Here is a 56,994-nt window from a genome sequence, read left to right as displayed (position 1 = left end):
ACGCGGTCGCGAAGGGTGGCATCAGGGGCCCGATGCTGACGCCGTTCCAGTACTCAGAAGACAACCACAGCGGCGCGTCCGGCACGCAGGTCTACGTGGCTCGAGCCGGGGTGCTGGAGCCCGCCTCGCCGATCTACACCACCGACGACGGTGACGGCGACGTCGTCGAGTCGACCACGCCACCGGCTGAGGCACCGCAAGACGGTCTGCCGCAGTAGTCGCGAACGAAGCGCCCGGATCCCGTGCTGGGATCCGGGCGCTTCTCGTTACCTGCCGGTCAGCTCAAGCGCGCGACGGCGTTCCTGGCTGCCTCGGCCGCCGCGGCGGCAACTCGCTCGACCCGCTCGGGCGGGAGCGGGGCGACGAGCGACTTCGCGACGATCACCGGCAGGTCACTCTGGGCGATCGTGCGGTGGTGCGAGAACGTGTCGAATCCGGCCTTGCCGTGGTAGGCGCCCGATCCGCTCATGCCGACGCCACCGAAGGGCGCTGCGTGGTTGAGGTAGGCAAGGGCGGTGTCGTTGCGCGACACCCCGCCCGACGTCGTCCGGACGAGGAATCGCTCGAACTCTGCCGTCTCACCGCCGTACCAGTACGACGAGAGCGGGTGCTCGCCCGCTGCCACGTAGTCGATCGCCTCGTCGACGTCGGCGTAGGTGTGCACGACCAGGACTGGGCCGAAGATCTCCTCGGCGTTGATCTCTGCGTGCGGCGAGGTGTCGAGGAGCAGCGTCGGCGGGATCCGGCGCATGGTGCTGTCCAGCACCCGGTCCCGCTCCTCCTCGGGAAGGATCACGACCTCGGTCGCCCCCTTGGCCTTCGCGTCTTGGATCAGTCCGGTGACGCGGGCGTAGTTCGCCTCGTTCACGATGGACACCACGTCCGGGTTCTCCTCGAACGTGGGGAAGTGCGAGAGCACCGCGGCCCGGTACGCCTCTATGAACTGCTCCTTCGCGGACTCGGGTACGAAGGCGTAGTCGGGGCAGAGGCAGACCTGCCCGTTGTTGATCAGCCGGCCCGCAGCGATGCGTGTGGCTGCGTCCGCGATATCGGCGTCGGGGGCCACGATCGCCGGGTTCTTGCCACCCAGCTCGAGGGTCACCGGCACGAGGTTCCGGCCAGCCGCGGCGCCGACGAGCCTGCCCACCTTGGGCGACCCGGTGAAGAAAAGGTGGTCGAACCGCAGGTCGGAGAAGGCAGTTGCCGTCTGGACGCCGCCGTTGACGACCACGACCTCGTCGGGCCCCATGCGCGAGGCGACCGCGCGGGCGAACACCTCGCCGGTGCCCGGAGCCATGTCGGAGAACTTGATCATCACCCGGTTGCCGGCGGCGAGCGCCTCGGCGGCAGGCACGAAGACGAGGAGCACCGGGAAGTTCCAGGGGCCGATGATCCCTACGACTCCCTTCGGGCGGTGCTGGATGACCGCGGGAACACCGCCCCGTAGCGCGGCCGGCAGCTCCGTCGGCGCCAGCCATTCCTCGAGGTGCTCACGGGTGGCTTCGATGCTCGTCAGTCCGGACAGGATGTCCAGCTCAAGCGAGGTGGTCGGCGGACGGCTGCCGAAGTCGGCCTCGAGGGCGTCGGTGAGCTCGGTAGCGTGCTCGAGAACTGCGGCGACGAACCTGTCCAGCCGGTTCCGGCGCGTGGCCGCGTCGGGGATCGGGTCGGCGGCGTGGGCCGCGCGCTGTTGCTCCAGGAGCCTCGTCAGCTCTTCGCGGGTGACCTCTGTGGTCGCTGCAGCCGTGGTCATTGCCGTGATCTCCTTTGCCGGTTCTGAGAGTGACGCGCCGTCAGGCTGTCGGGCGTTGTGAGCGCCCGGGTCCAGCCGGGGCACAGTTCCGCGCGGCTCTGGACGGATCATCGCGGGGCCATTCGGAGTGCGCCGTCCATGCGGATCGTCTCGCCGTTGAGGTAGTCGTGGTCGATGATCATCGTGACGAGTCGAGCGAACTCCTCCGGCCGGCAGAGCCGCTGCGGAAAGGGCACCCCGGCTGCGAGGCCGACGCGATACTCCTCGCTGACCGTGGCGAGCATGGGGGTCTCGACGATGCCCGGTGCGATCGTGCACACGCGAATGCCGTGCTGCGCGAGATCGCGGGCTGCAGGCAGGGTGAGGCCGACCACGCCCGCCTTGGACGAGGCATAGGCAGCCTGGCCGATCTGGCCGTCGAAGGCGGCGATCGACGCCGTGTTGACCACGACACCGCGCTGCCCGTGCTCATCCGCCTCCGAGGCTGCGATGGCCTCCGCGGCCGTCGCCATGACCGTGAACGTGCCGACGAGGTTCACCTCGAGCACCTTCGCGAAGAGGGCGATGTCGTGCACACCCTTGCGGCCGAGGATCCGTGTGGAAGGGCCGATGCCGGCGCAGTTGACGACCGTCCGCAGGGGCCCGCCACCACGGACCGCGTGATCGACGGCAGATCGCACTTGGTCGGCGTTGGTGACGTCTGTCCCGACGTACTCCACGCCGCTGACCTCAGGAGCGCTGTCGAGCGCCTTGGGCAGGTCCAGTCCCAGGACGCGTGCGCCCCTGGCGGCCAGGGCCGCCGCCGTGGCGGCGCCCAGCCCAGAGGCGCTTCCGGTCACGAGGGCGGTGGTGTTGTCGAGCTCCATGGGTCTCCTCAGGTGTAGATCGGCACTTCGGCCGCAAGCGGTGTGCTCGGTCAGCGTTGGGAGGCAGCACCCAGGCCGCGGGCATCGAGCCAGGCCGTCACCGCCGGCAAGGTCTGCTTGCGGGCCGAGCTGCCCACGAGCAGCCCGACGTGGCCCGCCTTGAGGGATTGCGTCTCCGCGTCGTCGGACCCGACCAGGTCGGCCAGCGGCGTCACGGAGGCTGGCGGAGTGACGTGGTCGTAGGTGCCGTAGATGTTGAGGAACGGCACCTTGATGGCGGAGAGGTTGCGCGCGCGATCTCCCAGCACGACGGAGCCGGTTGCCAGGCCGTTCCCCCGGCTGATCCGACGAACCATGTCCACAAACGCAGCCCCGGGGAAGGGCACGTGGTCCCGGGCCCAGTTGCTGAGTGCCCAGATCGCCTGTGCGGCCCTTCTGTCGTGCAGGCGTGTCCACAGGATCACGTAGCCGCCGAGGTCGCCCAGGGGGCGCAGCATCTGGAACGACCGCAGCAGCGTGGTCGGCGGGACGTTCCCGGTTCGGTCGAGGATGTCCTCGGGATCGATCCGCCCCTGCCGGGTCATCTGGGCGAGCGGACCCATCTCGAGCCAGTTCGTCGGCACACCCAGACAGATGAGGGCGGCCGGCGGTGCGTCGGTCGAGGCGGTCCACAACGCAGCGATGACGCCGCCGAAACAGTGGCCGATGACCACCGGGTTCTGCCCGGTCGCTTCGCGGGCAGCAGTCATCGCGGCGGGCAGGTACTGGTCCACGTAGGTGCTCATGGAGTTTCCGACATCGCGTTCGTCCGGCACTCCCCAATCAACGAGGAAGACGTCATGACCGGCCGCCTGCAGGCCCTCCACGAAGCTGTCCCCCGGGCGGAGGTCCCAGATGTGGCTGCGGTTGATAAGACTGGGGACGAGCAGCACCGGGCGTCCGCCGGTCACGTCGGTGTAGTGCCTCAGGGATGCCTTGCCCTGCCGCCAGGCGATGGTGTGCTGGGAGTGACCGGTCTGGGGCCGGTCGAGTCCCCCGGCGAGGCGCAGCGCATTGACGGTGCGCTGGGCGTTTCGGGCTGCGCGGGCGCGCGCCCCACGAACCGGCGCGGTGATCCCTGCCAGTAGGGCGGTCACCGGTTTGCTCTGTCGAGCGCGTCCAGTGACGCCTGCAGCTGCCGCAGCTGGCGGCTGGAGGGGAGCCCCGCGATCTCGACGGCCCGGTTGGCGACGCCGTCCGCCGCGCGGCCGAGGAGGCGACGAAGGGCGAACGCGACAGCGAGCGTGTCCAGGGCGGCGTCGGTGCCTAGCGCCGCCTCCAGTCGTGGCGAGAGCCTTCGCTCGGCGGCGAAGAAGGCCTTTGCCGGGTCGAGGCTGACCCACGTTGGAAGTTTCATCGGCGACTCCCTTCCATCCTCATCCGGTGGCCCACACGTCGACGAGCCACCGCCGGTCCTCGGTCAGCTGCTGCAGCCATGCCTCGGCGTCCTCCGCCTTCTCCCCGCACAGCTCGGAGCGCAGGTCGAGGAGCGTCGAGCGGACGCCGTCGGCCATCGCGGCGGCGCCGCAGACATAGAGCGCTCCGCCTCGTTCGAGCAGGTCCATGACGTGCGCGCCCATGGCCTGCAAGCGGTCCTGGACGTAGACACGGGGCAGGTCAGGCACCCGCGAGTAGGCGCAGGCGAGCTGTACGCCGGCTGCCTCGGCGAGCTGTTCGAGCTCGCCCCGGTAGAGCTCGTCCGACTGCGGGTGGCGGCAGCCGAAGAGCAGGAGGGACGGAGCGAAGTCGGTGCCTGCTCGCCTGGCCGCGGCGCGATCCTGCAGGAAGCCGCGGAACGGTGCCAGTCCGGTGCCCGCGGCGACCATGACCACGGGGACGCTCGGGTCACTAGGTAGCCGGAAGGAGCTGGCCGTGTCCCGGACGAACGCGTGCACCACCCGGCCGACCTCCTGGGCGAACAGGTAGCTTGAGCAGGTGCCGTGGAAGGTGCCGTTCCCCGACCGGGCTTCGCCGACCAGGGCGCCCACGGTGATCGAGCACCTGTCCGGCTGTACGCGCGGCGACGAGGAGATCGAGTAGTAGCGCGGCGACAGGGGGCTCAACAGCTCGAGGAAGACCTCGAACGGCAGTCGACACGTCGGATGCATCTCGAGGAGGTCAAGGACCGAAATGCGTCGGGCCAGGACCTCGGCGCGGTAGGTGTCTCCGTCCAGGAGCCGCTCGAGGCGGGCTCGGGTCCAGGGGTACTCGGTGTGCTCCAGGAGTCGCTCGATGTCGCGACGTCCGGCCACCCCCTGCAGCTCGACGTAGTCGCTGATCAGGTGCCGCACGGTCACCCGCTCCCCCACGGGGAGGAACGAGCTGACACCGTGGTCCGCCACTAGCCGCACCCATGCGTCCGGCTCGAGGTCGAACCGCTGTGTTACGCGGGCGACCAGGGCGTCACTGTTGTGCGGGATGACGCCGAGGTGGTCACCCGCCTGATAGGTGACGCCCTTCGGCAGCTGGAGCTCGACGTGACGTACGGGTCGCACCGCCACTGGACCGTCGGGCGTCGTCAGCTCCCGGGTCTCGATGATCCGCATGGGCCGGGCGTCGAGCGACTCGACGAAGGGGCTGGGCCGGTCGCTCGGCAGGAACTCGATGCGCAGGCGGGGCTCGTAGGATCCCGCAACGGCTCCCAGGTCGATGCCCAAAGCCTCGGCGAGGCTGGGCCACAGGGCCGTTTCCCAGGTTTGGAGGTCTCCGTCGAAGTCCGCGGCGACGTCGCCCTCGCCGCGGGAGTGCAGGCGGGTGGCACCCAGCTCCTCGAGCCGGCTGTCGACGAGCCGCGGGAAGTCCTGGAACGTCGGGGCCCACTCGTGGTTACCGCACCCGAAGACGCCGAACTTCACGCCGCTGAGGTCAGGCGCCTGGGCAGTGATCCACTCCGCGAACCTCACGGCGTTGTCAGGTGGAGTGCCGTTGTAGGTGGCGGTGGCGATGAGCACGACGCCCTGGGTCGGCAGGTCGTCCACCGCCTCGTCGAGGGTGGAGACGCGTACGTCGAAGCCGCGAGCGCGGCCGGCGTTCGCGAGGTCGTCGGCCACCTCCTCCGCGGTCCCGAAGTTGGAGCCGAAAAGGACCAGCATCGGTGTCGCGTGTCCCGGTGCAGCGGGCTGTTCAGCGGCGACGTCGTCCTCGGCAGGTCCGTCTTCCAGGTCGACGCCCGCGACGACCAGCGGCCCTCGTCTCTCCGCTGGGGTGAAGCGGACCGGCAGGTGCTTGATGCCGTTCATGAAGCTGGACTGCATGTGGCTGGCCTCGCCGCTCACTTCGATGTCGGGCAACCGGGTGAATAGCTCGGTGAGCAGGGTCTGAACCTGCAGACGTGCGAGGTTGGCCCCGAGGCAGTAGTGCGTGCCGTCCCCGAAGGAGATGTGCGGGTTCGTATCGCGGGTGATGTCGAACCGATCCGGGTCCGCGAAGACGCTCTCGTCGCGGTTCGCCGATGCATAGTTGATGATCACGCGGTCGTCCTCGGCGATCGACTGTCCGGCGAGTTCGAGGTCCCGCGTGGCGGTGCGCCGGAACTGGATCACCGAAGGACTGAAGCGCAGGACCTCTTCGACGGCGCCCGGGAGGAGCGAGAGATCCTCGCGCAGCCTGGCGAGCTGGTTCGGATGCTCCGACAGGGTGAGCATCGTGTTCGCCAGCAGGTTGCGCGTGGTGTCGTTGCCGGCGATGACCAGCAGCTGGAAGAACCGGTCGAGGTCGTCGTCGGAAAGGAACTCACCGTCCACCTCGGCGTTGACGACCGTGCTCCAGAGGTCCTCGGTCGGCCTCGTGCGCCGTTCTTTGGTGGCGGCCCGGCAGTAGGCGAACATCTCCGTGAACGCGGAGAGGAATCCCTGGGGGTCACCGCCGTACTCGGGGTCGTCGATGCCGACGAGGCGGTTCGTCCAGCTGTACAGGAGCTTCCGGTCCTCGGGCGGCACGCCCAGCACGTCGGCGAGCACGAGCAGCGGCATCTCGGCAGCGACGTTGGCGAGGAAGTCGGTCTCGCCGGTCTCGCAGACGGCATCGACGACCTCGCAAGCGTGCCGCTTGATGGCCTCGAAGAGCTGCTGCCGGATCACCTTCGGCGTGAACGCCCGGTTCACGATCTTGCGCAACGAGCTGTGCTCGGGCGGATCCATGTTTAGCATCATCCTGCGCAGGACGGCGACATCGGTCGGCCGCTGGTCGCGCAGGAAGCTCGTGCCTCGCCACGACGAGAAGTCCTCGGGATGACGGGACACGTGACTCACCTCGGCGTGCCGGAGCACCAGCCAGTAGCCCCGGCCGCCGGCAAACGTCTCCGTGGCGGGCTCGTCGACCCAGACGACGGCATGCTCGCGTCGCAGGTCGCGCAGGACCTCGTGCGGGATGCCGTCGGCGTACATCGACGGCGTCAGGATGTCGCTCAGTGCAGTGGTCATGGCCCTGCCCCTCCGCAGGTGCCTGTCGACGGGTGCAGCCGGAAGGCTGCCGTGGTCAGCCGGGCGGCGAGCAGGCTGCGCAGCGCGTCGGGTCCGTTGACCAGCGGGAGCCTCTGGGCGTCCTCCCACAGTCGCCGCAGCAGCCCTCCGTCTGGTCGGCTCCATGGGATGCGCTCGTCGGAGACGAGGGCGACGGGCATCTCTGCCGCGGTGGCTCGACGAACGGCCGTGGCGATCCGCTGGAGGCTGTCGCGGGCGGCCGGGAAGACCAGGTCCATGTCGGTGAACCCGTGCAGCTGGCCGGGGAAGTCGTGCCACTCGACGGCGACACCGGCGGACTCCAGCGCCCGCACGTAGTGCTTGGCGTCCTGGCGGAACGGGTCGACGCCGGCCGTGATCACGACGGCCGGCGGGAGGCCGGTCAGGTCGGGGGCCCGCGAGGGAGAGATCACCGGGTCGGTGCGATCGACCGCTGGCGGAACCGCGTGTGCGGCGAACCAGTCGATCGTGTCCCAGTCCAGCAACCTGGCGAGTGCCGGGTCCCGGTCGGTGTGCTCGAGGCTGAAGTCCAGACCGGGATTCACCAGCACCTGCAGCGCCGCCGGTGCGCGGCCGTCGTCGCGAAGGCGCTGCGCGACGTGGGCGGCGAGTCCCCCACCGGCCGAGTCACCAGCCACGACCAGGCGGCCAGGATCTGCGCCCAGCTGGCGTGCGTGCTGCTGGACCCAGCGAGCGGCGGCGTAGGCGTCCTCCTGGGCCGCAGGCAGCGGGTGCTCGGGAGCACGCCGGTAGTGCACCGAGACGACCGTCGCCCCGGCGGCGTTCGCCAGCCGGCGACACGCGCCGTCGGCCGTGAACAAGTCACCGATGACGAAGCCACCACCGTGGAAGTAAACGATCAGGGGCCGATCCGTGTCCCCACGGCGCCCGGGGCGGTAGACCCGGACCGGGATCGTGCCGTCGGGTCCGGGGATCCTCGCGTCGCGGACGTCGCGAACGGGGCGCCAGCTGCCGGTCGCTGCATGCAGGATCCGGAGGTCATGACGTGCCTGCCGGGGCGTCCGCGTCCACGTCGGCGGCCAGCCCCAGATCTCCAGCATCCGCAGGAATGCTCGCGCCCTCGGGTCCAGCCCGACGTCGCGATCGCACGTCTCGCCGCTGCTGCTGGAGGGGGTGACCATGCGAAACAGGCTAGTGACCGTACGCACGGTCAGTCAACTCTTGTGCCCTCGCTCACATTGCGCCTATGCTCGGATCCCATCGTCGTATTGACCGCACGTACAGTCAGGAGCAGGAACCATGGGCGTTACCCCGAACGGCATCTTCGAGATCATCGAACGCCAGGCCAGCCAACACCCCGATGCCGTCGCACTGCTCTTCGGCAGCCGGGCCTGGACCTGGACCGAGCTCCGTGCCCGCATCCTGCGACTGGCGGGCGCCCTCCGCGCCGAGGGCGTCACCGAGGGCGACCGGATAGCCTTCCTGGACAAGAACCATCCCGCTTGCCTCGAGACGACCTTCGCGGCCTCCCTGCTGGGCGCAGCCCACGCGGTCGTCAACTTCCGCCTGTCGCCCGAGGAGCTCGCCTACGTCATCGACGACACCACGGCCGAGATCCTCATCGTCGGCGAGGAGTTCGCCAGCTCCGTGGAGGCGATCCGGTCCGAGCTGCCCAAGCTGCGGCGGATCGTCGTCCTCGGCGGAGACCAGGACGAGTACGAGGCGCTCGTCGCGGCCGGCACGCCCCTCTCCGAGCGCCACCACGCTTCCGCCGACGACTGCTTCCTGCAGCTCTACACGTCAGGCACGACGGGCTGGCCGAAGGGCGCCATGCTCTCGCAGGCCGGCCTTGCTGCCCACAGCGAGGCACTGCTGCCGGCGTACAAGATGGACGAGTCGACGGTGAACCTGGTGGCGATGCCGCTCTTCCACGTGGGAGGCACCAGCTGGGCCATCGGTGGGATGTACGCCGGCGGGCGGACCATCATCGCCCGCGACGCCGTCCCCGCGGACCTCTTGAAGCTGATCAAGGACGAGCAGGTGACCCACGCCTTCTTCGTGCCCGCGCTCATCCAGATGCTGCTCGCCCAGCCCGACCTTGTCGAGGCCACGAAGAGTCTCCACGTGATCGGGTACGGCGGCTCCCCCATGCCCGCCCCGCTCATGGAGAAGACCCTGGCGACGCTGGACACCCCGCTGTACTCGGTCTACGGCATGACCGAGATGTCCGGGGTCTTCTGCGTCCTCGGACCCGACGACCACCGGGACCCCGAGCGTGCCCACCTGCGTGCCTCGGCGGGACGCCCGCTGCCCGGAAGCGACGTCCGCGTCGTCGACCCCAGCAGCGGCAAGGACGCCGCACTCGGCGAGGTCGGCGAGTTCTGGGTGAAGTCGCCCCAGGTGATGCTGGGCTACTGGAACAAGCCCGATGCGTCAGCCGAATCGATCGTCGGCGGGTGGCTCCGGACCGGGGACGCTGGCCGGATGGACGAGGACGGATACCTCTACATCGAGGACCGGGTCAAGGACATGGTCATCACCGGCGGAGAGAACGTCTACCCCGCCGAGGTGGAACGCGTCCTGATCCAGCACCCTGCGGTCGCTGAAGTCGCCGTCATCGGGTTGCCCGACCGGAAGTGGGGCGAGACCGTCCACGCCATCGTCACCCCCGAGAGCGGCTCGGAGCCCGAGGCATCCGAGCTGATCGCGTACGCGCGTCAGCGACTCGCCCACTACAAGTGCCCGACGGGCATCACCTTCGTCGACGCCCTTCCCAGGAACCCCACGGGGAAGATCCTCAAGCGCGACCTCAAAGCCAAGTTCGGATGACCGCCTGTGCGGTCAGGCTCCTCTAGAGTGGGCTTGACAAGCGACTCGCAACTCCGCGGACAGAAGGAGCCCTGATGGCGACCGGTGCTGGACGGTACAACGAAATCCTCGACACGTTCACCCGACACATCGCCGAGATCGGCTACGACGGCGTCAACTTCGGTCTGGTCGCGAAGGAGCTCGGCGTGTCCAAGGGCACGATCGTGCACCACTTCGGCACCAAGGACAGGATCCTCGCAGCGCTGCATGAGTCCTACATGACGCGCCGGCTGGCCGAGCTCGACCACATGCTCGAGAAGCTGAAAGACCCGGCCGAGCAGCTCGCGGCCGCGCTCCACGCCTTCATGCTGTACCACGTGGAGGATCGCGCGGCGACGGTCGCGTTCCAGCGCGAGGTCGTCAGGCTGGCTGACGAGGAGTCGATGGCCAAGGGAGCAGAGCTGCGGCAGCAGTACTTCACCCGCGTTCGGGACGTCATCCAGGCCGGAGTCGACGCTGGGGTCTTCCGCCAGGTGGACCCCACCGTCGACGCGCTGCTGATGTTCGGTTCGGCGCAGTGGGCGTGGACCTGGTTCCACCCGGACGGCGATCGCCCCATCGATGCCATCGGAAGCGCTCTGGTGGACCTCGTCCTGGGCAGCCTGCTGGTCGACCGCGACCGCGTGACAGAGCTCAGCGACCCGGCGGGGCGGGCCGCGAAGGCCGTCCGGGACGCGATGCAGGTCGTTGCGGAGACCGAGGGCAAAGCCGCTTCCTGAAGCGAGGGCAGATCCGCTCTGGCGTAGGTCGGCATGCCGCGCTAGAGTTGACCGTACGCACGGTCAACGAGGAGCTTTCATGTATATCCAGGCGGCAGTACTGCGCGAGCGCGGTGGCGCCTTCAAGATCGAGGACGTAGAGCTCGCCGAGCCCGGACGAGGCGAGGTGCTCATCGAGATCGCCGGTACGGGGTTCTGCCACACCGACCTGCTCCCGCGCATCGACGGGTTCATGGCGCAGCCACCGCTGATCCTGGGCCACGAGGGCGCCGGGGTGGTGACCGCGACCGGGACGGACGTCACCGATGTCGCCGTCGGCAGCCACGTCGTGCTGTCCTTCGACCACTGCGGCACCTGTCGGGCCTGCACGGACGGGCATCCCGCCTACTGCCGTTCCTTCTGGGGGCGGAACATGGTTGGCCGCTCCAGCGCCGACGAGGCCCGAGCGCACGACATCGCAGGCACCCCGATCGGTGCCCGATGGTTCGGACAGTCCTCGTTCGCGAGCCACGCCGTGGTCGAGGCGCGCAACGTCGTCCCGGTGCCCGACGACGTCCCGCTGGAGCTCCTCGGTCCCCTGGCGTGTGGAGTGCTCACGGGCGCAGGCTCGGTGTTCCGGGTCCTCCGGGTCGCGGAAGGCGAAAGCACGGCCATCTACGGCGCAGGGACGGTCGGGCTCTCGGCCGTGATGGCGGCCGCAGCAGCGGACGCCGAGCACGTCATCGCGGTCGACCGGCACCACTCTCGGCTGGAGCTCGCGCTGGAGCTCGGCGCGACGCACGTCGTCGATTCAGCCGGCCTCTCTGCGGGGGAGATCGCCCGTCAGGTCAAGGAGATCGCCAAGGGGGGCACCGATACCGCCTTGGACACCACTGGAGCGCCCATGGTCGTCGCGGCAGCGGTCGCCGCGCTGCGCGCCCAGGGCACCCTCGGCCTCGTCTCCGCCGTGGCAGGGCCCTTCGATCTGCCGGGTGATGCCCTCGCGACCGGCAAGACCATCACCGGCATCCTCGAGGGTGACGCGGTCCCACGTGCACTCATTCCCGAGCTCATCGACCTGTGGCGACAGGGCCGGCTGCCTTTCGACCGCCTCATCCGGACCTACCCGATGACTGACATCAACCAGGCCGAGGCCGACATGGCCAGCGGCCACACCATCAAGGCCGTCCTCATCCCGGGAGCAGCGACATGAGCACGCTGACCTACGCGCGCACGGACCTCTTCATCGGAGGCGCGTGGCATCCGTCGAGCGGCCGCGAGGTCACCCAGATCATGTGCCCGGCCACCGAGGCGCCGTTCGGCGAGGCGCCCAGGGGCACCTTCACCGACGCCGACCGCGCGATCGACGCTCGGTGCGTCGGGCCCGCAGGTCGTCGAGGGCTGGTACTGCGCGCCGTATCCGAGACCACTCGAGCGAACCCGGGAATACGTGGAGATCATGCGCCGAGTCTGGGCGCGAAACGCGCCGGTGGAGTCTTCCGGGCGGCACTACCAGCTGCCGTATGGAGGCGCCGACGGCACCGGGCTCGGGAAGGCGCTGCGATCCACCGTGCACCCGGTTCGTACGGACATCCCTGTGTACCTCGGCGCAGAAGGTCCGAAGAACGTCGCACTCGCCGCAGAGATAGCCGACGGCTGGCTGCCCCTCTGGTTCTCCCCCAAGTCCGACGCCTTCTATCGATCGGCGCTGGCCGAGGGCTTCGACGTACCGGGTGCCCGGCACACCGCCGAGACCTTCGAGGTTGCAGGCGTGGTGTTCATGGCGGAGGACGAGGATGTCGAGCTCGCGGCCTCACGCATCAAGCCCATCATCGGTCTCTATGCGGGGGCATGGGCGCCAAGAGCGCGAACTTCCACAACGACCTGTTCGTGCGGATGGGCTGAGGTCTGCCAGGAGCTGCAGGAGCGCTACCTCGCCTGGCGCAAGCAGGAGGCGATCGACGCCATCCCGCTTGAGATGGTGGAGGACGTCGCCCTCGTCGGACCGGCGGACAAGGTGGTCGACGACTTCAAGAACCGATGGGCCCCCACCTGCCTCACGACCCTCATCGTGAGCGGGAGCCAGAAGCAGACAACCCTCGCCAGGCTGGTCGAGGAAGCGTCCCGCTGCTGAGACCGCCACAGTCGAAACAAGGGCGCTGGCCTGTCCATGGACGGGCCAGCGCCCTTGTTCGGCGATCAGGTCGTTGACGTCAGACGCCCACTCCCAGCTGCGCGAGGAACCCAGCCTGGTCGTAGATCACCTTGTACTCGGCGACGCGGTCCCCTTCGAAGCGCCAGAACTCAGCGAGCTCGACGTCCATGGAGGCACCGGTGGGCGGCAGGAAGGCGCCGTCCGGAAAGCCGAGATCCTCGGTGTGCGTGCCGGTCACCTGTACGAGTGCAGCGACCTCGTCCGTACCACTGATCACGCGGTAGGGGCGGTGACGCAGATCGGGGAACGCCGCAAAGAACCCGGCCATCCACAACACCACGACCTCGGCGCCCGTCTCCTTGAAGCCTGAGGCATCGATGACGCAGTCCGGCGTCAAGGCGGCCTCCACCCATTCGAAGTCATGCGCATCCACGTGCCGAAAGAACTCTTCGACCCAAGCGGCGCTCGTCAGAGCTGGTGCAGTCGTGTTCATCGTTTCGTTTGCCTTTCGAGTTGTCAGTACGACGAGCTGGCAGGAATGAGCACAGGCTTGATCACCTTGCCGGCGTGGAAGTCCTCGAGTGCGGTGGCCAGCTCCTCGAGTGGGTACTCGGTGATCAGCCGGTCGAACGGGAACTGCCCGTCCTGCCACATCCGGATCAGCCCGGGGATCAGCTGGTGCGGGTCGGCGTCGCCCTCGATGACACCGGTCAGCGTGCGACCGATGAGGAGGTGGCCCTGGTCGATGGTGATGTCGTTCTCGAGGGTTTGCAGGCCCACCGTGGCGCATACCCCGGGCGAGCGCAGCGAGCCGAGGGCCTCCCGGACGACGCTGCCGAGGCCGACAGCCTCCATCGAGGAGTCGAGTCCCCCGGTGGCTTCGAGGATCTCCCACACGACGTCCTTGGTGGAGGACGGGTTGAAGGTGTGGGTCGCGCCGAGCTCCCGCGCGAGGGCCAGCCTGTCGTCGTTGAGGTCGACCGCAACGATGTTCTCGCAGTCGAGCGCCTTCGCGGCCATCAGGCCGGCGAGGCCGACGGTGCCCATCCCCCAGAACCCGATGCTCTGCCCCGGCTGCGGACGGAGCACGTTGAGGACGGTGCCTGCTCCGGTCAGGAGGCCGCACCCGAGTGGTCCGAGCAGATGGAGCGGTGCATCCCTGTCCACCTGGACGGCGTTGCGTGCGCTCGCGACGGCGTGGGTGCCCCATGAGGATTGCCCGAACCAGCTGCCGTGAACCTCCCGGTCGCCCTGGACCATGGTCGTGGTGCCGTCCAGCCGGGTGCCGAAGTAGTTCAGGGGTGCGAAGAGCTCGCAGTACGCCGGGTGGCCGGCACCGCACGCTCGGCAGTCCCCGCACGTGTCGAAGGTCAGCACGACGTGGTCGCCGGCCTCCAGGCCCTCGACGTCGGCGCCGATCGCCTCGACGACCCCTGCGCCCTCGTGACCCAGCACCGCCGGTGTCGGCAGCGGCACGTTCCCGTTCAGGCCTGTGAGGTCGGTGTGGCAGATGCCCACCCCGGCGATCCGGACGAGCACCTCGTTGTCCTGTAATGGAGTGTGCTCGACCTCCTGCAGGGCTGGAGCAGCGCCGGCTTCCTCGAAGATCGCTACCCGCATGGCTCAGCCCTCCTTGGCCGGTACGACGAGGTCGTAGACCCTGCGCTCCAGTGAACGGGAGAGGTCGACGTGCACGAACTTCTCCTCGGTGTACTCGTCCAGCGCGTGGGGGCCGAGCTCCCGGCCCACACCGCTCTGCTTGAAACCGCCGAAGGGGTAGAGGGCGTTCACCATGTGCCAGTCGTTGATCCACACCGTCCCGGAGTCGATCTGTCTGGCCACCTCCATGGCGGCGTCGATGTCCTCGCTCCACACTCCCGCGGAGAGCCCGTACTCGGAGTCGTTGGCGATGTCGATCGCCTCCTGGACGTCGGAGTAACGCAGCACGCACAGGACCGGTCCGAAGATCTCCTCCTGGGCGATGCGCATGTCGTTCGTGACGTCGGTCAGGATCGTGACGGGAACCCAGTGGCCGGGGCCTTCGGGCACCTCACCCTGGAAGGCGATGGTGGCGCCCTCCTTGGGGGCGAGCTCGAGGTAGGACTCGATGCGGGCCTTCTGCTCGGCCGAGATGATCGGCCCCATGTCGGTGTCGAAGTCCGCCGGATCGCCGACCTTGATGGCCTTTGCCCGCTCGATCATGCGCCCGACGAAATCGTCGTGGAGCGAGTCTGGCAGGAGCAACCGGGTGCCCGACTCGCAGGCCTGCCCCTGGTACAGGCAGAACGCGAACAGCGCACCGTCGACCGCCGTGTCCAGGTCGGCATCGGGGAGGATGATGTTGGGCCCCTTGCCACCGAGCTCCAGCGTGACCTTCTTGATGTTCCCGGCCGCCTGCTGGGCGATGAGCCGACCTACCGCGGTCGACCCGGTGAACGCGACCTTGCGGACGTCGGGGTGGGCGGACAGCCGCTTGCCGACCTCCTCGCCCTCTCCGGTGACGATGTTCAGGACCCCCGGGGGCAGCCCCGCGTCATGTGCGGCGCGGGCGAGCTCGAGCAGCGTCGCGGGCGTCTTCTCGTCCGGCTTGATGACGACGCAGTTTCCGGCGGCGAGCGCAGGGCCGAGCTTCCAGACAGCCAGCAGGAGGGGAAAGTTCCACGGCACGATGCCGGCCACGACTCCGATCGGCTCGCGCCGGGTGATGCCGGCAGCCATCGTCGGGTAGCCCAGCATCGGCCCCGAGGACTCGAACGCGTAGGTGCGCGCCAGGTCGGCGAAGTACTGAAGGTGCGAGATCGAGTAACCGACGTGGAACGCCATCGCCTGCCGGATGGTGACGCCGTTCTCGGCGACGTGCAGCTCGACGAGCTCATCCATGCGCTCGTTGAGGATCTCGACGATCCGGGTCATCGTCGCCGCGCGCTCTTCGGGGTTGGCGTTGCGCCACTCCCCTCGGCGGTGCGCGGCGAGGGCGGCGGCGACTGCCTGGTCGGTGTGCTCGACGGTTCCCTTCGCCGCGGTGGCGACGAGCTCCTCGTTGGCCGGGTTTGTCAGCTCGTAGCGATCTTCCGTGTCGACCCACTGCCCGTCGATGTACATCCGGAAGTGCGGGACCCCGATCATCAGACCGCGGCCTTCTCCGCCACCAGATCCCGGTAGATCGGGAAGACGGGCTTCGCGGCGGGGATCAGCTTGAGAATCTTGGTCACCGGACCCTTGGCCTTGACCTGCCCCTTGGCGAGGCCCACGGCGACGTTGTACTCGCCGCGCCAAAACTGGTTGCCGTGGTCGGCCGACATCGACATCCGCACGTCCGGCTCGAGGTCGGAGTCGCCCTCGATGACCTCGATGGCGGGCTCCTTCAGCACCACGGTGATGCTCGACGTGGGGTTGCTGTAGTCGAGCCGCAGCACGATGTCCGCCGCGCGGAGGTTCGACCCGACACCCTCCACGTCGTTGGCGACCCGGAACACCCCTCCGAGGTACTTGTAGACCTCCGCGTCGTCCTTGAAGTAGCTCATCTGATCCTCCTGCTGTCCGGGGTGGACCCGGTCGGGTCCTGCGATGCCCACGTCAGATTGACACAGACCGTACGTGCGGTCAATCATGTGGCAGACCAAGCCACCGCTTGGCGGACCAAGCGAGGAGACGCCGATGACGGGACAGGATCGCCAGGCGCTCGGCCGGTACCTGCGCGCACAGCGCGAGCTGGCCCAGCTTTCCTTGCGAACCCTGGCAAGCGCCACGAACGTCTCCGACTCGTACCTGAGCCAGGTCGAGCGAGGACTCTTCCAGCCGTCCCCGGCCGTGCTCAGGGCGATCGCGGACGGGCTGGGCATCGCCCCCACGACGCTCTTCCGCCGCATGGGCTGGATGCCGCCGGAGACTGCGGAGCCCAGTCTGGGCGTGCTCGACGCGATCGAGTCGGACGAGCAGCTGAACCGGGCGCAGAAGGCCGCCCTCATCTCCACCTACAAGGCGATGGTCGACGGACCGTGAGTCGGAAAGCTCCGACCGCCGTCGTCCCTCAGGAAGGAACAACATGCCCAGCTACCAGGACGTCACCAGGGAGATTGGCGACCAGTGGGTCGCGGCACTCAAGCGGACCGAGGACGCACTCGCCTCGGTCGCACAGGGCGTGCGCGACAGGGTCGACCTCCCGCAGATCCCGGTGCCGGACCGGCTCAGCAGGCTCAACGACGCCCTGAGCGACCGGGTGCCGCTGCCGAGCGAACTGGTGAAGGCGAACTTCGAGCTCACCGAGCGCCTGCTGGCTGCCCAGCGCGACCTGACGCTGCGACTGCTGGGCGCGAGCGAGGAAGCGGCCGAGACTCCGGCACCCAAGCCGGCCGCGAAGAAGGCTGCGTCCGCCAAGTAGCAGCCGAACACCAAGGAGCCGCTCACCCCTGCGACTGGGGTGGGCGGCTCTTACGTCTCAGTCGCCGTCTGCGGGCCGTGCAGTCACCACCGGATAGGCCTCGCCCTCGCCGTCCTGGACGTAGCGCACGACGACGTCCTCGCCCCGCGCGACCTGCTCACCCTCGAGCCGGGTGATCAGCCACGGCCCCTCGTCCAGCGCGACGACCACCAGGTGCGTCGCGGGCTGCGTCGAGCGGTCGACGGCGAGCGCCACGGTCGAGCCCCACCCACTTGCCTCGGCCCAGCCGAGCTCGAGGCTGCCGCACACGTCGCAGGCCAGTACGTCGGGCCGACTGCGATGCCCCTCGGGACAGGCGCGCAGGAGCAGCCGGCCGGCGCGCAGGCCGTCGAACCATGCCGCGGTCATGTCATCGCGTCGCGCGGGCGCCCGGGTCACGGAGCTCATGCTGCGGTCTCCGAGGTCAGGACGAGGGTGGAGTGGTGCTCGAGGATGCCGCCGTTGCCGCTCACCATCGCCGTGTCGTGGGCGCCCACCTGCCGCTCGCCGGCCTGGCCGCGCACCTGGACGACCGCCTCGTGGAGCGGTGTCATGCCCCAGAGGTAGAAGGACGAGAGCTGGCCTCCCCCCGTGTTCGTCGGGAGTGCCCCTCCCGGACCGAGGGCTCCAGACGCCGCCAGGGCTCCGGCCTCACCCGGGCCGCAGAACCCGTAGTCCTCGAGGGTCACCAGGACCGTGTAGGTGTAGCAGTCGTAGATCTCGCGCAGCTGCACGTCGTCCAGGCCGAGGCCGGCCATCGCCAAGGCTGCCCTCCCCGATGCCTTGGCCCCGGTCGTCAGCCCGAAGGAGCCACCAGCACGCAACGGTGGCGCTGGATGTGCCTGGCCCCATCCACGGACGTGCACCGGGGGCTGGCGCAGGTCCCGCGCCCGTTCCGCGCTGGTCACGATCACTGCCGCTCCCCCGTTCGACACCAGGCAGCAGTCGAGCAGGTGCAACGGCTCCACAACCCAGCGCGAGGCGTGGTACTCCTCGAGGCTCAACGGCGTGCGCATCGCGGCGACCGGGTTCATCTCGGCCCACCGGCGCTGGCTCACGGCGACCGCCCCCAGCTCGTCGTGCGTCACGCCGTACGTCGACATGTAGCGGTCCGCCGCCAGCGCGTACCGATGCGTGGTGCTGGTGAGGCCGGCCGCAGTCTCGGCGCTGCGCACTCCCCTCGCCTGCAGGGAGAACGCCTGGTATGCCTCCGCCCCCGAGCTCGTCCCCGAGCGAGGGGTGTCCGCGAAGACACAGGCGACCACGTCAGCCGCGCCAGCGTCGACGGCCTGGGCCGCCTGGGCCACCATCACGCCCGCCGATGCGCCGTACGCAGTCAGCGAGGACAGCACACGCAGGTCGCGAAGCCCGAGACGCCGGGCGAGGGTGAGGTCGAGGGCCGGCTGGCTGAACGCCGGGTTGATCAGCAACCCGTCGACGTCGGCGAGCGTGAGCCCCGCGTCGCCGGCCGCCAGCGCGACCGCCTCGGCAGCGAGCTCGAAGGACGTCCTGCCGTAGACCTTGCCCACCTCGGTCAGTCCCAGACCCGCAATCGCCGCCATCTTCACTCCTTGACCGTACGTACGGTTCACAGGTTACCCTAGGGCAGCGCCGGACGCCATCCGCGAGCGGCGTCCCGCACCACGAAGGGAGATTGACCGTGCAGGCAACGATGCAGCGACACGAACTCCGGATCGCCGACCTGTTCGAGCATGGCGAGCACGTCCATGCCACGGCGACGATCATCGACTACGTAGACGGAGTGCTGGTCGACCGCACGTTCGCCGAGGTGGCGGACGAGAGCCGGCGGCTCGCCAGCGCGCTCGCCGGGCTCGGAGTCGGCCGCGGTGACGTCGTCGGGACGCTGTGCTGGAACACCTCCCACCACGTGGCGGCGTACTTCGCCGTGCCGGGCATGGGGGCGGTGCTGCACACGCTGAACCTGCGCCTGCACGCCTCGCAGCTGTCCTACATCGCCCGGCATGCCGAGGACCGGCTGATTATCGTCGACGCCGACCTGCTCCCCCTGCTCCTGGAGTTCCTCGGCGACGTGCCCAGCGTGCGCGACGTCGTCTGCATCGGGGAGGCCGACCTCGCGGCGCTGGCGGTCGAAGGCGTCTCGTTCCACAGCTTCGCCGACCTGGTCGCGACAGCAGAGCCGATGACCGAGCTCGCCGACGTCCAGGAGGACGAGGCGGCGGTGCTCTGTTACACGACGGGCACGACCGGGGACCCGAAGGGCGTGGCGTACAGCCACCGCTCGACGTACCTGCACACGCTGATGATTTCGACGGGCAGCGCCTACGGGTTCACCGACGGCGACACCGCACTGCCGGTCGTGCCCATGTTCCACGCCAACGCGTGGGGCTGGATTCACGCCGCCTGGATCGCCGGGGCCCGGCTGGTGATGAGCGGACGGTTCCTGCAGGCCCCGCACCTCGCGACCATGATCGAGCAGACGCAGCCGACCATGCTGGCCGCCGTACCCACGATCTGGAGCCAGCTGGGTGAGTACGCCGCCGAGCACGAGGTCCACCTGACCGGTCTTCGCGTCGCAGTATCCGGCGGCTCGCCGCTCTCGCCGGCGCTCGCCCGGCAGGTCCTCGAGCGGAACGGCCTTCAGCTCACCCAGGGGTGGGGCATGACCGAGACTTCCCCGCTGCTGACCTTCTCCCGCCCCCCGGCGGGTACGACGCAGGGCGAGGCCATCTCCTGGACCACGAGGACCGGTCGGCTCATGCCGGGCGTCCGCGCGCGGATCGTCGACGAGCACGGCGTCATCCAGCCGCGGGACGGAGAAGCGCAAGGCGAGGTCGAGGTGGCCGGCAACACGATCACCGGCGCCTACATCGGCGATTCGGACGCCACCAAGTTCCGCGACGGCTGGCTGCGCACGGGCGACCTCGGCGTGATCCATCCCGGGGGCTGGGTCCAGCTCAAGGACCGGCTCAAGGACGGCATCAAGAGCGGCGGCGAGTGGATCTCCAGCGTGGAGCTGGAGAACGCGATCGCCGAGCATCCCGGCGTCGCGGAGGTCGCCGTGATCGGCGTCCCGGATCCGAAGTGGGAGGAGCGGCCGCACGCCTTCATCGTGCCGGTGGCGGGGGTCGAGCTCAGCGAGGGCGAGCTAGCGAGCTTCCTCAGTAGTCGGGTCGCCAAGTGGTGGATCCCGGATCGCTGGAGCTTCACTGCCTCGATTCCCCGTACGAGTGTGGGGAAGCTCGACAAGAGCAGCCTCCGGCACGTAACGCACTCCAACGCGTAGAAGGGGGCCACCGATGCCACGCTTGGCTTCCCGCGGGGTTGTCCGCGCCGATCTCGTCGTTCGAGAACCAGACGATCCGGCAGGTGATGCACCTGCGACACGGTGGCGATGCGATCCGCGTCGAGCGCACCGTCGATTCCTTCGACGACGTGGCCATCAGCATGTTCACGCCCGAGGCGACCGGGCCGGCCACCGTGCACGCCAACGCGAACCAGTCGTTCTTCGTCGCGGGAGGTGACCGCGCCCGCGATGCATCCGCCACGGGGTTCGTCCGACACGGCCTCACCGAGCCGCACCTCGCTTCCTTCACCACGGCCTGGTACTACGTGAGGAGCTTCCAGGTCGAGTCCCCGGGCGCACGAACCGTCGTGGCGTTCGGTGACTCCATCACGGACGGGTTCTTCTCGACGGGCGACACGAACAGCGCTACCCGGATCTCCTCGCTCGACGCATGCAGGCGGATCCACGCACCTCGCATCCTTCGCTGGTCGCGCGGCATCGCGGGTCAGCCGAGGTGAGACAAGCCGTCCGCCAGCAGCTCCGGAACCGCGGCGGCAGCGCCACGTGCTTCTCGGCCAGCGTCCGCCCCGACCGACGCCCGATACGCGATGCCCTCGGCGATGACCGCGAGCTTCAGGTGGGCCAGGCCGAGGTAGAACGCCCAGTCGCCCAGGTCGCGGCCCGAGCGGCGGGCGTAGGCGTCGGCCAAAGACTCGGGGGCCGGGAGGCGTGGACTGGCCCAGGCCGCCGGGATGCCGAGGACCGCGTCGAGTGCCGGGTGCCGGTAGGTGCACATGAGCGCGACGTCCGTGCAGGGGTCTCCGAGGGTGGAGAGCTCCCAGTCGAGAACGGCCACGACCTGGGCCGGGTCGTCCGCGGCGAGCATGACGTTGTCGATGCGGTAGTCGCCGTGCACGATCGAGGTCGCCGCGCTCGTGGGCACCCGGTCCGCCAGCCGGATGTGGAGTCGTTCGAGGTCGGCGAGCTCCCGGGTGTGGACCTGCTCCCACTGCCGGCGCCAGAGTGCTACCTGCCGCTCGAGGTAGCCCTGTGCTCGCCCGAAGCCGGAGAGTCCGACCTTTTGCGGGTCGACCTCGTGCAGCGTGGCGAGCACGTCGACCAGTGCCGCACAGGTGGCGATGAGCTCGTGGTCGGTCAGGTCGGTGAGATCGCTGCGCTGCCTGACCACTCGACCGTCGATCCATCCCGTGACCGTGAAGGGCGCCCCGAGAACCGACTCGTCCTCGCAGAGCGAGACCAGCGGCGGGACCGGCACGGCAGTGTCGGCGAGCCCCGCGGTCACTCGCGCTTCGCGCACCATGTCGTGGGCCGAGGCGGTCCGCCCGGCCTGCGGCGGGCGGCGCAACACCCACCGGCTCTGCCCATCGCTCAGTTGGTAGGTCAGGTTCGAACGACCGCCGGCGATCAGCTCCGACCGCAGCGGGCCCGCGAGGTCCAGGCCAACCGCCTCGAGGTGCTCGGCGACGGCCTGGGTGTCGAGACACGTCACGCCCGTCACCCCTGCACGCGCCGTCGAGCCGCGGAGGCGGCACGCTTCGCGATCGCGAACCGGTGGACCTCGGAGGGGCCGTCGTAGACGCGGAACGGGCGGACCTCGCGAGCGATGCGGGCGATCGGCAGGTCCGCCGAGGTGCCCATCCCACCGCACAGCTGCAGGGATCGGTCCACCACGCGACCGATCGCCTCCGCGCCGAAAGTCTTGGCGATGGACGTCTCCTGCGCGGCCGGAGATCCCGAGTCGAGAGCGGTACAGGCCACGTCGAGCAGGGCGCGCGTGGCGGCGAGGTCGATCTCGTTCTCGGCGATCAGGTGCTGGGCCAGTCCCTGGTCGGTGAGCCGCGCACCCATCGACCGGCGCTCCAGCGCGTAGTCCAGGGCAGTCTCGTGCGCACGGACCGCAGCCCCGAGCCACCTCATCACGTGCGTCATCCGGGCCGGGCCCAGCCGCACCTGGACGTACCGGAAGCCCTCGTCGACCTCACCTAGCACAGCGTTCGCGGTGACTTCGAGGCCGTCGAAGCTCACCTCGCAGTGGCCGCCCACCATCGACCGGTCCATCGTCGGCACGTGCCGGCCGACACGAAGACCAGGGCTCGAGGCCGGCGCGAGGAACATCGTGCCTCCGCCGCGCTCGCCCGGCTCCCCCGAGGTGCGGGCCATGATGATGAAGAAGTCCGCGCCGTCCGCGCCGGTGATGAAGACCTTCTGACCCTCGATCCGCCAGCCGCCGGGCGTGCGAACGGCGATCGTCCGCAGGGCCGACGGGTCGGAGCCGGCCCCCGGGGCGGGCTCAGTCATCGCGAAGGCCGACCGCGCCTCGGCGCGCACCAGCGGCGCCAGGAAGCGCTCGCGCTGCTCCGGAGTCGCGATGCGGTCGAGCAGGTGCATGTTGCCCTCGTCCGGGGCTGCTGCATTGATTGCCATCGCGCCGAACAGCGCATACCCCGCCTCCTCGAACACCCTGGCTCGCTCGCGCATCGAGAGCCCGTGGCCGCCGTATTCCACCGGGCCATGGGGAGCCAGGAGTCCGAGCTCGAGCGCGCGAGCCTGCAGTTGCCGGCGTAGCACGTCGCCGCCGGCAGCGGTGATGTCGCCGTCGTGGCGGTCCTCGACGGGCACCACCTCCTCGCGAACGAACGCACGCGTGCGCGCCACCAGGTCGTCCACTTCGGCGCTGCGCTGCGGCGCTGCGCTGGTGGTGCCAGTCGTCATCGATGCCTCCATGTGGTGGGTTTGTCTTGTCGCCCTTAGTGGCCGGACATACCGCCGTCGACGGCCAGGGTGCTGCCGGTGACGTAGCCCGACGCCGGACTGGCGAGGAAGAGCATCGCCGCGGTGATCTCCGCGGGATCCCCCATCCTGTTCAGGGGGCTGCGCGCGCCGATGAAGAAGTCGAGCATCTCGCCGGGCACGTCCTCGGTCATCTCGGTCTGGACGTAGCCCGGCGCGAGCGCGTTGACCCGGATGCCCTTGCGCCCGGCCCATTGGGCGGAGAGGTCCCGCGTGAGCCCGATCAGGCCTGCCTTGCTGGCCGCATAGGCGGCCTGCGGCGCGGGTGGGGCAATGAAGGCCAGCGTGCTGGCGACGTTGACGATGCTGGATCCAGGGTTCATCTCGCGTGCACACGACTGCGCCATCCAGTAGGCGCCCATCAGGTTCACGTCGAGGACGCGGCGGAAGTCATCCGGGCGCTCGTGCAGAGCCGGCACGGCGGTGCCAAGACCGGCGTTGTTGACCAGCACGTCGATGCGCCCGAAGTGCGCCATGGCGCGGCTGGCCACGTCCCCGCACTGCTCCGGGTCAGCGACATCGGCAGGGACCACGAGAGCGCAGCGGCCAGTCGCCTCGACGGCGGCAGCCGTGGTCGCGAGCCGGTCGGCGCGTCGCGCCGCCAGGACGACGTCGGCACCCGCTTCGGCAACTGCCACCGCGAAGTCCGCACCCAGGCCGGACCCGGCTCCGGTGACGATGACCACGCGTCCGTCGAGGCGATAGAGGTCCAGGACGCCCATCACGCACCCACCCACTCGGGCATCCGCTTCTGCGCGAAGGCGCTGGCACCTTCACGTGCGTCCTGGCTGGCACGGACGGCGGCGAACTCGGCCTCGTTCATCTCCCACATGGCCGGCTCCCAGGAGGATCCGGTGGCGCTGCGCATCATCATCCGTTTGCTGGCCCGGACCGCGAGCGGGGCGTTGGCGGCGATCGTGTCGGCCAGGGCGAGAGCGGTGTGGAGCACGTTCTCGGGCGGCACGACACGGTTGACCAGCCCCCACCGCAGGGCCGCCTCGGCGTCCACCGGCTCCCCGGTGAAGACGGCCTCGGCCGCGATCTTCGCCGGGATCTGGCGGTGCAGTCGCAGCACACCGCCTGCTGCGGCGACCAGTCCTCGCTTGACCTCGGGAAGTCCGAGCCGGGCCTCGTTGCTCATCACCACGAGGTCACAGGCCAGGAGGATCTCCGTCCCGCCGCCGAGCGCGAAGCCGTTGACTGCGGCGATGACCGGCTTGTCCACGAAGTGGCGCACGAACCCGGCGAAGCCGCGCTCCAGGTGGTCGGTGTCGTGGACCGTCCGGCCCGCCGCCAGCTCCTTGAGATCCGCTCCGGCGCAGAAGGCAGCACCGGCCCCCGTCAGCACCGCAACGCGGAGACCGGGGTCGGTGGCGATTTCGGCCACAGCTGCACCGAGGGCGCGCGACAGGCGGGCATCGACGGCGTTCATCGCTGCCGGCCGGTTCAGGGTGATGAGGGCCACGGCCCCGCGCCGCTCCAGGAGCACGGGCTCGCTCGACGCCTCGGCGGGGGCTGGCGACGGTTCGGTCATGGGCTCGTCTCCGATCACTGCTCTTGTCAGATCGAGCCCTCACGCTACTATTGACCGTACGCACGGTCAACGAAGGGTCCCTTATGCGAGACGCAGTCATCGTCGAGGCAGTTCGCACTCCCATCGGGAAGCGCAATGGCACACTCGCCGACGTACACCCGGCCGACCTGTCGGCCCACGTCCTCAACCAGCTGGCGGAGCGATCCGGCGTGGACCCCGCGGTCGTCGAGGACGTGCTGTGGGGATGCGTGAGCCAGATCGGCGAGCAGACCTACGACATCGCCCGCACCGCCGTCCTCACCGCCGGCTGGCCAGAGTCCGTCACAGGGGTGACCATCGATCGCCAATGCGGCTCCTCACAGCAGGCGGTGCACTTCGCCGCGGCCGGCCTGATCGCCGGCCACTACGACGTCGCCGTCGCCGGAGGCGTGGAATCCATGTCCCGGGTGCCGATGGGGTCCTCCACCGCCGACCAGCAGCCCTACCCGCCGTCCTTCCAGGCCCGGTACGGCGCGCCGAACCAGGGCATCGGCGCCGAGATGATCGCCGAGAAGTGCGGCCTCTCGCGCGACCAGGTCAACGAGTTCGCGCTCGGTTCGCACGCGAAGGCCGCCGCTGCGCAGGACGGCGGTCTGTTCGACGGCGAGCTCGTGCCCGTCGCGGTCGGCGAGTACAACGCGACCCGGGACGAAGGTGTCCGCCGGGGCAGCACCCTCGAGTCGCTGAACTCCCTCAAGACGCCGTTCAAGGACGACGGACTCATCAGCGCCGGCAACGCCAGCCAGATCTCCGACGGTGCCGCCGCGCTGCTGATGACGACCACCGTGAAGGCGAAGGAGCTCGGCCTCCGATCGATCGCGCGGGTGCACACGGTCGCCCTGGCCGGCGCGGATCCCGTCATGATGCTGACCGCTCCCATCCCTGCGACCGACAAGGCACTGCGCCGCGCGGGTCTTCGCATCGACGACATCGGCGCCTTCGAGGTCAACGAGGCGTTCGCGCCCGTGCCGCTGGCCTGGCTCGCGGAGACCGGAGCCGACGAGCGACGACTCAACCCGCTCGGCGGAGCGATCGCGCTGGGGCACCCGCTCGGCGCCAGCGGCGCCCGCCTCATGACCACGCTCATCCACCACATGCGCAACAACGGGATCCGGTACGGGCTCCAGACGATGTGCGAGGCCGGCGGGCAGGCGAACGCCACGATCATCGAACTGGTGGCGTGAGCGCGATGACGAGAGACCTGGCCGGTGCCACCCTGGTCATGTCCGGCGGAAGCCGGGGCATCGGGCTGGCCACCGCGCTGGCCTTCGCCCGCCGCGGCGGCAACGTCGCCCTGCTGGCCAAGACCGACGAACCACACCCCGCCCTGCCGGGCACCATCCACACGGCCGTTGAGGCCATCCACGACGCCGGTGGCCGTGCCGTCGGCGTGCTGGGTGACGTCCGCTCAGAGGAGGACGTGGCCAGGCTCGTGAGGATCGCGGTGGCGGCGTTCGGCAGGATCGACGTGGTCGTCAACAACGCCAGCGCCATCCACACCGGCGGCACCCTGTCCACGACCGCGAAGAAGTTCGCCCTCATGCACGAGGTGAACATCCGCGGGACCTGGCTGCTCACGACCCAGGCACTGCCGCACCTGCTCGAGTCCCGGGGCTCGGTCATGACACTGTCCCCACCTCTGAACCTCTCGCGCCGGTGGCTGGGTGCGCACCCGGCGTACACCACATCGAAGTACGGCATGACCCTGCTGACCCTGGGCTGGGGTGCCGAGTTCGCCGCCGACGGGATCTCGGCCTTCTGCCTGTGGCCGGAGACCCTCATTGACACGGCCGCCGTACGCAACGTCGTCGGAGGTGCCGAGGGCGCCCGCTCACCGGAGATCATGGCCGACGCTGCCATGGCGCTGCTCGAGCAGCCGAACGAGCAGACCAACGGGCACACCTTCATGGACGTGGACGTCCTGCGTGCCAGGGGTGTCAGCGACTTCAGTGGCTACGGCGGGGAGTCCCCGACGCGGGACATCTTCGTCGACTGAGCCGAGGAGATCCCCGTGCATTCGATTCGACGAAGCCTTCTCGCCCTTGCCACATCCGCCGTCACCGCCCTGGTGGTCACGATGGCGCCGTTGCCGGTATCGGCGACATCCCTCGTCCCACCGCTCCCCCAGCCGGGGCTCCCGGGCCTGTCACTGGCCGACAGCAACTTCTACGTGCCACCCTCGCCGCTGCCGAGCGGCCAGCCGGGCGACCTGGTCAAGACCAAGCCAATCACGTCGTCGCTCTATCCCGAGGCTCGTGCGACCCGGATCATGTACCTCTCTCGTTCGGCGCGCGGACAGGCCGTGGCTGTCACCGGTGTACTGCTCACGCCGCTCACCCAGGAGCCTAACGGGGACCACCCGCTCGTCGTCCACACCCCAGGGACGCGCGGACTCGGTGATCACTGCGCCCCCTCCCGGCAGACGGACCTGGCCACCCTCAACGTGCGGAGCGCGGACTACTCGACCCTGGACCACCACCGGTTCCTGCTCCACGGAGTGTCCGTCGTGATCACTGACTACCTCGGTCAAGGCACCCCCGGGGTTCCGGAGTACCTGGTCGGGTCGTCCGAAGGCCGCAACGCACTGGATGCCCTGCGCGCAGCCCAGCAGGTGGAGAATGCCGGCCTGTCCCGACAGTCACCCGTAGGCATCAGCGGCTACTCGCAAGGCGGCCAGGCCGCGGCGTGGGCGGCCGAGCTCCAGCCCACGTACGCGCCCGAGCTCGACCTGCGTGGAGTGCTGGCCGGAGGCGTACCCACAGACATGTGGACCGAGGTCAACCACCTCAGCGGTAACCCCGTTGGCGCCGGATTCGCGATCGCAACGCTCGTCGGGCTCGACACCGCCTACCCGGAGCTGGCCCTGGCATCCAGGCTGACCGAGGAGGGACGGGCGGCGGTCGACCGGGTCAAGCAGTCGTGCTACCTCGAGGACGCCGCGGCCTTCGGCACGATGTCCATCAGCGACGTCACCCAGCCCGACGTATTGACCGATCCCGCCTGGCAGCGCGCCTACGACCGGTCCCTCCTGGGCACACGCAAGCCCGGCGCCGCCGCGTACGTCTACCACGGCACCAGCGACACGATCGTTCCGTTCAGCCAGGGCCAGCAGCTCTACGCCAGCTGGTGTGCCCGGGGCGCCGACGTCACGTTCGAGAGGATCGTGGGCCTCGAGCATGTGGCCGGAGCTGCCCTGACCTCCCCGGCTGGGATCGCGTGGCTCATCGGACGACTTCGAGGGAGGGCCGACGACGCCGGCTGTCGGGTGACGTCCACGCCCTGAGAGCGCGCCGACTGAAAGGGTATCTCCTGCACCGTGGCGTACAGGGTCAGGGGTTGCCCAGCGGTCGCGGTCACGGGCTCTGCTCGTGACTGGCCATGGTGCGCACCAGGTCGACGTCGCGCCGGAAGGCGGTCGGCAGGCCGGCGCTTTCCTGAGGGTCCGCCTCGTAGCCGACCAGGCCAGCCTCCACCAGGTCGGCCGCGGTCCTTGCAGTGCTGAAACATGCAGCGTCACTTGGTCATTGACCCAATCATTTGCCTCAAGACGCCCTGAATCGCGGTCCACCCACGCCTAAAGGCGTCCGAGTTCGTCCGCCGCAGACCACGCTCGTTTATGTCCTCTCGAAGCCCCGAACGGCCCGAACGGCCCGATCCTGCTGCCAACTGCTACCAAACACCCGTCGAGAACGCCAGAGGCGGCCTCCGGATCTCTCCGGAAACCGCCTCTGACCTGGTGTTTCTCTTGGTAGCGGGGGCAGGATTTGAACCTGCGACCTCTGGGTTATGAGTGGTTCGCGCTGGCGCACCGCCGGCCTGGTCGCCCGGTTCGATGGTGACGGTCCGGCTGCCCACAGGTGAAGTGTGGCTCTGACCTGCACCGTTGCGTTCCCGGCGCATTCAGGTGCGTCCCGCGACATCTCGCTGTTTCTTCACAACTGCGCAATATCTCGCCCGAATCTAGCCAGCGGTCTTCACTTCAGGACTCCCAGAGCGCCATGAGCCGAGTGAACGCATGCTCGTAGAAGCCTGGCCGGTGACCGGGCAAGAACTTACCGTGCCGGAGAGCGGCGCTCGACCGCCGCGAAGCCGCGCAAGCGGGGCGTCACGGCTTGGAGCGTTCCCGGATCCACACTGCGACCTGGGTGCGTGAGGTGAATCCGAGCTTGACGAGGATGTTCTCGACGTGGGTCTCGACTGTGCGTCTGGAGATCACGAGCTTGCTGGCGATGTCCTGGTTGGTGAGCCCGGTTGCGAGGAGCTCGGCGATCTGGTGCTCGCGCTTCGTGAGTCCAATGGGCCCGGTGCGGGGCTCGGGATCAGCAATCGAACCAGTCGCTGGCTTCTCCTCGAGTGCGTAGGCGATCGCGGAAGCCAAGTCTATCGCGGTTCCTTCGGCGTACGACGCGGTGAAGGGCTCCGACCCCATGGCTTCCCGGGCGCTCTTCTCACTGTCCTGACGCAGCGGGAACAGGCCAGGGATTGCTTCCAGCGAGGTCGCGATCATGGTCCAAAGGGTGTCGGCTGCCCCGAGCAACCTGGCAGCCCTGCGTGGATCCTCCCGCGTGTGCATCCAGGCGAGCGCTTCGAGGCAGAGCGCGACGCCCAGACGGTCGTCCATGCGCCGCTTCAGTTCGAGGCTCTGCTTCTCCAACGCGACCGCCCGGGTGAGGTCGCCGTCATCGGCCCAGACCACCAGGCCGAGGTGCCACAGCGAATACGACCGGTACCAGGACTCCTCGGCCGGTTCGCAGATATTGAGGCAGGCATGGTGAGAAGCCGCTGCGCGCTGGAGGTCGCCAGCAAAACCGTAGGTCATGCCGAGCACCCCGTGGGTCTGGGCGATGTCGCGCAGGTTCCCGCCCGACTGGAGGCCGTCCAGGGCACGTTTGAAGCTTTCCGCTGACCCTTCGAAGTCGCCCATAAACATCTAGTGGTAGCCCGTAGCCTGGTCGACCAAGGCGACGGCCGGTGCCCCGATCTCGTCGGCAAGCCGGCGGGCTTCGGCTAGAAGGAGCCCGGCGGCCTGCCGGTCGCCTTGCAGCACAGCCAGCCAACACGCTGCCCGCAGACCCCGAAATCGGCTGAGGTCGTGTTCGGGCACCAGAAGCAACAGCCGGTGCAGCCACCCCCTGATTTCGTTCAACGCAAAGTACGCCGGCGCGTTTTCCCGAAGCCGCGACGCGAGCTCCAACCCGGCCGCTGCCTCACCGGGTTCGGTGCAGCAGAACTCCAAGGCGAGCCGGAGGTTGGCCTCCTCGCGCCGCACCCGCCGCATCCAGTCGACCTGCCGCGAGCTCATCCAGTCCGCATCGACGCGGGCCAAGAGGTCGGCGTAGAAGTCCCGGTGCGTGCGGCGGGCGCTCTTCAGCGAGCCGGCCAGCTCCAGGCGCTCCAGGCCGAACTGCCGGAGCACCTCGTGCATCCTGTATCGGGAACGATCCTCGCGCCGCTCGATGGTGAGGATCGACTTGTCGACGAGGGACTGCACGAGACGGGCAACCGAGTCCCTGGTGGCGGAGGGATCGGCGTCAGCCGCGACATGCTGAATGGCGTCGATCTCGGCCCCGCCGGCGAATACGGACAGCCGCTCCCACAAATCGCGCTCCGCAGCCGAGCACAGGGTGCTGCTCCACTCGATGCATGCAGCCATCGTCCGGTGCCGCTCCGGTGCGCTCCTGCTGCCCATGTCGAGCAGCAGCCAGTGGCCGCGAAGCCGGTCGAGCAGCTCGGACGGCGACATTGCGCGCAACCTCACCGCGGCAAGTTCCAACGCCTACGGGATGCCCTCGAGGTGCTCGCAGATACCGATCACGGCCGCCCGGTTCTGCTCCTCCACACTGAAACCCGGAACCACCCGGCTGGCTCGTTCGACGAACAGCTGGACCGCCTCGTAGTCCTGGAGTGCGCCATGATCTGCTGCGGGATCCGGCACCGACAATGGAGCGACAGGCCGGATTGCCTCTCCGCCGATTCGCAGGGCTTCCCTGCTCGTGGCCAGGATGCGCAGTCGGGGGCATGTTCGCAGGAGGGTGTCGGCCAGGACCGCGCAGTCCTCGATCAGGTGCTCGCAGTTGTCCAGCACCAGCAACAGCTCGAGCCGCCTCAACTGCTCGGCGAGCCGGATCACTCCGAACTGACCGGACCGGTCGTGGATGCCCAGAACTGCTGCCGTGGCGTCGGCGATCAGCCTCGGATCCGACAACTCTCCAAGCGGCACGAACCAAACGCCATCCCGCACAAACCGCTGCAACTCGGAGGCCACCTGCAGCGCCAGCCGCGTCTTCCCCACACCGCCCAGCCCAGTGAGTGTGACGAGCCGTGACTCCGACAGCAGACGCCGCACCTCGGCGCGATCATGCCGCCGGCCGACAAACGCAGTCAGTTCTGCCGGCAGACTCGAGGAAGCGTCGCGCGCCATGGCCGGTCGGCCCATGTCCATCAGGATAGGTCCGAAGTGAGCCGGAAGTGGAGCCGGCACGCATGCTACGAAGTTTCGTAGCGGGACAGGCCCCAACGCACCCCTGACCTGCGGTTTCGTGGTTGTCGACGGTTGCCGAGGAGGTGATCCGGGGTGCATGGCGGGATGAAGGTCTACCGCGGCGCAGCAGCCGCCGCTCGGCACTATGTCGAGGCCGACCGCTCGCGTGCAGACGACTACTACCTCACCGACGGCACGGGCATCGCCATGCGCATGGTCGGCACCTCGGACGGGGTCAGTCCTCGAACGGACATGAGCGGCGAGACGTACGAACGCTGGGTCGCCGGCTACGACGTCGAGACCGGCACCGCGAAGAGGCGACTGCGGACGGACGAAAAGGGTGTGCGGTTCGTCGAGGTCACCGTCAACGGCCCGAAGACTGGTCGCTCGCCTCGGCGCTGCATCCCGAGGCACTGGCCGAGGCGGCAATGGAGGCATTGCTCTCGCCGCACCGAGAGGAGCCGACCATCACCGATCTGCTCCCTCAACCCAAGCGAGCGCGCCGGCCCGCGTGAGGATGCAGCGCACAGATCGAAGCACCCTGGCAACGCCGCGCCACGTCAACGGCGAAGACTCGGGACGCTGAGTTCGACGGTGTCGCGGTACACACGCGCGGCCAGGTCATCGATCGGAGAGACAACAGTGGTCCCGATCTTGATGCCCTGTGCTCTGGCCCGTTTCTTGAAGCTCACACCGAGCTGGATCCATTGATCGTGCTCGTCTGGAGAGAGAACAGATGAAGTCACCACTACAAGGCGAAAGAACTTTGGCGCGAGGTCGTCACCTCGAATGTCGAGGCGCACCTCCTCAACCTTCGACCACCAGCCTGTGCCCTTCTTCGCCGACGCCTTGATGGCCGCCTCGATATCGGGCTGAACGACGTCCAGGAAGAAGTCGTGCAGGGCTGGCCGACCCGCACGGTGCGCGAGGTGGGCACCGAACTCCACCGCCTGCTCTGGTGTTGCGAAACCCCTGACGGGCGTTGCGCCCAATAGAACGGCCTTGCTCACCGGAAAGCTCACCCGCAGGTCTGCCGCCCACTTCGACCGGAGCTTCTTCCCCGTCAGTCCGTACCGATCTACGATCTGTCCAGCAACGAGCTCGTTCCACTGATCTCTGGTGGCGTCGGCAACTTGCACGACTGGGCTGACCTGAACAAAAGGGGCTCGCTCCCCCGGACCCTTGGCGCAGACGTCACAGGTCTGGCTGGTGATGATTCCGTACTTAGGGAGCGGGCTGGGCCAGGGCACCAGACCCCCGTCTTGCGCCGGCTGACCGGTCACGGGATCCGGCGAGGTCGCGGTTGTTGACCAGATCAGTGGAGGACACGGCAGGAGGTCGCCTTGGCGCCAATCATCGAGCGCTGCGACCTGCTCGGGCGTCCATGGCGGGACGAAGTCGCTCAGCAGGGCAAGATCGGGGCGAGAGCTCATCAAGGGACCTACTCGAAGAATCCCGCAGCCGTCTTCTGCCTGCCCTTACGTCTGGACTCGTTGGTGAGCTCGCCGCGCATCGCAGCATCCTTCAGCGCTTCCTGGACGAGCTTGCGGTGCTGGCCGGATGTCAGCAAGGCGCGCCTGTCGACACCACCCTCCTTGAACCAGGACGCGGGACCGTTCTCGAACATGTCGCTGAGCGCTCGAACACTGTTGAGCAGGGCCCATAGCTGACCTTGGGTCTCAAGGCGTGGGCGACGACCGTTCTTCCAGTTGTGCCAATTCCGGCGCTTGATCTTCGCAGCCTGGATGATGTCTCCGTCGGGGACGTCGAGCTGCTGAGCCAACCACTCGACGACCTCAACGACGTCGCTTGCGCGGGTAGGCACTGCCACGTCGGCCTGGGCACCCGATAGGTCATCGGCCGCTTCGGGCTGGCCGGCGACCCACGCGCCTGCGTCGGTCTGCAAGAGTTCGCCGCTCGTCGATGCAAGCCACCGCAGCACCTGGAGCTGTGGACGGAGGTCCGCTGCACTACCGCTGACAAACACGCGAATGTGCTGATCGATGGATCTGTTCATAGCGCGACGAAGAACCACCGCTCCGGGGAGGGTTTCGGAGAGGCAAAGCGACGGTTCACTCTCCAATGCAAAGTGAGCAAGGACGTCACGCAGCGCCGGATTGGTGACTGTGCCAAGTTCGAGGTAAGTCGGATCCTCCGGAACGGCGGGCACGTCCCAAGGCAGCGGCTCCGTGACGTCGCCCGCCGTTGGAGCTCCTGAAGCGGCGAGAACCTTGGCAGTCATCGTTCATCCCCCTCTGCCGAACCGAATGCGATGCCGAGTCGCTCAAGGAACTCGGGAGTGAGCGTTTCACGGAACACTGTTGCCGCCGTGTGATTGAGGCGGGTTAGCAGTTCCAGCGCACTGGACGCGGCGAACGGCTCGGTGCTGGCATCAAACACGTCCAGATCCACCAGATAGCTGAACCTGTTGCGCGCTGCGGCGTCCCGGAACGGCCCGTGGCGCAACACCGTGCTCGTGGAGTCCGCGTTTCGCAGATGAAGCTGCTGGTGGGCCTGTTCGACACGTTCGGCCCACAGCCCTGCGACGACTGGCCCGAGCAGCCAGTCCTGAACACGTCCTTGCCACGCTCGCGGAGCAAGTGCCGCCTCATCGACCAGGCGGTTCACGTACCGCAACCCGGCGCGCGTACGTAGCTGCGCGTGCGCGTTCTCATCGAGCCAGGTCAATGCAGCCTCGAGAACGGGCTTCAAGGTATCACTGAAATGGGTGTAGGAGCTGCTCTGAACTAGCAACAGGTCAGGCAGCCAGGTGACCTGCATCTGTGCTGCCTCGTCATTGAATACCCAGCCCTGTACCGACGTACCCTGCACAGCTTGGCCGCCAGTCGGAGACATCGAGACGGCGACCTCCTGGCGGGCCGCGGGGTTCATGACCTTGAAGGCCAGCCCAGTACTACGAAGTGCATCGCGTAGCGAGAGAGCGACCTCTTCCGCCGCTGCGCCTACGGCGCTTGTCAGGCGGATCTCAGCAGCCGCGACCTCAATGGTGGGGCGCGCGAGGATAAAGCGTTCGCCAGTGGCGATCGCGCTAGTGGTCACAGGCAAACCCCCTTTCGAGTTGCATACTACTTACATACACCTCGGCTCCGACAGTACCTCGCGACCTCCCCTCGCGAGGTCCAACTGGCTAGGCGAGGACTCCAAGCTCGTCGCGACACAGCGAAGCATCACCATCCGTGTCATGTGTACACATGACACACGCTGACCTTGGAGAGGGCGCTGGCCCTCCGGCACGCAATCGAAGTCAGGGACTCCGCAGACGCGCCGCTCTCGCCGCCACCGAGGACGAAGAGACCACGGACGTCCTCGCTGGCTATATCTCCGAGAGGGGAAGGGTCCTCGCATGGCAGACCGCAACCGGCGCTCGCGTGCTGTACGAAGGAGCGATCTCCGTTGGCGATGACTTCGAGTGGGTCCCACAGGATCGCCTCGGATCTACCTCTTCGAAACCGACGAGTCGTCGGAAGTCACAGCGGACACCCGCCGACTGTTCTTGTCTCAGAGCCTGAGCAATGGGGGCGCTCGTACTGTAGCCGGCTGGCGCGACCGAGTCGTCGCCCTCATTCCAGAAGAAGTTGGCGCCAAGGAATCGAAGATCATCCGCACCTTGCCGGGCGGCGCGATCGACGCCACACACACTTACAATGTGCTGGACGCGTACTCGAAGTACTCGGAATGGGTTCATGAACTGGCGGCTGAGTTCGGCGGCACGGACGAGAAGCTTGTCGCCGGGATCGAGACGCCAGAGATCGCGCCATTCCCCGCCATTGCCGCCCACATCGCTCAGGCTTGGCTCCTGCGCGAGGCTGCGGACGCCGAACTGCAGCAAGCCCGCCACTCACTTAAGTTCGGGCTGGCTGCGTTCTCGCGGCTGGGCAACCTGCCGGATGCCGACCCAGGCGCATCGGTTGCCGAGCTGGCGCGCTCCCTGCATACGGATCGTCCGAATCTCGCGCGCGCCATCAAGGCGGCCGAAGGCGATCGCAGCATCAGAGGAGCGATGGCAGGTATCGACCGATTTGGCGCACTGATGCGGCTCAACGGACCGCACGGCTTCGCGGCGCGGTAACCGACACGCGGCAGCGCAAGCTGGCGGGTTCGACTAGCCGCCGAGTGATACAAGAGAGTGATACACGAGGCCGCGGAGTCGGCGTCCAACGACGGGACAACGTGAAGCAGCGCGAGCCGCCGTACCCGCCCTGACCTGTGGTTTTCGTCTAGATCCGCTGACAGCCGTCGATCGGTCGACCTCGTGGCACCAGTGGCAGGCGGCGTCCCGACGCTGAGCAGGATCGGCACGTTGCGGCGACGCGCCTCCGCGAACGCCTCCGGGCCCCACTCCCACCAGTCGACGGGGTTCTGAGCATGCTGAAGCAAGTACGGGCTCGTCGCAGACGCCAGGCGATTCGGCATGCTCCCCACGCTAGCCCGTGCCCGTCGAAGGGCCGGACGGATCCGTGCAGCACCCGAACCGCGGGGCGACAGCGCAGTACGTCGCCCTACGCCGAACCAACAGCCTTCCGATGCCGGCGCAGCGACGTCAGGCGAGGCCGAGCTCGGCGGCCGACATCTCCCGCATCTCGACCTTGCGGATCTTTCCGGTGACGGTCATCGGGAACTCGTCGACAACCATCACGTAGCGCGGGATCTTGTAGTGCGCGAGCTTGCCGGTGGCGAATGCACGGACACCCTCTGCGTCCAGCGGCTCCGCATCTGCCTTCATCTTGATCCAGGCGCAGAGCTCCTCGCCGTACTTCTCGTCCGGGACCCCGACCACCTGCACGTCCTCGATGTCGGGATGGGCGTACAGGAATTCCTCGATCTCGCGCGGGTAGACGTTCTCCCCGCCGCGGATCACCATGTCCTTGATCCGGCCGACGATCGTGAGGTAGCCGTCCTCGCGCATCTCGGCCAGGTCACCGGTGTGCATCCAGCCCTCGTCGTCGATCGCTTCGCGGGTCTTCTCCGACTCGTTCCAGTAGCCGAGCATGACGGAGTAGCCGCGGGTGCAGAGCTCCCCGATCTCGCCGCGCTCCACCGTCTGGCCCGTCAGTGAGTCGACCACCTTGATCTCGACGTGCGGGTGCACCCTCCCGATGGTGGTGGTACGCCGGTCGAGGTCGTCGTCAGCGCGGGTCTGGGTGGAGACGGGCGAGGTCTCGGTCATGCCGTAACAGATCGCCACCTCCTCCATATGCATCTCCTCGATGCACCGCTTCATCACCTCCACCGGGCACAGCGACCCGGCCATGATCCCGGTGCGCAGGTTGGAGAGGTCGTGGTCCGCGAAGCTCGGGTGGTTCTGCATGGCGATGAACATGGTCGGGACGCCATACACGCCGGTGCAGCGCTCCTCGGCGATCGTGCGCAGCGTGATCTCCGGGTCGAATCCCGGCGCCGGGATCACCATGGTGGCGCCGTGGGTGGTGCACCCGAGGTTGCCCATCACCATGCCGAAGCAGTGGTAGAAGGGCACCGGGATGCAGAGCCGGTCCTGCTCGGTGAAGTTGATCAGCTCGGTGGTGATGAACCCGTTGTTCAGGATGTTCCGGTGGCTCAGGGTCGCGCCCTTGGGGAAGCCGGTCGTCCCGGAGGTGTACTGGATGTTGACCGGATCCGACGGCTCGAGGGTGGACATCCGCTCGGCAACGGCGTCGTCGGGCAGCGGCTCACCCTCGGCCACCAGCGCGTCCCAGTCGTCGGTGTCGAGGTACGCGACGCGCTCGAGCGTCGGACACTGGTCGCGTGTCTCCTCGACCATGCTGCGGTACTCGCTGGTCTTGAAGCTGGTCGCCGCGATCAGCAGGCTCAGCCCGCTCTGGTTGACCGCGTAGCTGAACTCGTGGGTGCGGTAGGCCGGGTTGACGTTGACCAGGATCGCCCCGACCTTCGCGGTGGCGTACTGGGTCAGCGTCCACTCCGCGCAGTTCGGCGCCCAGATGCCGACCCGGTCGCCCTTGGCGACCCCGGCCGCGATCAGGCCCCGGGCCAGCCGGTTCACGTCGGCGTCGAGCTCCGCCCACGTCCACCGCCGGCCGCTGGCGATCTCGACGAGCGCCTCCCGGGTCGGATGCGCGGCCACGGTTCGTTCGAAGTTCGCCCCGATCGTCTCCTCCAGCAATGCCGGACTGGTCTCTCCGTTGGCGTAGGACTCCATGGTTCCTCCTCGAGCTGTCGGCTTCACACTCCGCGAACGGCGGTGTCGGCCCGGCCCAGTGGTGCCGTCGTCCCGCGGACGACCAGTTCGGGCTTGAACAGTTGCGTCGTCACCGGCTTCGCCGGGTCGTCGATCCGCTCGATCAGCATGTCCACGGCTGCCGCTCCGACCTCCGGTGGCTGGTTGACCGTGGTCAGGTTGACGTAGGCGAACCCGCTGAGCGGAGTGTTGTCGAACCCGACCACCGAGACGTCGTCGGGGACCGCCAGTCCGTGGCTCCGCGCGACGGCGAGCACCCCAATGGCGGCGAGGTCGTTCGACGCGAAGATCGCCGTGGGGGGGTTCGCTCCCCCGAGCAGCTGCTCGGCCGCCACCACACCCCCAGGTTCGGTGTTGTCACCGCGGGCGATCCGGATGTGCTGGGCGAGACCGTTCTTGCGCATCGTGTGCTCATAGCTGCGGCGGCGGATGCGGGCGCCCGGGCCTGGCCCGCCGTCGACATGTGCGATGTCGCGGTGGCCGAGGTCGATCAGATGCTGGACGGCCAGGTTTGCTCCGACCCGGTCGTCGATCGAGACGACGTCGGCGCCCATCACCCTGCGACCGGCGACCACCACGGGCACCTGCTCGGACAGCTCCGCGACTTCCTGCGACGACAAGTTCGTCCCGAGCAGGATGATGCCGTCGACCCGGTGGCCGAGCAGGTGCCCGACCCCCTCACGCTCGAACTCCGGGCCGACGGTGTTCACCGAGAGCAGCAGGCCGTAGCCGGCGGACTCAGCTTGGGTCTCGGTCGTCTTCAGCACCCGGGTGTAGACCGGGTTCATGGGCTCGTTCAGCGCCAGGCCCAGGATCATCGCTCGTCGACTTGCAAGTTGCGCGGCATGCGTGTTGCGGCGATAGCCGAGCTCCTCAGCCGCGCGCAGCACCGCTTCGCGCTTCTCCGGCGAGACGCGTGGAGAGTTCCTCATCACCAGACTGACCAAGGGGCGTGAGACACCAGCCCGCACTGCCACGTCCTCCTGGGTAACCGACATGGCGTCCTCCGTTTCTGCACTCGTCAGCTGGCACAGCACGCACTGGGATGGTAGCGCGCTCTAACAGTTCTGTTGAGAGCGACACAGCACCCCTGGACGGACGGTTCACGCCGGGCCAAAAGTGACCGTTGACACATCGAGAGTAGCGCGCTCTAATGGGACGGACGTTAGCGCGCGCTAACACGGTCGTCGATACCGGCACCGGTCGAACATGGAGGCAGACATGGACGGGAACAACGGACTCGGGCGACAGGCCGGCATGGACCGGCGCTCACTTCTCCGGGCAGGGGCTGGGTTGCTCGGGGGGCTGACCGTGGTCAGCCTGAGCAGCGCGTGCTCGTCCGGCGTGAATACGGGTGGCGACAGCGCATCGGGCGTGGGTTCGCCGACGAAGACGCGACCCACCGACAAGTTCGTCCGCTCCGACGAGGCCGGGGAGAAGTCGCCGCTGGGGTTCCAGCTCGGCCTGTGCATGGTCCAGGTCGAGGGCGCCATCAAGCAGTTCGCCGATGCCGCCCAGACCGCCGCCAGGCCCCTGGACCTGGAAACCTTCGTCTCGGTCAACGTGTCCAACAGCGCGAAGGCCGTCTCCCAGATGAACTCCTTCCTGCAGCGCCAGGTCGGCGCGCTGTTCGTCCAGGACCTGAACCCCGCGGCGCAGGTCCCGGTGCTCAAGAACGCGATCAACCAGGGCATCGGCACCTTCGCGTTCAACATGCCCTCGCACCTGCAGATGACGGCCAGTCAATACGAGATCGGCAAGCAGCAGGCCGAGGGCGTGCTCGACTACATCGCGAAGAACCTCAACAACGAGGCCAAGCTCGTGCACTTCAACTTCGACTACAACGAGGCTGTGGCGCCCCGTGACAAGGGCTGGCGCGAGGTGATGGCGAACAAGCCTCCCGGCGTGGAGATCGTCGCGGACATCCCCGGCAACCCTGAGACCCAGGAGCAGGGAAACACTGCGATGGCCTCCATCCTGCAGAAGGACCCCGACGTCAACGTCGTCGACGGCGGCGACACCCTGGTCCTCGGCGCTCTCTCCGCCCTGCGCGCCGCCGGGCGCGGCTCGGACCCCGACCTGGCGCTGTTCGGCGTGAACGGCGACCCCCAGGCCGTGGAAGAGGTCAAGTCCGGCGGCCCCTACAAGGCCACCTACGCCTTCAACTTCGCGATCCTCGGCACGCTCCTCGCCGACATGTCCGACCGGTGGATGAACGGACTGAACATCCCGCAGCTTGCGGTCGTCCCCGCGGTCCCGATCGACAGCCCGAAAGCCATCGACGAGTACAACAGGTCGATCGCCGACCCCGCCTCGGTCTACGAGACCGCGGAGGGCACGTACTTCAACCTGTACGGAAGCACCTCGTACGAGACTCGGGGAACGTACTTCGACGGGAAGGTGACCTGACGGTGTCCACAGTCCACCATGCCGAGCGCAGGACCCGGCTCGGCCGCGTTTCCCGGCGCGACCGGGCGACCGCGCATCCGGGTGGGGGCTCCACCAGATGGGGACTGGCGATCCTCATCGTGATGGTCAGCGTCTACGTGCAGACCGAAGCGTCGAACTTCCTCACCGAGGCCAACCTGCAGACCATCATTCTCAACGTCTCCAGCCTGCTGATCGCCGCTGCGGCCATGATGCGGCTGGTCGTGGCCGGCAACGTCGACCTGTCGATCGGTGGGCAGCTGAGCCTCCTCAGCGTCCTGAGCGCCCTGGTCGCCCGCGACACCGGGTCGGCAGTCCTCGCCCTCGCGGTGGCACTGGGCGTCGGTGCGGTCGTGGGGCTGGTCAACGGCGTGGCCGTTCGCCTGCTCAGCATCTCGCCGCTGATCGTCACGCTGGGCCTGTCGTTCGTGTACTTCGGCCTGGCCTACGCCTTCTCCGACTCCTCAGCCGTGTTCGGCCTGCCGACCACGTTTCTGGAGTTGGGTCTGAGCAGGTTCGCTGGCATCCCCACGCCCGTGGTCATCGCACTCATCTACTTCGCGGTGTGCGCCTTCCTGCTGACCAGGACCACCGGGGGCGTTCGCCGCTTCGCCATCGGCGGCAACGCCTCAGCCGCCCGCAGCGAGGGCATCAATGTTGATCGTGCAATGCTCTCGGATTTCGTGTTCATGGGCTTCACCATGGGCATCGTGGCGGTCTTGACGACTGCCCGGATCCAGAGCGGCAGCGCCGACATCGGCGTCAACTTCGAGCTCGAGACACTCACCGCGGTCATCGTCGGCGGCGTCGCGTTCAACGGCGGCGCCGGCCGTCCTCTGGGCGTGTTCCTCGGTGTGCTCCTGCTCGGCACCATCGACGCCGCCATGGTGTTCCTCGGCTTCGCGGACTACTACCAGCAGATCGCCAAGGGCGGCATCCTGCTCCTGGCACTCGCCGCCGACCAGTACGCCCGACACCGCGCACGGATGAGGACCTCCGCCGCAACGGCCGACCAAGGCGGGAAGGCGAAGACCCATGCCGCACGGCTCGGTGAAATGCAGCTCGATACCCCCAGCCGGGGAACACTCGCGGCGAGGGTCGACGGCATCTCGAAGAACTACGGGGCCGTCCAGGCGCTGCGCGACATCAGCTTCGACGTCCGGTACGGCGAGGTCACCTGCCTGCTCGGCGACAACGGCGCCGGCAAGAGCACGCTGATCAAGATCCTCGCCGGCACCCTGCCCCCCACCACCGGTGACATCCTGATCAACCAGAGCGAAGAGGTGGACCTGCAGAAGACCGACAACCCGCGGGAAGCCGGCCTCGAGACCGTGTGGCAGGACCTGGCCGTGTGCCCGAACCTGGGAGCCGCCTACAACCTGGCGCTCGGCAACGAACCGTCACGCATCCGCGTCGGCCCGATCCGGGTCTTCGACCGCAAGGCCGCCGAAGAGGCCGCCCTGAAGCGGCTCGCGTCGATCGGCGTGAATTTGTCCGACATGTTCCGGCCGCTCTCTGACCTCTCCGGCGGTCAGCGCCAGTCGGTGTCCATCAGCCGCGTGGTGTCCGAGGACGTCAAGATCGTCCTTCTGGACGAGCCGACCGCGGCCCTGGGCGTGCACCAGACCCGCAACGTGGTTGCTCTGATCAAGGAGCTCGCGGAGTCAGGTGCGGCAGTGATCCTGGTCAGCCACGACATCGACATCGTCCAGGAGGTCGCCGACCACTACGTGATCCTGAACCGGGGTGCGCTCGTGGCGGATGCGCGGGCCAAGGACATGACGCCGCAGAAGCTCGTCCACCTGATGGCCGGTCTGGTCGACACCGAACAGCCCGAGAAGCCGACTCAGCTGGCCACCTCCTGACGACTCATGCCCAGGCCTGGCCCGCCCCGAACCTGAAGCGAGACCCGACTGTGCCGCACGTACAGACACCCAGCCTCCGGCTCTACTACGAGCTCGAAGGCGACCCGGCAGCACCTCCGCTGGTCCTCATCGCCGGCCAGGGCGCCCAGTTGACGTCCTGGCACCCGGAACTCAGGCACCTGCTCATCGAGCAGGGCTTCCAGTTGATCCTCTTCGACAACCGGGACGTCGGGCTGTCCACCAAGTGGCAGTCCGGAAGTCACTACGAGATCTCGGACATGGCGAACGACGTCGCCGAACTCCTGGACGCTCTCGAGATCGACGCAGCCCACGTCGTGGGCCAGTCGATGGGGGGCATGGTCGCCCAGCAGTTGACCATCGACCACCCGATGCGCGTACTCAGCCTGTGCTCGATCTACTCCGCGCCCAGCATCGAGCACCTCGGCGACGATCCCGAGGTGTGGGCCATCCGGGAGCAGGAGCCCGCGACCGAGCGGGAGAGCGCGATCGCGCAGTACATCGAGCGCGAGAGCCTCTGCGGTCTCGCCGAATACACCCCGGAGTGGATCCGCGCCCACGCAGAGGCCACCTACGACCGGTGCTATTGCCCGGAGGGGGCCGACCGACAGATGGCGGCAGTCCGTAGCTCCCCGGACCGGACACTTGGACTGCGACAGGTGAACGTGCCCACCGCCGTACTCCACGGACTCGCCGACCGCCTCATCGACACCAGCGGCGGGTACGCCACCGCCCTTGCCGTACCGGGCGCCGAGCTCCATACCTACGCCGACATGGGCCATCAACTGGTCCCGTCGCTGTTCGGGGACTACGTGCGAGTCATCACCCGCAACATCAGCCGCGCGCAGGAACGCGTCCACACGCATGCCTAGCTGGCGAACCAACCAACACCTGGGCTCCGCCTTGAGAACCCCAGGTGCATCTCCCTCCCGTGAGTCCGGGAGGAACGTCATGTCGCGTCCCGACCAAGGGGGCAGCCCCTGCGTCACGCGCGTGGCGCGCCAAGGCGGTGACCTCGCGCTGGCCGCCCGTCGACCACGGCGAACACCAGCAGGCTTACTTCATCTTCCCCATTGCGAACTAGCCCTAGGTCTGGACATGACAGAACACCGCTACCGGCCACCATTGCGCGTCGGTGTCATCGGCGCCGGAGCCATGGGCTCAGTTCACGTGCGCACCCTGACGAGCAGCGTGCCCGCTGCCCGAGTAACCCACGTATTCGACGTCGACGGCGCCCGAGCGGCTGCCGTGGCAGGGCCGCATGACGCTTGGGCATCGCCATCCACCCAGGAGCTGATCTCAGCGAGCGATGTCGACGCCGTTGTCATCGCCTCGCCGGACTCAACGCATGCCGAACTGGTCCGCGCATGTGTCGAGGTCGAGAAGCCCGTTCTGTGTGAGAAGCCGCTGGCCGTCACCCCCGAGGAGGCACTGTCCCTCGTCGAGGCCGAGGTCGCCCTCGGTCGCAGGCTCATCCAGGTCGGGTTCATGCGACGGTTCGACCCTGGCTTTCTGGAACTGCGCCGGGTTATCGAGCTCGGCGAGCTTGGCGATGTTCGGCTCCTGCATGCGGTTCATCGCAACGCATCGTCCTCCACCAGCATCGACGACGCCGGCTTGATCACTGGCTCCATGATCCACGAGCTGGACACCATCGCGTGGCTTCTTGACGACCAGGTCGAGAGCATTCGCGTCGAGTCACCGATCATGGAGGGCTTCCGCGATCCTCAGATGGCCACCGTATGGACGCGTGGGGGGGTCATGGCGACCGTCGAGGTCTTCGTGAACGCGGCCTATGGATACGACGTCCGCTGCGAGGTCGTAGGAACGAACGGGAGCTCCTGTCTGCAGCCGCAGGCGGCGGTCAGCACCCGCACCACCGGCCGACTCGAGAGCCCAATCCACAGTGACTTCGTCGCCTACTTCCAAGACGCGTACCGCGCCGAGCTGGCCGCGTGGGTCCACGCTGCCGCGGCTGGACGAGTTGAGGGTCCCAGCGCCTGGGACGGCTACGTGACAAGCGTCGCAGCTCACGCGGGCGTCAAGTCCCTGTCGACAGGTGCCAGGGAACCAGTGCGACCCGGTGCGGCACCTGACCTGTATCAGCACGTCGACCACGCGGACGCCACTCAGGATCCGCTCAAGCCCGCCGGCGCCCTCGGGCCAGGCAAGGGAACGGAGTTTCGATGAGACAGTTTGGAACCGACGAGCTCATCGAGGTCCTCGCGGTGGTGATCCCTCAGTCTGGCGCGAAGAAGCTGACCGAACTGGCCCGTGACAGCGGCCGAGCTGATACCGGCTGTCGACGCCTCCACACCTCTGGGAATGACTTCGGACACGCCGGAGCCGGTACGTGGCGGCGGAGGCGGCCTTCGCCCGCGGGCCCGGCTCAATCCGAAGAAGCCACACCCTCCAAAGGTGGTATCTGCCTGCGAACTACCGGGACTACCGGTCCTGGCCACGAAACCGAGCGAGGAGCAGGGCAATGAGGCTACGCAGAGTTCGCGGGATGGTGACCGCGTTTGGCGCGGTCATCGTCATGGTCACCTCGTCCGCTGGTGTCGCCGCTGTCGCGGGCGCGCGGTCGGACGCTGCAGTGAGGGTGGAGGTCCTGTCCAACCGGGCCGATCTGGTCTCCGGAGGGGACGCCCTCGTCGAAGTGGTGCTGCCGACCAAGACCGATCCGGCCAAGGTGCGCGTCGACCTTGACGGCCGTGACGTCACATCGGCGTTCGGGGTCCGCTCAGGCGGCCGGTTCCTCGGCGTGGTGGAGGGGCTGCGCGACGGAGGCAACACGCTGACCGCGCGCGCGCCCGGCGGCGGGGCACGGATCGTGATCACCAACCGTCCGGCGGGCGGCCCGGTGTTCGCGGGACCGCAGGTGCAACCGTGGAACTGTGACACCGAGACCTACGGGCTCCAGCCCTCGGCGGATGCGCAATGCACCACGCCCGCGAAGTTCGAGCTGTTCTACAAGTCCTCGGTGTCTGGCCAGTTCTCGGCGTACGACCCGGCCAACCCGCCGCCGGACATGTCGTACACCACCACTGATCAGGGCCAGCGGGTCCCCTACGTGGTTCGCCGTGAGCGCGGGGTGATGGATCGGGGCATCTACGACATCGCTGTCCTGTACGACCCGTCACGCCCGTGGCAACCCTGGGCCCCGCAGCGGGGGTTCAACGGCAAGCTGCTGGTGCCCTTCGGCGGCGACTGCCAGCCCCGCCACTCGCAGGGGGAACCCACCGACGGGGTCGTCGGCGGCGTCCTCAACGACATGGCCCTCTCCCGGGGTTTCGCCGTCGCGATGTCCAATCTGAACGTGCTCGGCCAGAACTGCAACGACGTGGTCTCAGCCGAGGCGCTCATGATGCTCAAGGAGCACTTCGTCGAGACCTACGGTGAGATCCGCTACACCATCGGCATGGGCTGCTCGGGCGGCTCGATGCAGCAGAACTGGATCGCCGCCAACTACCCCGGGCTGCTCGACGGCATCCAGCCGTGCGCCACCTATCCCGACATCTGGGAGACCGTTCAGGAGGCCGAGGACTGCTACCTGCTGGACCGCTACTTCGATCAGACCTCGCCCCACCTGTGGCTGGCCGTTCAGCAGCAGGCGTTCGTGGCGGGCTACCAGTCGGTGACGACGTGCCGCTCCCTGTGGGACCTTCCCGTCACCAGTGCCTACGCCAGACTGTGGTTCGACCCGGACAACTTCGCGGGCTGCCTCGGCGGCGGTCCGACCGGCGGACTGGTCAGCACTCGGCCAGACTGGGTGTACCACCCGACCGAGAACCTCGAGGGTGAGCGGTGCACGTTGCAGGACTACGCCGTGTCGGTTTGGGGCCGGCGCGCACCCGAATCGTGGGGCCCGAACGAGAAGGCAATCGGACGCGGGTTCGCCAACCGTCCGTACGACAACGTCGGCGTCCAGTACGGGTTGACCGCCCTCGAGTCCGGGCTCATCACGCCGGAGCAGTTCGTCGACCTGAACGAGAAGGTCGGCGGCCTCGACATCGACTGGAACTGGCAGCCGCAGCGGATCGAGGCGGATCCAGCGGCGCTGGTCACGGCATACCGCGCGGGCAAAGTCACCTATCCGCGTGAGACGGCGAAGGTCCCCATCATCGACCTGCCCTTCCCGGCCAATGTCGAGATCCACACGCCGGTGCATAGCGAGGTCCTCCGGGAACGGCTGGTTCAAGCCAACGGCCACGCCCGCAATCACGTCATCTGGCAGGGCATGACCGTCCCCGGCGAGGAATCGCTGGCACTCATGGACCGCTGGCTCAGCGCCATCGAAAGGGATGAACGCGACATCCCGCTCGAGGAGAAGGTCGTCGCGAACCGTCCCGCCGACGCCGTCGACGCCTGCTGGATCGGCGAGCGGAAGATCACCGACACGTCGGTGTGCCGTACGGCGTTCCCCTACTACGGCACACCGCGCATCGCCGCCGGTGGACCGCTGACCGACAACGTCCTGAAGTGTCAGCTCGAACCGCTGAGCCGCGACGACTACACCGTCGACTTCACCAACGCGCAGTGGAACCGCCTCGAGAGCATATTTGCGGACGGCGTGTGCGACTACCGCAAACCTCCCGTGGGGCATCAGCCATCCCTGCCGTGGATGTCCTTCACCGACGGCCCTGGCGGCCGACCCCTAGGACCGCCACCGACGTCGTCGCCGATCCGCTGATCATCAGGAGAACCGACCATGCCACGCCCGAAGAACCCCCGTATGGGTCACCTCGGCCAGACGCTGCGCCTGCCTGCGTCGGGTGACGCCAGGGCCCGTTACAGGTCCGTCGTGCGGCTCACTCTGGCCACGGCGGTGTCTCTTGCACTGCTCGCCGTACCCCAGGCGGCCGCCGGAGGTACGGTGGCCTGCGGCTCGAGCCCTGCCGACAACGGGACCGGGTATCGGCCACCGTCGAACCGGTCCTCGCTGCCACCCGCCACAGCAGGCCCTGCAATCCTGCACGCACCGCTAGCGTCCACGCCGCAGCTGGAGAACGCCGGGCCGTGGCGCGCCGAGCCGATCATGATCTCGGGCGCGCGCTCGTATCGCGACGGAGAGTTCGTGTACCAGGACTTCCTGTACGACGACCGCGCGCTGACCTATCCCGACGAGCCGGAGCGCTACGCCGGCAACGCCGCCGACTTGGTGGAGGTGCGTATCAAGCCGCTGGCACGGTCGCTCGGCATTCGGCTGACCTACAACTCCATGCTGGATGTCGACGCGGTCGCGGCGACCATCGCGCTGGGTGACTCGAACACCGCCCTCGAGTTGCCTCATGGCGCCGGCGCGGTCGCGCCTGGCGAGGTGTTCGTGACGGTGCACGGCTGCGGCGGTGACATCGTGCGGGCCGCCGACGGCGAGACCCTCGCCCAGCGCCCGACTGTGGTCACAGACCTCCGGCGTCGTCAGATTCATGTCGAAGTGCCCTATTCCGCGTTCGATCCGCGCAGGAAGCGCAACGTGCGCATCGCCGCCGCGGCCGGCCTGTGGGACACCGGCACTGGCAGGTACTTGCGGCCGGATCCGCAGCGGCCAGCATTCTTCAACGTCGCGTTCCGGACGCCCGGGCCATGGGTGAAGAACACCTGGATGGACGAGAGCCAGAACATCGCCCTCGCTGCGGGCGACCTGAGCAGCCTGTACGCGACCGTGGACTTCACCAAACTCAAGGTAGGAACCGACGACGACCTGGTCGACCAGCCGGGCGGTGTGCCGTCGAGCGGGCCGATGAACCGCATATTGGTCAGCCACTTCGAGCCGACTCAAGGTCGTGGGAACAGCGCCGGGGGCGGGATCACCGGAGACTTCCGGTGCGACCCTCCCCAGTGCACGCCGCAGTTCTCCGGACGGCTGCAGCCGTACACGGTGTATGTCCCTGCGACGCCGCGCCCGGCGGACGGCTACGGCTTCGTCGTGAACCTGCACGGCGCGGATTCCAACCACAACCACTTCGAGACCGGGCCGCCCAACCCGCCGCTGCAGACGTGGCGGATGTTCGCTGAGCAGGGACGCCCGTCGATCATGGTGCTGCCCAATGCGCGCGGCATGACGTACTGGTACCACGGGCTCGCTGCGGCCGACGTGTTCGAGGTCTGGGCCGACATCGCCGCTCGCTACGACCTGGCCCCCGGGTACGTCGTCCAGACCGGATCGTCGATGGGCGGGTTCGGCACCTACAAGCTGGGGGTGCAGTTCCCCGACCTGTACAACGGCATCTTCCCCAATGTCGGCATCAACACCGCATCGCTGAGCGTGCCGCCCCTCGTGAGTCCCGCCGGCCGGGGCGGCGACGCCTGGCGGATGTTCGCCAACCTTCGGCACGTGCCGGTACTGGCGACCAGCGGTACGACCGACCCGGTGGTGTCGATTCAGAACACCAGCTTCAGCATGGAGACGCTCGACCAGCTCGGCTACCGCTACGACTACTGGTGGTTCGGCGGCGTCGATGCCGCCGGCCATGCCGAGTACCGGCACTACGTTCCTGACCAGTTTGCGGCCCTCATGGCGCGGCAGGGGCCTGTCGACCGCAACCCCCGGCGGGTCACCTACGTGCTCAACGCTGCGATGCACGAGCCGCAGTATGGGATCGACGCCGACCACGCCTACTGGCTGTCAGGACTGACGCTGCGCGACGAGGCCTCGACGTTCGGGACGATCGACGTGGTGTCCCACGGCTTCCCCACCGGTGACTCCGCAGCTTTGGGTCAAGAGCAGTCCGCCGGCGCCACCAAGGCCGGCTCGCTTCCGTACGAGCGCGTCACCCGTGACTGGGGCCCAGCGCCACCGGCGGAGCCCAGGAACGTCCTCGACGTCACCGCGACCAACCTCTCCGCGGTCACCATCGATGTCGACCGGGCGCGCGTGACCTGCGATGCCAGGGTCAATGTGAAGACGGACGGCCCGCTCAAGGTCACCCTGCGGGGCGACCGCTGCAACCGCACCGTGAACGCTGAGCAATGACGAGGGACCACGAAGGCAGTGCGACCAGATCGGACCTGCTGGGTGCGGAGCTTGAGCGACGGATGGACAAGCATGGTGCGGTCTTCGCGACCACTCGACGGAGTCGAGCTCGGAGTCTCCGACCCATCTCGGACGACCTCTAGGTGTGGGAGAAGCACATGTCGATCGAACCGATACGGTCCGTGAACGCTGCAGAGACACCGGCTCAGGTGAGGCGTCGACAAAGGCGCCACGTCGTTCTCAGCCTGGTCGCCGGAGTCGCGGCACTGCTGGTTGCGGGACTGCCGACTGCGGGTGGCAACACCCTGTCCACGGGCGAGCAGGTGGTGTTCCCGGAGCGAGCCGCCGTGCCCCGACTGCCGTGTCGCCCGGGCGACCGTCCGGAGACCGACCTGCAAGGTCGCGTGCCCAAACAAGATCTCCTCACGGGTCGGGCGGCGGAGGGTTACACGTGCAACCTGGAGGTCGTCGGTCGGTTCCCGACCACCGCTTGGGCCGGCTTCGATACCTACCAGGACTGCGCCTATGTGGCGCGTGAGGGGGGCGCTGGCGGCGTTCTGGTGCTGGACGTGGCGGATCCGGCGCATCCCGTGCCGACGGATGTTCTGGCAACTCCCGCCATGCTCGATCCGTGGGAGTCCCTGCGGGTGAACGCCAAGCGCGGACTCCTCGTCGCAGCAGGCGAGCCCAAGCCGTTCATCGACATCTACGACCTCACCAAGGACTGCCGCCATCCGCGGCTCCTGTCGAGCGCGCAGATCCTGCCCGCCAAGGGGCACGAGGGGTGGTTCGCCCCCGATGGGAACACCTACTACGCGAGCACGACCAGGAACACCGACGGAGTCGCGTTGCTCCCGAGCCTCTTTCCCGTGGACATCATCAACCCCGAACAGCCCCGGCTCATGTCGTCGTGGATGCTCCAAGCACAGACCCACGGCGGATTCACGACCGAGGACGGAACGCGCTCATACGTCTGTCAGCAGGAAGCTCCGCCGAAGGATGCCCTCCTGGTCCTCGACACGACCAGCGTGGCGACGCGACAGCCTGGTCCCCAAGCCGGCGTGCTGGCGCAAGTTCCCCTCGGCGACAACCAATGGTGTCAAGGTGCGTACCGCGTCACCTACGACGGGCACCCCTACCTCATCCAGTACGGCGAGCGCTCCGGAGCCGCCGACTGCAGTCGAGAGGACGACAACTGGGCCAACTTCGGGTACCCGCGGATCTTCGATCTGGCCGACGAGTCTCGCCCGAGACTGGTCTCCACGGCGTTGCTCGAGGTCCATCTCCCCGAGCACTGCCAGGACGTGACGGGCGAGGGAGCGGCGAACGGGCTCGGCTACAGCGTGCACCACTGCGCTCCAGACCGGCTGTATGACCCGACCATTCTCGTCTGCTCCTGGTTCGCCGCGGGCCTGCGGGTGCTGGACATCCGCGATCCCCACCACCCCGTAGAAATCGGCTACTTCAACCCCGGGATCAATGGCGCGCTGGGCACGTCCGCACGTCCCGTGGTCCGCGCCGAACGCGGTGAGATCTGGTTCACCCATGACCTCGCCGGCCTCTTCGTGCTGCGGTTCCGAGACGGCGTCTGGCCGTTCCGCGACAGCGAGAAGTGTCCGGAGTTCGACGACCACTATTTCGCCCACTACAACCCAGGCTCGTCATGTTCGACCGCCACCTTCGACGGAATCGGGAAGCCTGCCCCAGCAGCGCCCCGGTATCAGAAGCGGAAGCGATGATTGGCCTGCTCGCACGCACTCACCATCGCCGGGTTCCGGGTACGGGTGGGCAACCGACAACGAGGTCCGTTCGGTCGCCGACCTGACCGTAGCCACAGCGTGCGTAGCCGCTGGGGCTGAACGCTCTGCTAGTGCTCGCCGTCGACCGAGCCTCTTGGTTGCGGCCTCTGAATCGCGCTGGGTTTCGTTCCGCTTGATCAGTCAGGATGAGAACGATGGCCAGATACACGAACGAGATGCGCGAGCGGGCGGTGCGGATGGTCGCCGAGGTCCGGCCCGAGCACCCGCACGAGACCGCCGCACTGCGGCACGTCGCGGGACTGTTGGGGATGAATACCGAGACCTTGCGGCTGTGGGTCCACCGTGCCGAGGTCGACGCCGGCAAGCGGCCCGGCACCACGACTAAAGAGGCCGAAGAGATCAAGCGTCTCAAGCGTGAGGTCGCCGAGCTTCGCCGAGCGAACGAGATCTTGAAGTCCGCCTCAGTGTTTTTCGCCAAGGAGCTCGACCGCCCCACGACGAGATGATCCGCTACATCGACGAGCACAAGGATCAGTTTCGGGGTCGAGGCCATCTGCCGGGTGCTGCGCCCGGCAGTTCGTGGGTTCATCACCGCCCGCGGTTACCGGGCCGCGAAGACCAGTCCGCCCTCGGCACGGACGTTGAAGGACGACCTGCTGGGTCCCCGAAGTCGTCCGGCTGCACGCGGAGAACTACGGCGTCCACGGAGTGCGGAAGATGCACGCCCTGATGCGGCGCCAAGGCTGGGAGGTCGGCCGCGACCAGACCGCACGCCTCATGAAGATTGCCGGCGTCCGAGGCGTGAAGCGCTCCAAGAAGGTGTTCACGACCAAGCCGAACCCCGCTGCGACCAAGCCGGCCGACCTGGTCCAGCGCGCCGCTTTCACGCGCGCCGCGTCGGCTATGGGTTGCCGATATCACCTACGTCGCGACCTGGTCGGGGTTCGCCTACGTCGCATTCGTTACGGACGTCTACTCCCGTCGGATCGCCGGGCGGAACGTCGCCGCGACGTTGAAGGCCGACATCCTCACGCTACAGGCCCTCGACATGGCCGCCTGGGACGCCCGACGCGAGGGTGCAGTCGACCTGACGGGGCTGGTCCACCATGCCGATCATGGATCGAACTACCTCTCGATCGTCTACACCGACCGGATCGGAGAACTCGGCGCGAAACCCCGCTCGAGGTCGAGGCCGCGTACTACGCTGCCCAAGAATCACCGCAGCCAGCACTCGCTGGCCAAGGGAACGCATAGGAGCGAAAACCCAGTGCGATTCACTCAAGGACTCCCGCGCAATGTCGCAGTCCGCGCTGCATCCTCCGGCTCGCTCTGGAGTTCTGCTTCACCCGCCCCTCCCCCGACGCCGAGATCGTACCGGCACACCGATCGGGGCTCCAGCACGACCACACCGACACCGCCGGGGCGCCGGCCGGCTACAACGTGAACGCGTCCCGGAACGCGGCGAGCGCTGCGTCGGTGCCGGCCGTTCCGGGCCGGCTGGCGAAGGCCTCCATCGCCACCACCCCGTCGTACCCGGCCTCGGCTAGCGCCAGAGCGACCGCTGACCAGGCGATCTCCCCGGTCCCGGGCTCACAGCGTCCCGGGCTCACAGCGTCCCGGCACGTCCGCGACCTGCACCTCACCGACGTACGGCGCCGCGCGGCGGATCAGCTCGATCAGGTTCCCCTCGCCGATCTGCGCATGGTACAGGTCCAGGTTCATGCGCAGGCGCGGACTACCGACTGCCCGCACCAGCGCGAGCGTGTCTGCCGCACGGGCAAACGGCGTACCCGGGTGGTCCACCTCGGTGTTGAGGTTCTCGAGCACGAACGTCATCTCGTGCTGCTCCCCGAGCTCGGCCACCCGCTCGAGCGTCCGCAGCGCGGCCAGCCACATCTCGCCCGTCACGACCTCCACTGGCCGGACCGGGAGTCCACCCTCCCCCAGGCCGGTCCCATGCAGGTTCAGCGCGGGGGCACCGATCCGTCGGGCGAACTCGATCGACTCCGCCGCCGACGCGAGCAGCGCAGCAGCTCCGTCGGGGCTGGTCAGGTCCCCGCCGACATACCCGGTCATCGACGTGAACCGCGCACCGGTCGCGGCCAGTGCGGCGGCGTCCTTGGCCGTCCAGTCCCAGATCTCGACCGCGAAGCCGGCATCGTGGATGCGCTTGACACGGTCGAGGTGCGGCTCGTCGAGGTACACCATCTCCGAGCACCCGCAGCGCCTCACCCGCGCGCTTTTCGGTCTCAGCCACCGAAGCGTCGCGCTCACCGATCGCGATCATGACCCGCTCGGCCAAGTCGATCACCCGACGCTCCTGCTCCTCGCGCTCGCGCCGCCGCTTCACAGCCGTCTCCCGCGCCGCACGCCGCGCCTGTTGCCTGATCGCCTGCTGACTCATCCGGTCCTCACTCGTGGCGACATGAACTATGACAGTCACCTACGTCATCTCCCGGACCCCGAGCGATCACAGAACCGCAGAAACATCGAAAACCCGCCCTTCGACCCAGCCAGCCCACCCGATGCGGATCCGACCCTCCAGCCGGCACGCACACCCCTCAGCGTCCCCCAGGAATCCGCGGACGACCAAGAACGATTGGTAAAAGTCGGCCGCGTCAGCGGCCCTGCCGTTGCCAGCGAACTCGTTGACGAGCGCGCGGTATGCACACCGACTTCCCCGGAATCGGAGGCCACTTTGTCGCGTCGACAAGTGGGATCCCGATTGGGGCCGATCATTTCTGGGCCGCTTCTAGGAAAGCTTCAGCCGGGAGCCGCCCAGACCGGGGCGGGTAGTTCATGCATTGCCGCAGGTCGACGATCTGGTCCTGCCTCTGAGTGGACGCCGGGGCCCAGGTGTCAAGCTTCTGATCCGTAGCTCGATTCCGCGGGGTCTGGTGCCGCCTCGACGCGCCTGCGGCGACGGCCTAGCAGTTGCAAACTAGCAGTCAGAGCAAGGTTCGGATCACCGACGGACAGAGTCATGCAAGGTCGCCCCATGTCGCGACGAGAATCCGCCGGAGAGGTTCTTGGGCCGTTTCTGGGCCGACCGGAGTTTCCCAAAGCCCGCCGGACGAACGGGTCCTGCGGGTGAGCGATCGGTCCAGGTGCCACGCCAGCGTCGACGAAGGCAGGACTGGCTGCACGAGTTGCGTCGGCGCCCTGCCGAAACCCCTCGCGGCCGTCCTCGGCGTGAAGCCGTAGGTCGCGTCGGGCAAGGGCATGAAGTCGCGGTCGGACCGCCGCGGCACGTCCACGTCGGGCGGGTGCGTGCACCAGTCCGTGGCGGCGACCTCGGTGATGAGCACCCGATTTCCTGCGATCCGCGGGCGGCTTGCCGCACGCGTACGCCCTGGTCACTAAGCCTGGCGTACCGCCGCCGGGCCTCAAGCGTGACAGGTGAGCGGCATTCCACCGCTGTAGGTAACCATGTCGGCGAGTGCTGCCGTCGCATCGAGCGGTGTGCCCCAGGGCTCACCACGCTCTTCGGAGTAGGCGCGATAGAGGTTGCCGACGATCCGCTCGGCGTCCAGGAGTTCGGCGAACTCACCGAGATCGGTGTCCAGCGCGGCTTCCAGCGGCGATACGCCGGCCGCCACCCCGCGCGATGCGACGCCCTGGACGAATCGGAGATAGCGCCTGACGTGGCCGAAGGCCTCCGGCCCACACACCGAGCCGTGTCCGGGCACGATGGTCTCGGCGCCAAGCTTCTCGAGCTCGTCCAGCGTCTCGAGCGCGCCCGCGATCGAACCCTGGAACACGAAGGGCGTGCCACCGTTGAAGAGCAGGTCGCCGGCGAACAGCACGCCTCGTTCGGGCAACCACAGGACCGAGTCGTTGTCCGTGTGAGCCGGGTGGCCGAGGTGCCTGACCTCGCACTTGAGATCGTCGGCATACAGCGTGATCGAGTCCTTGAAGGTGAGGAAGGGCGGGGACAGTTCGACGTCGCCCCACTCCACCTCGGTCCAGTAGGGCGCGGAACGGGGCAGCCCCCACGCCTTCAGGGCTTCACGCGAACGCTCCTGGCCGACGATCGTCGCCGTGGGGAAGAGGTAGTTCCCGAAGGTGTGATCACCGTGATGATGGGTGTTCACCAGGGTTCGCACAGGTTGATCCGTGACGGTTCCGATGGTGTCGAGGTACGCCCTCGTTCGCGCCTCCGTCGAGCAGGCGTCGACACTGATCACGCCGCTCGATCCCACCAGGAAGCCCGTGTTGTTGATCCACCAGCTTCCGTCGTGTTGGACGTACGCGAAGACCCCAGCGCTGACCTCCACCAGGTCGCTCCGACCAAAGTCGTCGATGTTCACGCTGCGGCTGCGCTCCTCTTGCCGACGTCCCGGCTTTCTGCCTGGAACCACTCCGTCGAGCGTCGCCACGAGAGCAATCGCGCGCAAGCGGTCCGGACCATCGAGGCATCCGGGTACCAGCGGTGGGCACACTCGTCCCACAGAGCAGTCCTCAGTTCGGGCGCTGTTGCTGCCCGAGCAGGGCGCTGGCGTTGTCGATCCCGCACGACAACACCTCATCCGCCAGTTGGTCGTCTGCGATCGCGCGCGTAACCTGCAGGGTCCCGATCATCGCGGCGAAGATGCTCAGCGCCCGCGCCGATAGCGAGGAGGACGCATCGATGACGCCCGCCAGCTCCTCTGCCAGCGCCACGATCCCATCGGTGTAGGCACGCTTCGTTGCATCCGCTCCGCGGGCGATGTCCTCGAGAAGAGCGGCCGAGGGACACCCTTCATCCGGGTGGTCGCGGTGGTCTGGCGACAGGTAGTTGCGCAGGTATGCCTCTAACCCACGGCCGTCGAGCACTTCAGCCCGGAACCGCTCGCGTTGGGACTCCATCTGGTCAGTCACCACGGTCGCGACGAGGTCGTCCTTGGACGCGAAGTGGGCGTAGAACGCGCCGTTGGTGAGACCCGCGTCGGCCATCAGGGTGGCGATGCCCGACCGCTCGACGCCGTCGCTCTTGAACCGACGGCCTGCCCTCTCGATGATGCGACGCCGGGTCGCCTCTTAGTGTTCGGCACCGTACCGAGCCATGGGCCTTCCCTTCGTCACCCGGGTTGCGTTGGACCACGAGTACTAGCCTAATGTCTGCTGACCGTAATATTACGGATGGCAGACAATGGCGGACCAATGGCGAAGCACCTGCAAGAGACGAAGCAGCCTGTGGCTGTCGTGGCCGGCGCATCCTCGGGGATCGGGCGGGCGACCGCGAGGGCACTGGCTGATTCCGGCTTCGCCGTGGTGGGCACCAGCAGAGAGGCGGCGCAGGCCGCCCCGCTCGAGGGCGTGACCTTGCTCGATCTCGACGTGACGCGGGAGGTGTCGGCCGAGGCCTTCATCGCGGAGGTCATCGCGCGCTTCGGCAGGGTCGACGTGCTCGTCAACAACGCAGGTGTGGGTCTCGCCGGCGCCGCCGAGGAAAGCTCGATCAGCCAGATCAGAGCGGTCTTCGAGACAAACTTCTTCGGCACCATCCGCATGACGAATGCCGTTCTGCCGCACATGCGCGCGCAGTCCGGAGATCGGATCATCAACGTGTCCTCCATCCTGGGCATGATTCCTGCGCCGTACATGGCGGTGTACGCCGCGACGAAGCACGCAGTCGAGGGCTACTCGGAGTCGGTCGACCACGAGGTCCGGGAGCACGGCATCCGAGTACTCCTGGTCGAACCGGGGTACACCAGCACGTCGTTCGAGGCGAATACGGCCTGGTCCGACTCACCGCTACCGGTCTACGCCGGCCAGCGGGCCATCATCCGCGACGTGCTGACCGAGGCCATGCGAAACGCTGACGACGCCACCATCGTGGCCAAGGTGATCGTCGCCGCGGCAACCGACGCCAAACCCCGGCTGCGCTACCCGGCCGGGGCGACTGCCTCCCGGGCGAGCACCTTGCGCCGCCTGGTGCCCTGGCGTGCTTTCGACAAGCAGATCCGCAAGCTCAACCGTCTGGCCGCCTGAGTCGTCGAGTCGTCCAAGAATCTCGCCGCCAGCAAGGGGGACGGTCATGCGTTCTGTTCCCCCGGGACGGACAACCCTGTCGAAGGAGATCCGGCGAATCGCCTCCTTCCGGAAGCGCCGGCCGGCGGCCACAAGCAGGTCAAGCAGCTGGATCGGGTGATCATCCGGTTCGCCGGCGACTCCGGTGACGGTATGCAGTTGACCGGTGACCGGTTCACCCAGGAGTCGGCTGTGTTCGGCAACGATTTGGTGACGCTGCCGAACTTCCCGGCCGAGATCCGCGCTCCCCAGGGCACGCTGCCGGGTGTCTCGTCGTTCCAGATCCACTTCGCCGACCACGACATCCTCACCGCCGGTGACCGGCCGGACGTCCTGGTGGCGATGAACCCGGCCGCGTTGAAGGCCAAT

The 56,994-nt window shown here is 68.0% G+C and carries 51 protein-coding genes and 5 pseudogenes (1 of these 56 running past the window's edge); 26 read left to right on the top strand and 30 right to left on the bottom strand.

Annotated features, from left to right (window positions below):
- Window positions 1–218, top strand: partial view of an ABC transporter substrate-binding protein gene (locus tag E7Z54_RS08805; protein ID WP_136432985.1) — the 3' portion only. 1,072 nt of this gene lie to the left of the window's left edge; 218 of the gene's 1,290 nt are visible here — the last part of the coding sequence; its start codon lies beyond the left edge, outside the window; the stop codon is at window positions 216–218.
- Window positions 219–277: 59 nt separating this feature from the next.
- Here the strand turns inward: E7Z54_RS08805 and E7Z54_RS08800 are convergent, their stop codons facing one another.
- The 6 genes from E7Z54_RS08800 to E7Z54_RS08780 form a co-directional block, all read right to left on the bottom strand.
- Window positions 278–1,753: an aldehyde dehydrogenase family protein gene (locus tag E7Z54_RS08800; protein ID WP_136432910.1), complete on the bottom strand. Its 1,476-nt coding sequence runs from the start codon at window positions 1,751–1,753 to the stop codon at window positions 278–280.
- Window positions 1,754–1,860: 107 nt separating this feature from the next.
- Window positions 1,861–2,619 (bottom strand): SDR family NAD(P)-dependent oxidoreductase, encoded by a 759-nt coding sequence (locus tag E7Z54_RS08795; protein ID WP_136432908.1) that lies wholly within the window; start codon window positions 2,617–2,619, stop codon window positions 1,861–1,863.
- Between the two features lie 50 nt (window positions 2,620–2,669).
- Complete coding sequence (locus tag E7Z54_RS08790; protein ID WP_168798238.1) at window positions 2,670–3,755, bottom strand: alpha/beta fold hydrolase; 1,086 nt, start codon at window positions 3,753–3,755, stop codon at window positions 2,670–2,672.
- Window positions 3,752–4,015, bottom strand: a complete 264-nt coding sequence (locus E7Z54_RS23070; protein ID WP_168798237.1) for a hypothetical protein — start codon at window positions 4,013–4,015, stop codon at window positions 3,752–3,754. The genes E7Z54_RS08790 and E7Z54_RS23070 overlap by 4 nt, the downstream gene beginning before the upstream one ends.
- A gap of 19 nt (window positions 4,016–4,034) precedes the next feature.
- Window positions 4,035–7,079 (bottom strand): cytochrome P450, encoded by a 3,045-nt coding sequence (locus E7Z54_RS08785; RefSeq protein WP_136432905.1) that lies wholly within the window; start codon window positions 7,077–7,079, stop codon window positions 4,035–4,037.
- Window positions 7,076–8,260: an alpha/beta hydrolase gene (locus tag E7Z54_RS08780; RefSeq protein ID WP_136432903.1), complete on the bottom strand. Its 1,185-nt coding sequence runs from the start codon at window positions 8,258–8,260 to the stop codon at window positions 7,076–7,078. Before E7Z54_RS08780 ends, E7Z54_RS08785 begins: the two co-directional genes overlap by 4 nt.
- Before the next feature lie 118 nt (window positions 8,261–8,378).
- Between E7Z54_RS08780 and E7Z54_RS08775 the strand changes: the two genes are divergently transcribed.
- The 4 genes from E7Z54_RS08775 to E7Z54_RS08760 all read left to right on the top strand — a co-directional run bounded on the left by E7Z54_RS08775 (window position 8,379) and on the right by E7Z54_RS08760 (window position 12,779).
- Complete coding sequence (locus tag E7Z54_RS08775) at window positions 8,379–9,908, top strand: long-chain-fatty-acid--CoA ligase (protein WP_136432901.1); 1,530 nt, start codon at window positions 8,379–8,381, stop codon at window positions 9,906–9,908.
- A 74-nt stretch (window positions 9,909–9,982) separates the two neighbouring features.
- Window positions 9,983–10,666, top strand: coding sequence for a TetR/AcrR family transcriptional regulator (locus E7Z54_RS08770; protein WP_136432899.1), 684 nt, complete (start codon window positions 9,983–9,985; stop codon window positions 10,664–10,666).
- Window positions 10,667–10,745: 79 nt separating this feature from the next.
- Window positions 10,746–11,858 (top strand): NAD(P)-dependent alcohol dehydrogenase, encoded by a 1,113-nt coding sequence (locus E7Z54_RS08765; RefSeq protein WP_136432897.1) that lies wholly within the window; start codon window positions 10,746–10,748, stop codon window positions 11,856–11,858.
- A gap of 48 nt (window positions 11,859–11,906) precedes the next feature.
- Complete coding sequence (locus tag E7Z54_RS08760; protein WP_136432895.1) at window positions 11,907–12,779, top strand: LLM class flavin-dependent oxidoreductase; 873 nt, start codon at window positions 11,907–11,909, stop codon at window positions 12,777–12,779.
- A gap of 79 nt (window positions 12,780–12,858) precedes the next feature.
- On the opposite strand, the gene E7Z54_RS08755 is transcribed toward E7Z54_RS08760, so the two are convergent.
- From E7Z54_RS08755 to E7Z54_RS08740, 4 genes are read right to left on the bottom strand one after another with little or no spacing between them, the layout of a single operon-like run.
- A complete protein-coding gene (locus E7Z54_RS08755) occupies window positions 12,859–13,293 on the bottom strand; it encodes an ester cyclase (RefSeq protein ID WP_136432894.1) in 435 nt (144 codons plus the stop codon).
- Between the two features lie 23 nt (window positions 13,294–13,316).
- Window positions 13,317–14,420, bottom strand: coding sequence for an NAD(P)-dependent alcohol dehydrogenase (locus tag E7Z54_RS08750; RefSeq protein ID WP_136432892.1), 1,104 nt, complete (start codon window positions 14,418–14,420; stop codon window positions 13,317–13,319).
- A gap of 3 nt (window positions 14,421–14,423) precedes the next feature.
- A complete protein-coding gene (locus E7Z54_RS08745; protein WP_136432890.1) occupies window positions 14,424–15,926 on the bottom strand; it encodes an aldehyde dehydrogenase family protein in 1,503 nt (500 codons plus the stop codon).
- A complete protein-coding gene (locus E7Z54_RS08740; protein WP_136432889.1) occupies window positions 15,926–16,324 on the bottom strand; it encodes an SCP2 sterol-binding domain-containing protein in 399 nt (132 codons plus the stop codon). Before E7Z54_RS08740 ends, E7Z54_RS08745 begins: the two co-directional genes overlap by 1 nt.
- Before the next feature lie 133 nt (window positions 16,325–16,457).
- Between E7Z54_RS08740 and E7Z54_RS08735 the strand changes: the two genes are divergently transcribed.
- Together E7Z54_RS08735 and E7Z54_RS08730 are read left to right on the top strand one after the other, a co-directional pair.
- Window positions 16,458–16,802 (top strand): helix-turn-helix domain-containing protein, encoded by a 345-nt coding sequence (locus E7Z54_RS08735; protein WP_206056088.1) that lies wholly within the window; start codon window positions 16,458–16,460, stop codon window positions 16,800–16,802.
- Window positions 16,803–16,845: 43 nt separating this feature from the next.
- Complete coding sequence (locus E7Z54_RS08730) at window positions 16,846–17,181, top strand: hypothetical protein (protein WP_136432887.1); 336 nt, start codon at window positions 16,846–16,848, stop codon at window positions 17,179–17,181.
- 57 nt (window positions 17,182–17,238) lie between these two features.
- On the opposite strand, the gene E7Z54_RS08725 is transcribed toward E7Z54_RS08730, so the two are convergent.
- Both E7Z54_RS08725 and E7Z54_RS08720 read right to left on the bottom strand, forming a co-directional pair.
- On the bottom strand, window positions 17,239–17,628 hold the full coding sequence (locus tag E7Z54_RS08725; RefSeq protein WP_136432885.1) for a Zn-ribbon domain-containing OB-fold protein: 390 nt from the start codon (window positions 17,626–17,628) through the stop codon (window positions 17,239–17,241).
- Complete coding sequence (locus E7Z54_RS08720; RefSeq protein ID WP_136432883.1) at window positions 17,625–18,782, bottom strand: thiolase family protein; 1,158 nt, start codon at window positions 18,780–18,782, stop codon at window positions 17,625–17,627. The genes E7Z54_RS08725 and E7Z54_RS08720 overlap by 4 nt, the downstream gene beginning before the upstream one ends.
- Window positions 18,783–18,892: 110 nt before the next feature.
- On the opposite strand from E7Z54_RS08720, the gene E7Z54_RS08715 reads away from it, so the two are divergent.
- Window positions 18,893–20,485 carry a long-chain-fatty-acid--CoA ligase gene (locus E7Z54_RS08715; protein WP_136432881.1) on the top strand — a complete coding sequence of 531 codons (1,593 nt, stop codon included), beginning with the start codon at window positions 18,893–18,895 and terminating at the stop codon, window positions 20,483–20,485.
- Between the two features lie 38 nt (window positions 20,486–20,523).
- Window positions 20,524–21,003 (top strand): hypothetical protein, encoded by a 480-nt coding sequence (locus tag E7Z54_RS08710; protein ID WP_136432879.1) that lies wholly within the window; start codon window positions 20,524–20,526, stop codon window positions 21,001–21,003.
- Here E7Z54_RS08710 and E7Z54_RS08705 read toward each other — a convergent pair.
- The 4 genes from E7Z54_RS08705 to E7Z54_RS08690 are packed head-to-tail and all read right to left on the bottom strand — an operon-like array spanning window position 20,991 to window position 24,830.
- Window positions 20,991–21,995 carry a phosphotransferase family protein gene (locus E7Z54_RS08705; protein ID WP_240769594.1) on the bottom strand — a complete coding sequence of 335 codons (1,005 nt, stop codon included), beginning with the start codon at window positions 21,993–21,995 and terminating at the stop codon, window positions 20,991–20,993. The two genes, E7Z54_RS08710 and E7Z54_RS08705, sit on opposite strands and share 13 nt — an antisense overlap.
- 5 nt (window positions 21,996–22,000) lie before the next feature.
- The gene (locus tag E7Z54_RS08700; protein ID WP_136432875.1) at window positions 22,001–23,218 is read right to left on the bottom strand and encodes an acyl-CoA dehydrogenase family protein; all 1,218 of its coding nucleotides are present in this window, start codon (window positions 23,216–23,218) and stop codon (window positions 22,001–22,003) included.
- A gap of 35 nt (window positions 23,219–23,253) precedes the next feature.
- A complete protein-coding gene (locus E7Z54_RS08695) occupies window positions 23,254–24,018 on the bottom strand; it encodes an SDR family NAD(P)-dependent oxidoreductase (protein ID WP_206056087.1) in 765 nt (254 codons plus the stop codon).
- Entirely contained in the window at window positions 24,018–24,830 is an 813-nt protein-coding gene (locus tag E7Z54_RS08690; RefSeq protein ID WP_136432871.1) for a crotonase/enoyl-CoA hydratase family protein, read from the bottom strand. The genes E7Z54_RS08695 and E7Z54_RS08690 overlap by 1 nt, the downstream gene beginning before the upstream one ends.
- Before the next feature lie 83 nt (window positions 24,831–24,913).
- On the opposite strand from E7Z54_RS08690, the gene E7Z54_RS08685 reads away from it, so the two are divergent.
- Genes E7Z54_RS08685 through E7Z54_RS08675 form a run of 3 tightly spaced genes read left to right on the top strand, consistent with a single transcriptional unit; the run spans window position 24,914 to window position 28,152 of the window.
- A complete protein-coding gene (locus E7Z54_RS08685) occupies window positions 24,914–26,053 on the top strand; it encodes a thiolase family protein (RefSeq protein ID WP_136432869.1) in 1,140 nt (379 codons plus the stop codon).
- 5 nt (window positions 26,054–26,058) lie between these two features.
- Window positions 26,059–26,865 (top strand): SDR family oxidoreductase, encoded by an 807-nt coding sequence (locus E7Z54_RS08680; protein ID WP_136432867.1) that lies wholly within the window; start codon window positions 26,059–26,061, stop codon window positions 26,863–26,865.
- Window positions 26,866–26,880: 15 nt separating this feature from the next.
- The gene (locus E7Z54_RS08675) at window positions 26,881–28,152 is read left to right on the top strand and encodes a lipase family protein (protein ID WP_136432865.1); all 1,272 of its coding nucleotides are present in this window, start codon (window positions 26,881–26,883) and stop codon (window positions 28,150–28,152) included.
- An 822-nt stretch (window positions 28,153–28,974) separates the two neighbouring features.
- Here the strand turns inward: E7Z54_RS08675 and E7Z54_RS08670 are convergent.
- From E7Z54_RS08670 to E7Z54_RS08660, 3 genes are read right to left on the bottom strand one after another with little or no spacing between them, the layout of a single operon-like run.
- The gene (locus tag E7Z54_RS08670) at window positions 28,975–29,793 is read right to left on the bottom strand and encodes a helix-turn-helix transcriptional regulator (RefSeq protein WP_168798236.1); all 819 of its coding nucleotides are present in this window, start codon (window positions 29,791–29,793) and stop codon (window positions 28,975–28,977) included.
- A gap of 6 nt (window positions 29,794–29,799) precedes the next feature.
- Window positions 29,800–30,612 carry an ATP-binding protein gene (locus E7Z54_RS08665; protein ID WP_136432861.1) on the bottom strand — a complete coding sequence of 271 codons (813 nt, stop codon included), beginning with the start codon at window positions 30,610–30,612 and terminating at the stop codon, window positions 29,800–29,802.
- A 33-nt stretch (window positions 30,613–30,645) separates the two neighbouring features.
- Complete coding sequence (locus tag E7Z54_RS08660) at window positions 30,646–31,305, bottom strand: ATP-binding protein (RefSeq protein WP_136432859.1); 660 nt, start codon at window positions 31,303–31,305, stop codon at window positions 30,646–30,648.
- A 150-nt stretch (window positions 31,306–31,455) separates the two neighbouring features.
- Between E7Z54_RS08660 and E7Z54_RS24255 the strand changes: the two are divergent.
- Window positions 31,456–31,671: pseudogene (locus E7Z54_RS24255) on the top strand (hypothetical protein); the annotation flags it as partial.
- Between the two features lie 239 nt (window positions 31,672–31,910).
- Here the strand turns inward: E7Z54_RS24255 and E7Z54_RS08650 are convergent.
- Genes E7Z54_RS08650 through E7Z54_RS08640 form a run of 3 tightly spaced genes read right to left on the bottom strand, consistent with a single transcriptional unit; the run spans window position 31,911 to window position 34,410 of the window.
- Entirely contained in the window at window positions 31,911–32,783 is an 873-nt protein-coding gene (locus E7Z54_RS08650; protein WP_136432858.1) for a hypothetical protein, read from the bottom strand.
- An 8-nt stretch (window positions 32,784–32,791) separates the two neighbouring features.
- Window positions 32,792–33,592, bottom strand: coding sequence for a hypothetical protein (locus E7Z54_RS08645; RefSeq protein WP_136432856.1), 801 nt, complete (start codon window positions 33,590–33,592; stop codon window positions 32,792–32,794).
- Complete coding sequence (locus E7Z54_RS08640; protein WP_168798235.1) at window positions 33,589–34,410, bottom strand: TIGR04255 family protein; 822 nt, start codon at window positions 34,408–34,410, stop codon at window positions 33,589–33,591. Before E7Z54_RS08640 ends, E7Z54_RS08645 begins: the two co-directional genes overlap by 4 nt.
- A 370-nt stretch (window positions 34,411–34,780) precedes the next feature.
- On the opposite strand from E7Z54_RS08640, the gene E7Z54_RS08635 reads away from it, so the two are divergent.
- Window positions 34,781–35,440, top strand: a complete 660-nt coding sequence (locus tag E7Z54_RS08635) for a hypothetical protein (RefSeq protein ID WP_136432853.1) — start codon at window positions 34,781–34,783, stop codon at window positions 35,438–35,440.
- 263 nt (window positions 35,441–35,703) lie between these two features.
- On the opposite strand, the pseudogene E7Z54_RS24370 reads toward E7Z54_RS08635, so the two are convergent.
- From E7Z54_RS24370 to E7Z54_RS08620, 3 genes and pseudogenes are all read right to left on the bottom strand, one after another.
- A pseudogene (locus E7Z54_RS24370) lies at window positions 35,704–35,784 on the bottom strand (DUF255 domain-containing protein); the annotation flags it as partial.
- A gap of 127 nt (window positions 35,785–35,911) precedes the next feature.
- A complete protein-coding gene (locus E7Z54_RS08625) occupies window positions 35,912–37,528 on the bottom strand; it encodes an AMP-binding protein (protein WP_136432851.1) in 1,617 nt (538 codons plus the stop codon).
- A 23-nt stretch (window positions 37,529–37,551) separates the two neighbouring features.
- Window positions 37,552–38,565, bottom strand: coding sequence for a LacI family DNA-binding transcriptional regulator (locus tag E7Z54_RS08620; protein WP_136432849.1), 1,014 nt, complete (start codon window positions 38,563–38,565; stop codon window positions 37,552–37,554).
- A gap of 223 nt (window positions 38,566–38,788) precedes the next feature.
- On the opposite strand from E7Z54_RS08620, the gene E7Z54_RS08615 reads away from it, so the two are divergent.
- The 10 genes and pseudogenes from E7Z54_RS08615 (at window position 38,789) to E7Z54_RS24360 (ending at window position 52,057) form a co-directional block, all read left to right on the top strand.
- The gene (locus tag E7Z54_RS08615; RefSeq protein WP_168798234.1) at window positions 38,789–39,976 is read left to right on the top strand and encodes a sugar ABC transporter substrate-binding protein; all 1,188 of its coding nucleotides are present in this window, start codon (window positions 38,789–38,791) and stop codon (window positions 39,974–39,976) included.
- A gap of 2 nt (window positions 39,977–39,978) precedes the next feature.
- The gene (locus E7Z54_RS08610; RefSeq protein WP_136432845.1) at window positions 39,979–41,859 is read left to right on the top strand and encodes an ATP-binding cassette domain-containing protein; all 1,881 of its coding nucleotides are present in this window, start codon (window positions 39,979–39,981) and stop codon (window positions 41,857–41,859) included.
- Between the two features lie 50 nt (window positions 41,860–41,909).
- On the top strand, window positions 41,910–42,749 hold the full coding sequence (locus E7Z54_RS08605) for an alpha/beta fold hydrolase (RefSeq protein WP_168798233.1): 840 nt from the start codon (window positions 41,910–41,912) through the stop codon (window positions 42,747–42,749).
- A 226-nt stretch (window positions 42,750–42,975) separates the two neighbouring features.
- Window positions 42,976–44,067, top strand: coding sequence for a Gfo/Idh/MocA family protein (locus tag E7Z54_RS08600; protein WP_206056086.1), 1,092 nt, complete (start codon window positions 42,976–42,978; stop codon window positions 44,065–44,067).
- Between the two features lie 319 nt (window positions 44,068–44,386).
- Window positions 44,387–46,570, top strand: coding sequence for a DUF6351 family protein (locus tag E7Z54_RS08595; RefSeq protein ID WP_206056085.1), 2,184 nt, complete (start codon window positions 44,387–44,389; stop codon window positions 46,568–46,570).
- 111 nt (window positions 46,571–46,681) lie between these two features.
- Entirely contained in the window at window positions 46,682–48,853 is a 2,172-nt protein-coding gene (locus tag E7Z54_RS08590; RefSeq protein WP_136432840.1) for a hypothetical protein, read from the top strand.
- A gap of 209 nt (window positions 48,854–49,062) precedes the next feature.
- Window positions 49,063–50,592 carry an LVIVD repeat-containing protein gene (locus tag E7Z54_RS08585; RefSeq protein ID WP_136432838.1) on the top strand — a complete coding sequence of 510 codons (1,530 nt, stop codon included), beginning with the start codon at window positions 49,063–49,065 and terminating at the stop codon, window positions 50,590–50,592.
- Window positions 50,593–50,798: 206 nt separating this feature from the next.
- Window positions 50,799–51,145, top strand: a pseudogene (locus tag E7Z54_RS08580) (transposase); the annotation flags it as partial.
- A 146-nt stretch (window positions 51,146–51,291) separates the two neighbouring features.
- Window positions 51,292–51,420: pseudogene (locus E7Z54_RS24365) on the top strand (IS3 family transposase); the annotation flags it as partial.
- A 37-nt stretch (window positions 51,421–51,457) separates the two neighbouring features.
- A complete protein-coding gene (locus E7Z54_RS24360; RefSeq protein ID WP_136432980.1) occupies window positions 51,458–52,057 on the top strand; it encodes a DDE-type integrase/transposase/recombinase in 600 nt (199 codons plus the stop codon).
- On the opposite strand, the gene E7Z54_RS24000 is transcribed toward E7Z54_RS24360, so the two are convergent.
- The 5 genes from E7Z54_RS24000 to E7Z54_RS08545 all read right to left on the bottom strand — a co-directional run bounded on the left by E7Z54_RS24000 (window position 52,047) and on the right by E7Z54_RS08545 (window position 55,611).
- Window positions 52,047–52,223, bottom strand: coding sequence for a hypothetical protein (locus E7Z54_RS24000; protein WP_240769592.1), 177 nt, complete (start codon window positions 52,221–52,223; stop codon window positions 52,047–52,049). The two genes, E7Z54_RS24360 and E7Z54_RS24000, sit on opposite strands and share 11 nt — an antisense overlap.
- Window positions 52,204–52,821: a TIM barrel protein gene (locus E7Z54_RS08565; protein WP_240769591.1), complete on the bottom strand. Its 618-nt coding sequence runs from the start codon at window positions 52,819–52,821 to the stop codon at window positions 52,204–52,206. The genes E7Z54_RS24000 and E7Z54_RS08565 overlap by 20 nt, the downstream gene beginning before the upstream one ends.
- A 773-nt stretch (window positions 52,822–53,594) precedes the next feature.
- Window positions 53,595–53,921, bottom strand: coding sequence for a hypothetical protein (locus tag E7Z54_RS08555; RefSeq protein WP_136432834.1), 327 nt, complete (start codon window positions 53,919–53,921; stop codon window positions 53,595–53,597).
- 78 nt (window positions 53,922–53,999) lie between these two features.
- Complete coding sequence (locus E7Z54_RS08550) at window positions 54,000–54,923, bottom strand: MBL fold metallo-hydrolase (RefSeq protein ID WP_206056084.1); 924 nt, start codon at window positions 54,921–54,923, stop codon at window positions 54,000–54,002.
- Between the two features lie 151 nt (window positions 54,924–55,074).
- Complete coding sequence (locus E7Z54_RS08545) at window positions 55,075–55,611, bottom strand: TetR/AcrR family transcriptional regulator (protein WP_276606215.1); 537 nt, start codon at window positions 55,609–55,611, stop codon at window positions 55,075–55,077.
- Window positions 55,612–55,755: 144 nt separating this feature from the next.
- Here E7Z54_RS08545 and E7Z54_RS08540 point away from each other — a divergent pair, with 144 nt between their 5' ends.
- Window positions 55,756–56,586, top strand: coding sequence for an oxidoreductase (locus tag E7Z54_RS08540; RefSeq protein WP_136432830.1), 831 nt, complete (start codon window positions 55,756–55,758; stop codon window positions 56,584–56,586).
- Between the two features lie 147 nt (window positions 56,587–56,733).
- Window positions 56,734–56,994, top strand: a pseudogene (locus E7Z54_RS08535) (2-oxoacid:acceptor oxidoreductase family protein); the annotation flags it as partial.

The organism is Nocardioides sp., from assembly GCF_004803405.1.
In the GTDB taxonomy this organism is placed as follows: Bacteria; Actinomycetota; Actinomycetes; order Propionibacteriales; family Nocardioidaceae; genus Nocardioides; species Nocardioides vastitatis.
This window is presented reverse-complemented; position numbering and strand designations above follow the sequence as displayed.

Coding starts and splice junctions, on each gene's coding strand:
- E7Z54_RS08740 (WP_136432889.1), bottom strand. CDS start 16,324: ATGAGCTACTTCAAGGACGACGCGGAGGTCTACAAGTACCTCGGAGGG.
- E7Z54_RS08750 (WP_136432892.1), bottom strand. CDS start 14,420: ATGCGGGTAGCGATCTTCGAGGAAGCCGGCGCTGCTCCAGCCCTGCAG.
- E7Z54_RS08625 (WP_136432851.1), bottom strand. CDS start 37,528: ATGGAGTCCTACGCCAACGGAGAGACCAGTCCGGCATTGCTGGAGGAG.
- E7Z54_RS08565 (WP_240769591.1), bottom strand. CDS start 52,821: ATGGTGTACCTCGACGAGCCGCACCTCGACCGTGTCAAGCGCATCCAC.
- E7Z54_RS08685 (WP_136432869.1), top strand. CDS start 24,914: ATGCGAGACGCAGTCATCGTCGAGGCAGTTCGCACTCCCATCGGGAAG.
- E7Z54_RS08690 (WP_136432871.1), bottom strand. CDS start 24,830: ATGACCGAACCGTCGCCAGCCCCCGCCGAGGCGTCGAGCGAGCCCGTG.
- E7Z54_RS08695 (WP_206056087.1), bottom strand. CDS start 24,018: ATGGGCGTCCTGGACCTCTATCGCCTCGACGGACGCGTGGTCATCGTC.
- E7Z54_RS08725 (WP_136432885.1), bottom strand. CDS start 17,628: ATGAGCTCCGTGACCCGGGCGCCCGCGCGACGCGATGACATGACCGCG.
- E7Z54_RS08660 (WP_136432859.1), bottom strand. CDS start 31,305: ATGGGCCGACCGGCCATGGCGCGCGACGCTTCCTCGAGTCTGCCGGCA.
- E7Z54_RS08665 (WP_136432861.1), bottom strand. CDS start 30,612: ATGTCGCCGTCCGAGCTGCTCGACCGGCTTCGCGGCCACTGGCTGCTG.
- E7Z54_RS08800 (WP_136432910.1), bottom strand. CDS start 1,753: ATGACCACGGCTGCAGCGACCACAGAGGTCACCCGCGAAGAGCTGACG.
- E7Z54_RS08670 (WP_168798236.1), bottom strand. CDS start 29,793: ATGGGCGACTTCGAAGGGTCAGCGGAAAGCTTCAAACGTGCCCTGGAC.
- E7Z54_RS08770 (WP_136432899.1), top strand. CDS start 9,983: ATGGCGACCGGTGCTGGACGGTACAACGAAATCCTCGACACGTTCACC.
- E7Z54_RS08775 (WP_136432901.1), top strand. CDS start 8,379: ATGGGCGTTACCCCGAACGGCATCTTCGAGATCATCGAACGCCAGGCC.
- E7Z54_RS08720 (WP_136432883.1), bottom strand. CDS start 18,782: ATGGCGGCGATTGCGGGTCTGGGACTGACCGAGGTGGGCAAGGTCTAC.
- E7Z54_RS08795 (WP_136432908.1), bottom strand. CDS start 2,619: ATGGAGCTCGACAACACCACCGCCCTCGTGACCGGAAGCGCCTCTGGG.
- E7Z54_RS08730 (WP_136432887.1), top strand. CDS start 16,846: ATGCCCAGCTACCAGGACGTCACCAGGGAGATTGGCGACCAGTGGGTC.
- E7Z54_RS08680 (WP_136432867.1), top strand. CDS start 26,059: ATGACGAGAGACCTGGCCGGTGCCACCCTGGTCATGTCCGGCGGAAGC.
- E7Z54_RS08615 (WP_168798234.1), top strand. CDS start 38,789: ATGGACGGGAACAACGGACTCGGGCGACAGGCCGGCATGGACCGGCGC.
- E7Z54_RS08700 (WP_136432875.1), bottom strand. CDS start 23,218: ATGACGACTGGCACCACCAGCGCAGCGCCGCAGCGCAGCGCCGAAGTG.
- E7Z54_RS08755 (WP_136432894.1), bottom strand. CDS start 13,293: ATGAACACGACTGCACCAGCTCTGACGAGCGCCGCTTGGGTCGAAGAG.
- E7Z54_RS08645 (WP_136432856.1), bottom strand. CDS start 33,592: ATGACTGCCAAGGTTCTCGCCGCTTCAGGAGCTCCAACGGCGGGCGAC.
- E7Z54_RS08765 (WP_136432897.1), top strand. CDS start 10,746: ATGTATATCCAGGCGGCAGTACTGCGCGAGCGCGGTGGCGCCTTCAAG.
- E7Z54_RS08650 (WP_136432858.1), bottom strand. CDS start 32,783: ATGAGCTCTCGCCCCGATCTTGCCCTGCTGAGCGACTTCGTCCCGCCA.
- E7Z54_RS08600 (WP_206056086.1), top strand. CDS start 42,976: ATGACAGAACACCGCTACCGGCCACCATTGCGCGTCGGTGTCATCGGC.
- E7Z54_RS08745 (WP_136432890.1), bottom strand. CDS start 15,926: ATGATCGGGGTCCCGCACTTCCGGATGTACATCGACGGGCAGTGGGTC.
- E7Z54_RS08780 (WP_136432903.1), bottom strand. CDS start 8,260: ATGGTCACCCCCTCCAGCAGCAGCGGCGAGACGTGCGATCGCGACGTC.
- E7Z54_RS08715 (WP_136432881.1), top strand. CDS start 18,893: ATGCAGCGACACGAACTCCGGATCGCCGACCTGTTCGAGCATGGCGAG.
- E7Z54_RS23070 (WP_168798237.1), bottom strand. CDS start 4,015: ATGAAACTTCCAACGTGGGTCAGCCTCGACCCGGCAAAGGCCTTCTTC.
- E7Z54_RS08735 (WP_206056088.1), top strand. CDS start 16,458: ATGACGGGACAGGATCGCCAGGCGCTCGGCCGGTACCTGCGCGCACAG.
- E7Z54_RS08620 (WP_136432849.1), bottom strand. CDS start 38,565: ATGTCGGTTACCCAGGAGGACGTGGCAGTGCGGGCTGGTGTCTCACGC.
- E7Z54_RS08785 (WP_136432905.1), bottom strand. CDS start 7,079: ATGACCACTGCACTGAGCGACATCCTGACGCCGTCGATGTACGCCGAC.
- E7Z54_RS08595 (WP_206056085.1), top strand. CDS start 44,387: ATGGTGACCGCGTTTGGCGCGGTCATCGTCATGGTCACCTCGTCCGCT.
- E7Z54_RS08540 (WP_136432830.1), top strand. CDS start 55,756: ATGGCGAAGCACCTGCAAGAGACGAAGCAGCCTGTGGCTGTCGTGGCC.